The sequence below is a fragment of the Microbacterium sp. LWO14-1.2 genome, assembly GCF_038397715.1.
Classification (GTDB): Bacteria; Actinomycetota; Actinomycetes; order Actinomycetales; family Microbacteriaceae; genus Microbacterium.
Genome location: NZ_CP151633.1, coordinates 1,230,686 through 1,286,443, shown reverse-complemented (window position 1 = coordinate 1,286,443; position 55,758 = coordinate 1,230,686). Strand labels below are relative to the sequence as shown.

Here is a 55,758-nt window from a genome sequence, read left to right as displayed (position 1 = left end):
CAGACCGCCTCCCTGCTCGTGCACGACTTTGCGCCGCGGGTGTTCGACGCAGCCTCTTCCTGGCAGATGCGGCACATCCAACTTCACGGCAGCCTCCCGGAGGACTCTGCGGGAACGGTCTTCTCCCCGCCGTCGGCAGCCAGTCCGTCGACGGGAGGGTGGCGCTCCGGGCCGCTGCGCGCCGCCCTCGCGGGCACCGGCATCGTCGCGGCGGCGGCACTGCTCACTCGCCGAGGGCGGCGCTGAGGACCATCGCCGCCCTAGCCTGGGCAAAGCAAAACCCCCGCCATGTAGAAGCTAGGCGAGGGTTTCTGGGACCACTGTAATGATGGTCCTTGTGGCTCCGACGGGCGTCGATCCCGTGACCTCACGATTTTCAGTCGTGCGCTCTACCAACTGAGCTACAGAGCCGTGCGACCGGCGAACCTGTCGCATCTAGACGAAAGGCCCTCTCCGAGAAAAGGACCAATCGCACAGAGCGACCCTGACGGGACTTGAACCCGCGACCTCCGCCGTGACAGGGCGGCACGCTAACCAACTGCGCTACAGGGCCATACTTGTTTTCAATTGTATCGGATGGAGTGACCCCAACGGGATTCGAACCCGTGCTACCGCCGTGAAAGGGCGGCGTCCTAGGCCGCTAAACGATGGGGCCGAAGTCTGTCCCGGGGGACTTCCTTGCCGACGCTCAAGCATAAGGGATCGATCCGGGAAATTGCCAATCGAGGGCGCGCCGCCCACGTCCCGGGCGTGTTCGGTAGCACGATGGGAGGCGCTGAGCTGCGCCCTCGCCCCGATCTGCCTCTGTTGCTGGTGTGACGGTTGTTGTTAGTGTGGCATCTGTGAAACCGGCGGAAGGGGCCGCGTGAACGACAAGCATCTCCCCCAGGATGCGGGCCTTTTGGCGTCCGACGATTGCGGCTGCGCGCCCACGTCGGCCGAGAGTCGCGCCCTCTGGTCGAAGGATTCCGTCAGCCGACGCGGCGCGCTCGGATTGGGTCTCGGCGCTCTCGGCGTCGTCGCCCTCAGCGCTTTCGGCATCGGCGCGACGACATCCGCCGCCTACGCCGCGACGTACCCCAGCTGGGACGACGTGCAGCGTGCGATGAGCAACCAGAACGCGAAGGCCGCCGAGGTGACCCGCATCGAGGGACTGATCCAGTCCCTCACGCAGAAGGTCGCTGACACGCAGGCCGCCGCGGAGCTGGCCGGTGCCGAGTTCGACACGGCGCAGCAGGCGTACTTCGACGCGATCGCTGCGGCGGAGGCGCTGCAGGCGCAGGCCGACGCACAGGCGCTCGCCGCCGACGAGGCCACGCGCAAGGCCGCTCAGCTCGCGGGGCAGCTGTACCGCAACGGCGGAGACGACACCGCCCTGCAGCTGTTCTTCTCCGAATCGGCGGACGACGCCGACGACCTGCTGTCCCGACTCGGGTCGATGGACAAGGTCTATCAGTACAACCAGACGATGTACGACAACGCCGTCGCCGCCCGGAACTCGGCCCAGTCGCTGAGTGACCAGGCCAAGGTGGCCCGCGACGAGCGCGATCGTCTGCAGCAGATCGCCGAGCAGAAGATGATCGCCGCCCAAGAAGCAGCCGCGGCCGCTCAAGCCGCCCTCGACGAGCAGACGGCCAACCTCGCCACGATGCAGGCGCAGCTCGCCGCGCTCAAGGATCAGACCGCAACAACCGTGGCCGGCTACCAGGAGGGCGTCCGGGTCGCCGAGGAGGAGCGCAAGCGCCGCGAGGCGGCTGAGGCCGCAGCAGCAGCGGCGGCCGCAGCGAACGGCGGCGGCGGAGGCACGGGAGGATCGCCGGGGTCGGGCGGATGGGTCCGTCCGCAGGGCGGCCACCGCAGCGCAGGATACGGCCCTCGTCCCAAGCCGTGCGACGCGTGCTCCGCGTACCACTACGGCGTCGACCTCGCGAACGGCTGCGGCGCCGCGATCTACGCCGCCCAGTCGGGCACGGTCGACTACGCCGGCCCCAAGGGCAACTACGGCAACTACATCCGCATCCAGCACGGAGGTGGGATCGCCACGGGATACGCGCACATCCGCAACGGCGGGTTCGCCGTGCGCAGCGGCCAGTGGGTGAGTTCGGGGCAGGTCATCGCCTACGCCGGCAACACGGGCGCGTCCGTCGGCTGCCACCTGCACTTCGAGGTCTACATCGGCGGGGCGTACACGAACCCGATCGCCTTCATGGCCGACCGCGGCATCTCCGTCTGAGTCGTCGACGCACACGCAGAAGACCCCCGGCCGCTGAGCGGAACCGGGGGTCTTCTGCGTGATGCGGTGTGACGGGTCAGTGGCCCTGCTCGCCGAAACGGACGATCGCCTCGTCGAGGATGCGCTGCGCCTCGGCGGCATTGCCCCACTCGTCGACCTTGACCCACTTGTTGGGCTCGAGGTCCTTGTAGTGCTCGAAGAAGTGCGCGATCTCCTTCTTCGTGTACTCGGCGATGTCGTCGATGTCCTGGATGTGCGCCCAGCGCGGGTCCTTCGACAGCACGGCCACGAGCTTGTCGTCGCCGCCGGCCTCGTCGCTCATCTTCAGCACGGCCACGGGACGCACCTCCACGACGACACCCGGGTAGATGGCGTGGTCGAGGAGCACGAGCACGTCGAGCGGGTCGCCGTCCTCGCCGAGCGTGTTGTCGAAGTAGCCGTAGTCGGCGGGGTAGCCGAAGGTCGTGTAGAGCACGCGGTCGAGGTGCACTCGTCCGGTCTCGTGGTCGACTTCGTACTTGACGCGGCTGCCGCGCGGGATCTCGATGACGGCGTCGTGTGCGCCCATGCGTGTGCTCCTCAGTAAAGACGGGTGGATGCCGCGGACCAGCCTACCCGCGAGCGGCATCCCGCCGCCGGACACCGCGATCGATCACCCGGGTCACCAGCCCGGTGGCGAGCAGGAGGAACAGTCCGGCGTAGCTGTGGTCGGGCAGGAGCAGGGCGATCGCGAGGGCGATCGCGAAGAGGATGATCGCCGACAGGTCGCCGATGACACCGGCCCGCAGCGTCGACGGCGACGCTGTCGTGAGGCCCGGATGCCTCTGCAGGTAGATCCAGGCGGCGAGGGTCGTCACCTGCGTGAGGATCAGCGTGCCGATGTACACGAGGGTCTGCAGCGCGTCGGTGGACATCTGGCCGATCATCGCGGTCGGCACCGGCAGCCACACGATCGTCACCATCCACGCGATGTTGATCCACAGCAGGGGACCGGTCATCCACTCCACGGCGCGGTACTGGTTGTGGTGGCCGATCCAGAACGTCGCGATGAGCACGAAGCTCAGCGCGAAGCTGAGGAGCTGCCCCGAGTGCTCGGAGAAGAACTCGGCGGTCGTGAGCTTGCCGGACGCCGCGTCCGAGACGGCCTCCATGAGCGGCAGGATCAGCAGCGTCATCGCGATCGCCACGACCGCGTCGACGAACGCCGTGAAGCGCTCGGGTCGGAACCTCGAAGAGTCGTCAGCCACGGCGCCAGACTAGAGCGCACCGTCGCCGCCGCGCGAGAGGCTGGCGCCGTGATCTACCGTGGAACCGTGCCGTCGCTCCCACCCGCCATCGCCGAGATCCGCCTGGCCGTGCGCACCGCGCTCGCCGATCTGCCCGAGGGATCGACGGTCGTCGTCGCCCTGTCCGGCGGCGCCGACTCGCTCGCGCTCGCTGCGGCGACCGCGTTCGAAGCGCCGAAGCTCGGCCTGCGGGCAGGAACTCTCACCGTCGACCACGGACTCCAGGACGGGTCGGATGCTGTCGCCCGCCGCGCAGCGGAGACAGCGGGCGCGCTCGGGCTCGGCGCCCTCGTCGTGCGGGTCGAGGTCGGGGCGGAGGGCGGGCCGGAAGCCGCGGCGCGTGACGCCCGCTACCGCGTCCTCGCGGATGGGGCCGCGGACGCCGGTGCCGCGGCCGTGCTGCTCGGGCACACGCTCGACGACCAGGCGGAGACCGTGCTGCTCGGACTGGCCAGGGGATCGGGCGCGGCGAGCCTGCAGGGCATGGCGCCGGTGCGCACCGACGACGACGGACTCCGCTGGATCAGGCCGTTGCTGAGCGTGCGCCGCGAGACGACGAGGGCGTTCTGCGCGGCATCCGGCGTCGAGGTGTGGGACGATCCGCACAACGCCGATCCGCGCTTCGCCCGCGTGCGCGTACGGGATCGGGCGCTGCCCGTCCTCGAAGCCGAGCTCGGACCGGGCGTCGCTGAAGCGCTGGCCCGCACCGCCGAGCAGCTGCGCGAAGACGCCGAGGCGTTCGACGAGATGATCCACGAGACGATCGAGGACATCGTCGAACACGCCGAGGCCGGCATCTCGGTCAGCGCCGCCGCGCTCGCGGCGAATCCCGCCGCGCTGCGCAACCGCATCATCCGCCTCGTGGTCGACAGCGAGTTCGGCGCCAGCCTGACCCGCGTGCAGACGCTCGAGGTCGCGCGCCTCGCGACGGACTGGGCAGGTCAGGGGCCGATCGATCTGCCCGGATGCTCTGCGCGGCGCATCGGCGGAAGGATCGTGTTCACGGCACGCTGAGGCGCCTCGCCGCGGGCTACTTCTTGCCGAAGAGCCCGCCGAGGACGCCGCCGAGCAGGTCGCCGATGCCGCCGCTCGACTTGGAGTCGCCGCCGCCGAGCAGTCCGCCGATCACATCGCCGAGACCGCCGCCACCCGACTGCGCCTGACCGCCGGCCGTCGAGTCCTTGCTCTTCGTCGCGTTCGCGATGAGCCCCATGACGATCGGCGCGAGGATCGGCAGCAGCTTGCCGAAGTCGATGCCCGCCGTCTCCTTCGACTCGTTCAGCTTCGTCGTGACCTTCTTCTCGTCCGCGCCGAGGATGTGCGACACGATCTTCCCGCCGTCGTTCTGGTCGATGTCGTCGACCTTCTTCGCACCGGTCGTCCCCTCGTGGCGCTTCAGCGCGTTCTCGATCGCGGACGAGCCCTCCGAGGTGGAGGCGTTCTTCGCGAGCCCGCTGAGCAGCACCGCGCCACCCTGCTCGACGGCGGCCTTGGCCTCGTCGTGCGAGACGCCGAGCTTGGCGGCGACGTCGTCGATCGGGACCTGCTTCAGGATGTCGTCGAGAGCCATGAGGATTCCTTCCGTGAGGGGCGGTCGCCCGTGTCACCGCCCAGGGTAGTGCGCGCGCCCGACATGGGGGAGGGGGTGGACGGGCCCGCCGGACCGAGCATCCGACTTCGTCGCCTAAAATCGATCCATGCGCGCCGCGGAGATCCAGGACGACCTTGCACAGATCCTCGTCACCGAGGAGGAGATCGTCGCGAAGCTGGACGAGCTCGCCGCACAGGTGACGCACGACTACGCGGGCAAGGACCTCATCCTCGTCGGAGTGCTCAAGGGCGCCGTGATGGTGATGGCCGACTTCGCCAGGGCGCTCCCGTTCCACGCCCCGATGGACTGGATGGCCGTGTCGAGCTACGGCGCGAGCACGAAGTCGAGCGGCGTGGTGCAGATCCGCAAAGACCTCGACACCGACCTCAACGGCAAGCACGTGCTCATCGTCGAGGACATCATCGATTCCGGCCTCACGCTGAGCTGGCTGCTCGAGAACTTCGGGTCGCGCGGGGCCGCGTCGATCGAGGTGCTCGCTCTGCTGCGCAAGCCGGAGGCCGCCAAGGTCGAGATCGACTGCAAGTACGTCGGCTTCGACATCCCCACCGACTTCGTCGTCGGGTACGGGCTCGACTACGACGAGCGCTACCGGAACCTGCGCGACGTCGCGGTGCTCGCGCCGCACGTGTACTCCTGAGCCGGCGGTACGCCGTGGGTGAACGCACAGCGGTCACCTAGGGCCCGCGCGATACGCTGATCCGACCATGGATGTCAAGAAGCTCACGCGGAACCCGCTGATCTACGTCGCCCTGATCGGGCTGCTGCTGTTCGGCGGCTTCCTGCTGATCTCGAACCTCGGCGCTCCCCACCAGATCACCACCCAGCAGGGTCTGAAGCTGCTCGCCGGCGACACCGTGACCGAGGTCGTCACCACCGACGGCGACCAGCGCGTCGACATGACGCTGTCGAAGGCGTTCGAGGGCTCCGAGAAGGTCCAGTTCTACTACGTCGAGGCGCGCGCCGACGAGGTCGTCACCGCGATCAACGCCGCCGACCCGAAGGACGGCTTCAACGACAGCGTGCCGCGTGCGACGTGGTTCGACGGCATCCTCTCGCTTCTCCTTCCGCTCGTGCTGCTCGGCCTCCTCTTCTGGTGGCTGCTCTCGTCGATGCAGGGCGGCGGCGGCAAGGTCATGCAGTTCGGCAAGTCGAAGGCGAAGCTCGTCAACAAGGAGACGCCGACCGTGACGTTCGCCGACGTGGCCGGTGCCGACGAGGCGATCGAGGAGCTGCACGAGATCAAGGAGTTCCTCCAGGACCCCGCGAAGTTCCAGGCGATCGGCGCCCGCATCCCCAAGGGCGTGCTGCTGTACGGCCCTCCCGGAACCGGCAAGACTTTGCTCGCACGTGCCGTCGCCGGTGAGGCAGGCGCTCCGTTCTACTCGATCTCCGGATCGGACTTCGTCGAGATGTTCGTCGGCGTCGGCGCCTCGCGCGTCCGCGACCTGTTCAACCAGGCCAAGGAGAACGCGCCGGCCATCATCTTCATCGACGAGATCGACGCCGTCGGCCGCCACCGCGGTGCGGGCATGGGCGGCGGCAACGACGAGCGCGAGCAGACGCTCAACCAGATGCTCGTCGAGATGGACGGATTCGACCCGAACGCGAACGTGATCGTGATCGCGGCGACCAACCGTCCCGACATCCTCGACCCCGCTCTGCTGCGTCCCGGTCGCTTCGACCGCCAGATCGGCGTCGACGCCCCCGACCTCAAGGGCCGTCAGAAGATCCTCGAGGTGCACAGCAAGGGCAAGCCGCTGTCGAAGAGCGTCGACCTCGAGGTCGTCGCCCGCAAGACCCCGGGCTTCACCGGTGCCGACCTCGCCAACGTGCTCAACGAGGCCGCGCTGCTCACCGCGCGCTCGAACGCCCAGCTCATCGACAACCGCGCGCTCGACGAGGCGATCGACCGCGTCATCGCCGGTCCGCAGCGTCGCACGCGCGTCATGAAGGACCGCGAGCGCCTCATCACGGCGTACCACGAGGGCGGTCACGCGCTCGCGGCGGCTGCGATGAACTACACCGACCCGGTGACCAAGATCACGATCCTGCCCCGCGGCAAGGCGCTCGGCTACACGATGGTGCTGCCGCTCGACGACAAGTACTCCGTGACCCGCAACGAGCTGCAGGACCAGCTCACCTACGCGATGGGCGGACGAGTGGCCGAGGAGATCGTCTTCCACGACCCGACGACCGGCGCCTCGAACGACATCGAGAAGGCGACGTCGATCGCCCGCAAGATGGTGATCGAGTACGGCATGACCACCGAGGTCGGTCCCGTGAAGCTCGGCTCCGAGGGGGGCGACATGTTCGTGGCCCGCGACATGGGCCGCGGCCGCGAGTACTCCGAGAAGGTGGCCGAGCGCGTCGACACCGAGGTGCGCGCCCTCATCGAGCAGGCCCACGACGAGGCCTACCAGGTCATCAGCGACAACCGCGACATCCTCGACCGTCTCGCCCTCGCACTGCTCGAGGAGGAGACGCTCGACCACAACCAGATCGCGGAGATCTTCACCGAGGTGCGCAAGCTGCCGGAGCGTCCGCTCTGGCTGTCGAGCGAGGATCGTCCCGTGTCGGACGTGCCGCCCATCGAGGTGCCGAAGAAGGTCGTGCCGGTCGCCGCGTCCGTCGAGGAGCCGTCCGCTGCGCCCCGCACGCAGCAGGGCCCGTCGACCGCGACCAACCCGCGTCCCGCGACGGCCTGATCGTGAGCGTCGACAGGACGCGGATCGAGCGACTCACGCGTGAGCTCCTCGAGGCGATCGGGGAGGACCCCGACCGTCCGGGGCTCCGCCAGACGCCCGCGCGCATGGCCGAGCTGTACTCGGAGTTCTTCGCCGGTGTCGGCGAGGATGCCGCAGCACCCCTCGCACGCACCATCAGCGTCTCTCGCGGCCCGGCCCCCGACACGCTTCCCTCGGGCGCTGTGCTGCTGCGCGACATCCGTTTCCGGTCGGTGTGCGAGCACCACCTGCTGCCCTTCGCCGGGCACGCCCACATCGCCTACCTTCCCGGCGAGCAGGTCGTCGGGCTCGGCGCTCTCGTCCGCGTCGTCGAGATCCTCGCCACGCGTCCGCAGGTTCAGGAGCGGCTCGGCGAGCAGATCGCCGACGTCATCGCCGAGAACCTCGACGCCCGCGGCGTGCTGGTCGTGCTCGACGCGAGCCACGGCTGCGTCACGATGCGCGGCGGACGACAGCCGGAGGCGTCGACCCTCACGATCGCGGCGCGCGGCGAGTACACCGACGCCGTCGCCCGTGCCGAGCTCATCGCCCTGATCGGCGCATCCACCGGAGCGTCGCGGGCATGACGGGCATCTGGGGGATCGTCAACGTGACGCCGGACTCGTTCAGCGACGGCGGACGCTACCTCGAGGTGGATCGGGCGGTCGAGCACGGTCTGCGCCTTCGCGCCGAGGGGGCCACGGTGCTCGACGTCGGCGGCGAGTCGACCAGACCGGGCGCCGACCGCGTGGGCGCCGAGGTCGAGCAGCAGCGGGTGATCCCCGTCGTCGAGCGGCTCGTCGAGGCGGGAGTGCCGGTGAGCATCGACACGATCAACGCCGCCACGGCCGACGCCGCCGTGCGGGCGGGTGCGCGGATCGTCAACGACGTGTCGGGCGGCCTGGCCGACCCCGAGATGCGCGGTGTCGTCGCGGCATCCGGAGCCGACTACGCCATCGGCCACTGGCGAGGCTTCTCCGACGACATGTACGCACGCGCCGACTACCACCGCGTCGCCCGCGAGGTCGCCGGCGAATTGCAGGAGCGCATGGGCGAGGCGGCGGCTGCGGGCATCGCGCCGTCGCGGATCATCCTCGACCCCGGCATCGGCTTCGCGAAGGCGGGCGCGCAGAACTGGGAGGTGCTGCGCGGGCTCGACGAGATCGTCGCGCTGGGCCCCCGTGTGCTCGTCGGGACGTCGCGCAAGCGATTCATCGCCGAGGCTCTGCAGCCCGACGAGGCTGGTTCGGTGAGCGAGCAGCGGCGAGACCTCGCCACCGCCGTCACCAGCGCCCTCGCCATGCGCGCCGGAGCGTGGGCCGTGCGCGTGCATCACGTCGGAGCCACCCGCGACGCCCTCGCCGTCGCGCGCGCCTGGGAGGGCTGAGCCATGAGCGTCCTCGACGAGATCGCCCTCACCGGACTGACGGTGTTCGGACGCCACGGCGTCTACGACCACGAGCGCCGCGACGGACAGGAGTTCACGGTCGACGTGCGGCTCCGGATGCCGTTGCGCGACGCCGCGGCATCCGATGACGTCGCCGACACCGTGCACTACGGCGACCTGGCCGAGAGGATCGCCGCCGTCGTCGGCGGAGAACCGGTGAACCTCATCGAGACCCTCGCCGAGCGCATCGCCGGGGTCGCGCTCGACGACCAGCGCGTGCACGAAGCGATCGTCACCGTGCACAAGCCGCACGCTCCCATCCCGCTGTCGTTCACCGACGTGTCCGTGACCGTGCATCGCGTCCGTCGGCAGCCCGCCGAGGAGGTCTCGCCGTGAGCCGCAATCTGACGATCCCGCCGAATCTCCCAGGTCCTCGCGCCCCGCGCCCCGAGACCGTCGCCGTCGTCGCGTTCGGTGCGAACCTCGGCGATCGCGAGGAGACCATCCGCGGCGCCGCTGCGCGCATCGCCCGCCTTCCCCTGGTCTCGGAGGTGCAGCTGTCGCCGCTGCACGAGACCGTCGCGGTGCGGCTCGACGGGCCGGATCCCGGGGCCCCCGCCTACGTGAACGCGGTCGCGCTCGTGACCACGCGCCTCGCACCATCCGTGCTGCTCGGCATGCTGCATGCGATCGAAGACGAGAACGGACGCGAGCGCCACGAGCGCTGGGGCGATCGCACGCTCGACCTCGACCTGATCGCCTACGGCGACGAGACATCGGATGCCGAGGCGGTGCGGCTGCCGCATCCGCGCGCCGCCGAGCGGCTCTTCGTGCTCGAGCCGTGGCTGGACCTCGACCCCGATGCGGTGCTCATCGGGCACGGTCGCGTGGCCGATCTCGCCGCCGCTCTCCGCGACCGGGGTCAGGGATGAAGCGCACGTCGATCGGCGTCCTCGTCGTCCTCGCGCTGCTCGCGACCGGCGCCGGATTCCTGCTCGACCACGTGCTCACGGTGATGGGCCGCGCGACCTTCACGCCGTCGCTCCTGCTCCCGCTGCTGCTCCTGCTGATCGCGGCGGCCGCGCTGTCGGTCGCCTGGCCGGTGCGCGCGAGCGTGCGCAAGGGAATCCGCATCGACCCGTTCCGCGCCACGAGGGCCGTGACTCTCGCGCGGGCGTCGAGTCTGCTGGGGGCGATCATGGCCGGCTTCGGTGCCGGGCTGCTCGTGTTCCTCCTGTCGCGGCCCGTTGATCCCCCGGTAGGGTCGACTGTGGCGATGCTGGCACTGATCGGGAGTGCGGTCGTGCTCGCGGTCGCCGCACTCGTCGCCGAACAGTTCTGCACACTGCCGAAGGATCCTGATGACTCAGAACCCAGAGACCGAGCCGGGGACCCCGGCCCCGCTGAACTCGGCGGAGGTCACTGACCTCGCGGCCCTCGACGCCGGCACCTACACGGCGCTGCGCACGGTGCGCAGCGAGGCGCGTCTCGAACTCGACGGCGTCTGGCACCAGATCTCGCCGCGGTACGTCGTGTCGCAGATCGTGCAGAACGTGATCTTCATCGCGATCGTCGCTGTCGTGGCGGCGGTGCTCGCGCTCGCGCTGCACCAGACGTGGGCGTGGATCCCGGCCGGCGTGATCGTGCTGATCACGCTGATCACGCTGATCATCCTCCCGCGCCAGGCGAAGGCGATCGGGTACATGCTGCGCGACGACGACATCGTCTTCCGCAAGGGCATCCTGTGGCAGCGCATGATCGCGGTGCCCTACGGCCGCATGCAGCTCGTCGACATCACGCAGGGCCCGCTCGACCGGGCGTTCGGGGTGACGCAGCTGAAGATGGTGACCGCGGCCGCGACCACCGGCGTGCAGATCCCGGGGCTCACGCAGGCCGCTGCCGAAGCGCTGCGCGACACGCTCATCGAGGTCGCCGAGACCCGCCGGACCGGCCTGTGAGCGAGCCGCAGCTCCCGCCGCCCGCCGCAGGCACGGTGCCGGCGCCGCCTCGGTCGGGGGATCGCACGACGCTCGCGGACGGCGAGTGGCACAGGATGCATCCGCTCACCCCGCTCTTCAAAGGCGGGCTGGCGCTCATCATCGTCGCCGGAATCGCGATCGCCAACCTGCGCGACCGTCTGATCGCCTGGTTCGTCGACCTGTTCACGCCCGAAGAGGCCCACTACGACCAGTACGGTCAGGGCGACCCCGTCGAATGGGTGCTGGCCAACAACCTCATCCTCGTCGTCCTGCTCGGCGTGCTGGGGCTCGCGGCCGTGCTCGTGGCGATCTTCTGGTTCGTCTGGCGCTTCCAGCAGTTCCGCATCACGGGCGACCACGTCGAGGTGCGCAAGGGCATCATCTTCCGCTCGCACCGTCGCGCGCCGCTCGACCGCGTGCAGGGTGTGAACCTGACGCGTCCGTTCCCCGCGCGCATCATCGGACTCGCGAAGCTCGAGGTCGTCGGCGCGGGAACCGACTCCAACGTCGAGCTCGAATACCTGGCCACGGCGCGCGCGGAGTCGGTGCGCGCCGACATCCTGCGCCTCGCCTCCGGGGCGCGCGCGGCCCGCCAGTCGGCGGTCGCCGGTGCGCCGGGTGCGCGGGGGACGGCTGCGGATGCCGCGGGCTCGGCCCCGACCTCGGCCCGCGCCCAACTGGTCGGTTCGATGAACGAGGGCGTCAACGGTCTCATCGGCGGCGTCGATCTGGCCGATGTCGAACCGGAGAGCGTGGTCAAGATCCCGACCGGACGGCTCGTCGGCTCGCAACTCATCTCGAGCGTGCTCTGGCTCGTGTTCTTCGGACTGATCTTCCTCGTCGCCTTCGGTGGCATCCTGATCGGTTCGCTGCTCGACGGCGAGCCGCTCGGCAGCTTCATCGGGCTCGGTCTCGGGCTCGGCATGGGGATCCCGCTCGTGATCGCCGTGGTCGGTATCACCTGGGCGCAGATCTCTAAGTCGCTGCGGTACTCGATCGCACCGACCCCCGACGGCGTCCGCATCACCTACGGTCTGCTGACGACCGTCACCGAGACGCTTCCCCCTGGACGGATCTTCGCGGTCGAGGTGTCGCAGTCCCTCCTGTGGCGTCCGTTCGGCTGGTGGACGATCCGCATCAACCGCATGAGCGGCAAGAGCGCGGCGCAGCAGCAGTCGGGCAGTGCGCAGCAGTTCAACGTCGTGCTCCCGGTGGGCAAGCGCGCCGATGTCGAGCGCGTGCTCTCGCTGGTGCTGCCCGATGCGCCGGTCTCCGACATCCCGCTCGTCTGGGAGCACGGCATCCTCGGTCCGGTCGAGGGCGACCCGTACCGCACCATGCCCCGTCGCGCGTGGTGGCGTCGCCCGATCTCGTGGAAGCGGCAGGGCTACTTCCTCACCGACTTCGGTCTGCTGCTGCGTCGCGGGGTCATCTGGCGCAAGCTCGCGATCTTCCCTCTCGCCCGCCTGCAGGGCGTCTCGCTGTCGCAGGGTCCCATCGATCGTGCGCAGCGCGTCTCCGGTGCGCAGATCCACTCGGTGCAGGGCATCATCACCGGGTACATCTCGGCGCTGGAGATGCCGGACGCGCTGTTCCTCATCGACGGCGTGAGCACGGCTGCGGCGGCTGCGGCGGCTATGGACCACACCCACCGCTGGGGCGCCTACGACGCAGCGGATGCCGCAGCCGTGGCGGATCTCGACGGACCCCGTCGCACGGCGGCCGAGATGACGCCGCCTGTGGGGCAGCCTCCGGTGCCTCCGGTCGCGCCGCCGCCGGTGACCCAGCCTCCGGTGCCTCCGGTCGCGCCGCCGCCGGTGGGTCAGCCTCCGGTGCCTCCGGTCGCGCCGCCGCCTGTGGGGCAGCCTCCGGTGCCGCCGGTCGCGCCGCCGCCGGCACCGCCCGTGCCTCCTGCGCCCCCGGCGTCGAACGGTGAGTGATCCCGCGAACCGCGACGGACGACTCGGCGTCGGTGTCATCGGCGCGGGACGCGTCGGTCCGGTGATCGGGGCGGCTCTCGCGGGCGCCGGTCACGCGGTCACCGGGATCACGAGCGGATCGGACGACGATCGGGCGTCGGCGGTGCTCCCCGATGTGCCCGTGCTCGATGCCCTCGAGGTCGTCCGGCGCAGCGAGCTCGTGGTGGTGGCCGTCCCGCACGATCAGCTGCCGTCGCTCGTCGCCGGCATCGCCGAGGTCGGCGGATGGCAGATCGGGCAGCTCGTGCTGCACACCGACCCCGGGTACGGGATCGAGGTGCTCCGGCCGGCTGCCGAGCGGGGAGCGATCCCGCTGGCCGTGCATCCGGCCATCACGTTCACGGGCACGTCCATCGATCTGCGTCAGCTCCAGGCCGGCTATGCGGCGGTGACCGCCCCGCCGGCGGTGCTGCCGATCGCGCAGGCGCTCGCGGTCGAGATCGGCTGCGAGCCGGTGGTGATCGCGGAGGCCGACCGGAGCGCGTACGCGGATGCCATTCAGACGGCCACCGAGTTCTCGCGCTCGATCATCGCGCAGTCGACCTCGCGTCTCAGCGCGATCGGGGTCGAGAACGCCGGAGGGTTCCTGTCGGCGCTCGTGCAGTCGACCGTCGAGCGTGCGCTGCGCGACGCCTCCGGGCCGCCGCCGCTGCTCTGACCCTCGCGGCACGCGGTCAGCGACCGCCCGAGAATCCTCCGCCTCCGCCGCCGCCGGAGAACCCGCCGCCGAACGATCCGCCGGCGCTCGACGAGGTGCTCGCGCTCGGGGCCGAGTACGTGGCAGCCGCCTGCGAGGTGACGGCGAAGGCGGCGAGCTGCGAGCGCAGGAACGGAGACGTCGGGTCGCCGATCCACCCTGCCCCGCGCTGAGCCGAGGCGTACGCGTTCTCGAGAACCGCGCCCCACTCGTCCTCCATGCCGAACAGCATCGCGTACGGGAGCAGTCGTTCGTACACGACGATCACATCGGCGCCGCCGTCCTGTCGACGCTCGGCACCCGAGTACGACTGCAGCATCCGCAGACGGTCGGCTTCGGCGACGCGGATGAACTCCCGGACGCCCTGCAGGTACTCGAGCTCACGCGCTCCTTCCGGCGTGAGCACGGTGTGCTTCGAGAAGGCGTAGAAGCTCGAGATGAGGACGAGCACGATGCCGAACGACACGGCCACGAACGCGGGGATCGCGGTGACCCTGCCCGCGATGATCCCGAACAGTCCGATGCCGAACCCGGCGAGCACCAGCGCGATGGCGATCCACTGCAGGATCACGGCTCCTTGACTCCGCGCCTTCGTCGTCAGCCCTCGGGCGGCGGCTTCCGCCGTGCCCCGCTGCGTGAGGGCGGTCATGCGTGCGGCGAAGGTCTCGCTCGACGAGGGCAGGTCGGCCACGCCCTCGGAGTCGGCCTCGGCGAACAGGGCGTCGAGTGCCTCGACGTCGAGCTGGTCGGGGATGCGCGAGCCGGGCAGCCGGCGCAGGCGGGGCTCCTCGGCATCCGCCCCTTCCTCGATGCGCAGCGTGCCGCGGACCGCGAGGTGCACGATCTCGGCGGGGATCGCATCCTTCGCGCCCGGGATGATCGCCGCGGCCAGCAGGGGCGGCAGGGAGTCGGGGACGTCGTACTGCGCCACGACGATCCCCGTGGCGCGCCGTCGGGAGCGGCGGAAGGACGAGACGGCGAACCAGCTGCCGACCGAGAGCCCCAGCGCGCCGACTCCGACGACCGCGGGAACGACGTCGGTGACCGGATCCGGCTGACGGGCCGTGGGCTGCGTCACGGTTCCCGGCTCGAATCCGATCGCGACGGTGACGCCTTCGCCCGGAGCGAGGGAGTCCTGCTCGACGCGGAAGGACGACGCATCCGCTCCGGAGAGGATCGGGCACTCGTCTGTGGAACCGGAGAGGCCGGTGTAGCACCGCGCGTTCCCGGTGAGACGGTCGGTCAGAGTGCGGTCGAAGACGATCTCGGTCTGGAACGACTCGATCGGCTGGGTGCTGTCGAGAGGGAGGAGGTCCCAGTAGAACTCGTCGACGCCGTTGTCCGCGGTGAGCATGATGTCGCGCATCTCGTATTCGATGACGTAGGTCGTGAGACCCCGCACGTACTCGTCGTCGCCCGTGAGGACGTACAGCACGCCGTCGTCTTCGTCGGTCTCGTAGGGCACGTTCGCGCCCTGCTCGTCTGTGACGGAGAGGATCTGCGGGTCCACCCAGGCGTTCCGGTAGCTCGTCGGCAGGCCCCGCACGATGCCGCGGTTCTGGTCGGCGTCGGGGAAGCGCGCGGTCAAGGTCTCCGTGACGTGCATGTGCGATCGTCCCTCGGCGTCCAGGCCGACCTCGTAGCGGGCGTCCCACGAGGCGTACGAGAAGTCGTCGACGTCGGCACCGACCGCCGCGGACACGGCGTGTGACGAGTGCGTCGGAACGGCCGCCGATACAGCGGATGCCGGGGCGAGAGCGACCGTGCCGCCCAACGCGATCGCGGCGAGAGCGGGAGCGTAGCGGATGGCTGCCATGCTTCGAGGCTACCCACGCTCGCTTCCCGATGCCGGGATCTGGCGGCTCCGGAGCGCTCCGCCCGCCTCGGTAGACTGGAGCTGACTTTCCGAGGAGCCCCGAATGACTGACGCGTCCGCCGCGCCCGAGCAGACCACCGACGCCACCGATGAGGACGCGCACGAGCAGAAGGCCGTGCGCCTCGCCAAGCGCGAGCGACTGATCGCGAAGCGTGCGGATGCCGGGGGCGGGGCGTTCCCGGTCGGCGTGCCCGTGACGCACACGATCCCGGCGCTGCGCGCCGAGTACGGCGACCTCGAGGCGGGAGCCGAGACCGGTGTGCTGGCGGGAGTCGCCGGCCGCGTGGTGTTCAGCCGCAACACGGGGAAGCTGTGCTTCGCGACGCTGCAGGCCGGCGACGGCTCGCGCATCCAGGCGATGATCTCGCTCGCGAACGTCGGCGAGGAGTCGCTCGCCGACTGGAAGGAGTACGTCGACCTGGGCGACCACGTCTTCGTGCACGGCGAGGTCATCTCGAGCCGCCGCGGCGAGCTGTCGATCATGGCCGACGGATGGGCGATCGCGTCGAAGGCGATCCTCCCGCTGCCGAACGCCTACGCCGAGCTGAGCGAAGAGGGCCGCGTTCGCAGCCGCTACCTCGACCTGATCGTGCGCGAGCAGGCCAGGACCACCGTGCGCGCCCGCGCTGCAGTCAACGCCAGCCTGCGGGCGACGTTCGCCGGGCACGACTACCTCGAGGTCGAGACGCCCATGCTGCAGGTGCAGCACGGCGGTGCCTCCGCCCGCCCGTTCGTCACGCACTCGAACGCGTTCGACACCGAGCTCTACCTCCGGATCGCTCCGGAGCTCTACCTCAAGCGTGCCGTGGTCGGCGGCATCGAGCGGGTCTTCGAGATCAACCGCAACTTCCGCAACGAGGGCGCCGACTCCACGCACAGCCCGGAGTTCGCGATGCTCGAGGCGTACCAGGCGTACGGCGACTACCGGCAGATGGCCGAGCTGACGCAGGAGCTGGTGCAGCAGGCGGCGATCGCCGTGGCCGGCTCGACCACCGTGACGTGGGCCGACGGCACCGAGTACGACCTCGGCGGCGAGTGGGACCGCATCTCGATGTACGACTCGCTCTCGGCGGCCTCGGGTCGCATCGTGACTCCGCAGGACTCGGTCGACGACCTCATCGCCTTCGCCGAGGAGAACTGCGTCGACCTGCCCGCGCAGGCCACGCACGGCAAGCTCGTCGAGGAGCTGTGGGAGCACTTCGTGAAGCCCGGCCTCGTGCGCCCGACCTTCGTGATGGACTTCCCCGTCGACACGTCGCCCCTCGTGCGCGAGCACCGTTCGATCGAGGGCGTCGTCGAGAAGTGGGATCTCTACATCCGCGGCTTCGAGCTCGCGACGGGATATTCCGAGCTCGTCGATCCCGTCATCCAGCGGGAGCGCTTCGTCGAGCAGGCGAAGCTCGCGGCCCGCGGTGACGTCGAGGCCATGCCGGTGGACGAGGAGTTCCTGCGCGCGCTCGAGCACGGCATGCCGCCGTCCGGCGGGATGGGCATGGGCATCGACCGTCTGCTCATGGCGATCACGGGCCTCGGCATCCGTGAGACGATCCTGTTCCCGCTCGTCAAGTAGAGCGCGCACTCAGGCCGCCGTCTCACCGCGGCGGAACGCCCACTCGGGCAGCACCGCCGCGCCGATCATGGTCGCGAGGAGCTGCGCGAGCCCGTACTCGGGATCGATCTCGCCGACCATGTCGAGGTAGCGACCGGCATGGCTGGACCGGCCGAGCGCCCACGACAGCCAAGCCGCTGCCGTGAGCGGACCGGGTCGTGACGCGCGGGGTGCACGGGCGGCCGCAGCCCGGACGACGGCGAGCGCCTGCTCCAGCCGATCGGGGTCCGGGCGGGGCCCGCGGCCGAGGAACACCTCGCCGAGGTCGTCCGGCACCGCCGTGCGGTTCTCGGCGAAGCCCAGCTGGGCGTCGAGCGTGCGGACGCCGCCGAGGATGTCGGTGGCCCACTGCGTGAGGGCGACGTCGCGCAGCAGCGGTCTGTCGAGGCACCACAGCAGCGCCGCCGTCGCGAAGGTCGGAAGCTCCTCGCGCATCGCCAGCACCGCCTCGAAGAACACCGGGACGTCGTCGAGCAGAAGGACGGCGGCCAGGGTCTGCGGATCGTCGCGCGCCGTCGGCAGATCGTCGTCCCCGCGGTCGAGCACGTCCGCGATCCGGAGCAGCGCGCGCCCGACGCGCTCCCGCTCCGCGAAGTCGGCGTCGGGGAGGGCGGCGCCGGCCCACTGATCGCCCGACACGTCGCCGATCCCGCGCACCCGGGGAGCGGGCGCGTCGTCGAACTCCTCCAGCTCCGGTTCGTCCACGAGGTAGCTCGCCCACCCCGAAGGAGTCACGCACAGAGCGTCGACGATGTGGAGTCCGGCGTCGGACGCGCACCCCAGCACCACCTCCACCTCGACCGCGAACGGGAGCACGACGCCGTCGCGGGTGGACTGCGCCTCGTCATCCGTGTAGACGACGAGGGCCACGGCATCCGTCCGCTCCACCCTCGCGACCAGTGCGACGGCGGTGTCGGCGTACTCGGAGAGCTCGACCTCGTCGCGGGGGAGGTCGAGCCGCAGCGCTCCCGTCGTCCTGGTCGCGTGGAACGGCAGCAGGACGAGGCTCTCGCGCGGGGTGAAGCCGGCGAGGGAGGGGATGATGCGGAGGAAGTCGGAGGAGCTGGAGGCGCGGAGCACGGTGGTCATGCGCCGAGTGTGGTCGAGTGCACGCCCGCTGCGGGGCGATTCCACAGGCTCCGGGCCGGATCCCTGGGAAGCGGCGAATGTGCAGGAGCAGTGGCTCGCGTACCATGGAGGCATGGAGAACTTCTGGCTCGCGGTCGCCTGGTCGATCCTCCCGACGATCGGGGTCAGCGTCGTGTTCTTCTTCGTGCTCCGCGGAATCCTCCGCTTCGACCGCACCGAGCGCAAGGTGCATGCGCGCATCGAGGCCGAGGAGCGCGCCGCACGTGGACTGCCCCCGCGCCCCTGAGCGGCGTCCTACCCATCGGCTACTGTGTAGCGAAGACACCGGGTCGAGCATCCGCTCCCCGCGATCCCCGCTGCGGGCCGAGAGGGAGCGATGACGACCGAGAGCTGGGGCTGGTGGATCACCGGCTTCCTCCTGCTGCTCGATCTGGCGATCCGCATCACGGCGATCATCGTCATCCCGCGCAACCGCCGCCCGACCGCTGCGATGGCCTGGCTGCTGGCGGTGTTCTTCATCCCGTTCGTGGGCGTCTTCCTCTTCATCCTGATCGGGAACCCGCGGCTGCCGCGTGCGCGCCGCCGCAAGCAGGATCAGATCAACGAGTACATCGCCGAGACCAGCGAGCACCTGCACTTCGGCACCCTGCGTCCTGACGCACCGAGCTGGTTCCCACCGCTCGTCGAGATGAATCACCGACTCGGCGCCCTCCCGATCTCCGGCGACAACGGCGCCCACCTGATCGGCGGGTACCAGGAGTCGCTCGACGCCATGGCCGACGCGATCCGCACCGCGGACGACTACGTGCACGTCGAGTTCTACATCCTGCAATCCGACGCCTCGACCGACAACTTCTTCCGGGCCCTGGAGGAGGTCGCCGAGCGGGGTGTGCACGTGCGCGTGCTGCTCGATCACTGGGCCAACAGGTGGAAGCCGCGGTACAAGGCGACGATCGCCCGGCTCAACCGCATGGGCGCCGACTGGCACCTGATGCTGCCGGTGCAGCCCTTCAAGGGGCGTATGCAGCGGCCCGACCTGCGCAACCACCGCAAGCTCCTCGTCGTCGACGGCAAGGTCGCCTTCCTCGGCTCGCAGAACGTCACGGACTCGACGTACAACCTCCCCAAGAACATCAAGCGCGGGCTGCACTGGGTCGACCTCATGGTCCGCATCGACGGTCCGGTCGTGCTGAGCGTGAACGCGATCTTCCTCAGCGACTGGTACAGCGAGACCGACGAGGTGCTGCAGGAGATCGACATCTCACACGCCGAGGCCGGTTCCGGCGACCTCGACTGTCAGGTGGTGCCGTCCGGCCCCGGGTTCGAGGTCGAGAACAACCTGCGGCTCTTCCTCGGTCTGCTGTACGCGGCCAAGCAGAAGATCATGATCGTGAGCCCGTACTTCGTACCGGACGAGGCGTTGCTGCTCGCGGTGACCGCGGCGGTCGACCGCGGCGTCGAGGTCGAGCTGTTCGTCTCCGAGGAGGGCGACCAGGCGATGGTCTACCACGCCCAGCGCAGCTACTACGAGGTGCTGCTGCGAGCGGGCGTGCGGATCTGGATGTACCGCAAGCCGTTCATCCTGCACACCAAGAGCCTCACGATCGACGATCAGGTCGCGGTGATCGGGTCGAGCAACATGGACATGCGGTCGTTCGGTCTCAATCTCGAGGTGTCGATGCTCGTTCGAGGCGAGGAGTTCGTGTCGGAGATGCGCGAGGTCGAAGACGAGTACCGGTCGCTCAGCCGCGAGCTCACGCTGGACGAGTGGATGCAACAGCCGCTGCGCTCCACGGTTCTCGACAACCTCGCACGACTCACCTCTGCGCTGCAGTAACGGCTGGGCCGCAGTTCGTCAACGGTCCTTTGCGGGCTGTTCGGCCGTGGCTAGCCTGAGAGCATGACCTCCCCCAGGCTCGTCACCGCCACGCTTTCCGCCCTCGCCGCCGCGCTGCTCCTCGCCGGCTGCACCGTCGGCCCCGGTGCGGGTGCGGGGGAGACGACCTCGGACCCGTCGGCCGGGCCCGGTGCGTCCGACGAGTTCGACGACATGGAGGGCACGATCCTCGACGACGGCCGGGCTTTCGCGGTCGTGACCTGGGGGTCGTCCACCTGCATCCCGCTGGTCGACGAGGTGAGCGCTGACGGTCAGAAGGTCTCGGTGACGCTCGTCGATTCGGATGCCGATCAGGTCTGCACCGCCGACATGGCGCAGCGCGCGAGCCTCGGCACTCTCCCCGAAGGGGTGGATCCGACCGCGGAGATCACGCTCGCGGTGACGTACGGAGAGCTGCAGGACGACGTCGACCTGGAGGGCGATGCGGCCTTCACCGGGACGCCGGGCTCTCCGACCGAGTACACGCCCTCGGCCGGCTGGTTCGACGACTCCTCGCTCGTGCTGCTCACCTGGGGCTCGTCCGGGTGCCCGCCCGTGGTCGACAGCGTCGAGGGGTCGGGCAACACCGGTACGGTGACCTTCGCGACCGACCCGGAGCAGATGTGCACGATGGACATGGCGCCCCGCGCGACGATCCTCTCGTTCGACGACGACGCGATCGACGACGGGGACTTCACGCTCACGCTCGTGGGCGACTCGCTCGACGGCACCGTGCAGGTGCGCGGCTGACGAGCGGAGCGGATCCCGCGAACGTCAGAGCGACGAGATCGGATGCCCTGCCGGCAGCGCGAGCAGCAGGGCCCCGGGGTCGACCCGGCAGGTGATGCGCACGGCGGAGCCGAACTCGTCGCCGTCGAGCTCGATGGGCGTCGGCCGGTTCGCCGCGGCTTCGGCGATCGTGCCTCGGAAGTAGTGCACAGAGGCGTCCTTGCCACGGCGGTCGAGCACCCGGCGTCCGGCTCTGAATCGCCGCAGCACCGAGTTGTCCCACCAGATCTTGCGCCACACGCCCAGCCAGCCCAGCACACCGGTCGGCTGGATCACCGCGAGGTCGAGCGTGGCATCCGTGATCGACGCGTCGGGGATCAGCGCGATGCCGGCCGGCAGCGTGCCGCAGTTCGCGAAGAGGATGCTGTGCACCTTCGTGGTGTGCAGGCGTCCGTCGTCGATCTGGAACACCGCCCGGAAGGGCTCCGCCGTGACGAGCGAGCGCGCCGCGCCGTCGACGTAGGCGATCCACCCGACCGAGCGCTTGAGATCCGGACGCGTGTTCGCGATCATGTCGGCGTCGAGTCCGATGCCGGCGAGCACGACGTACGCGTGCTCCTCCTCGTCGCCGTTCTCGCGCGTGAGCCGCGCCCACCCGATGTCGATCGGATGCCGGAAGTCGCCGAGCGCCGCCCTGATCATGTCGTCCGGTCCGGCCAGCGGGAGGCCCAGGTTGCGGGCGAGGAGGTTGCCGGTCCCGCTCGGCAGGATCGCGAGCGGCACGCCCGTGTTCGCGATCGTCTCCGAGACCGCCCGGACGGTCCCGTCGCCGCCGGCGACGAGCACGACGTCGACCCCGCGTTCCAGCGCCTGCGCGGTCGCGCGCTGCCCGGCATCCTGGATCGTCGTCGGATAGAACGCAGGATGCTCCCACCCCGCCTCCTTCGAGAGTTCACGCACCCGCGCGCGCAGCTCTCTCTCGGCGACCTTGATGGGGTTGTAGACGAGAGCGGCCTGTCGCCGGGCCGGGGAGCTCTTCGTCATGGCGCTACTCTAACGCCGCGCGGAGCGGTCTCCCGCCGCGCTGACGCGCCCGGGACTCGCCATAGACTTGGTGGATGATCGACCTCGCACTCCTCCGCGAAAACCCGGAGATCGTCCGCCGTTCTCAGGCCGCCCGTGGCAACGACCAGGGCACCGTCGACGCCGCGCTCGAGGCCGACCGATCGCGCCGGGCCGCGCTCGCCGCCTTCGAGGAGCTCCGGGCCGAGCAGAACGCGTTCGGCAAGCAGGTCGCGAAGGCGCCCAAGGAGGAGAAGGCCGCGCTCGTCGCGCAGGCCAAGGACCTCGCCGACCGCGTCAAGCAGGCGCAGCAGGTCTCGAACGAGGCGTCAGAGAAGGCGGCCGAGGCGCTCGCGCGCATCGAGAACGTCGTGATCGACGGTGTGCCGGCCGGCGGCGAGGCCGACTTCGTCGAGCTGCGCCGCGTGGGCGAGGTGCCCGCGTTCGACTTCGAACCGCGCGACCACCTCGAGATCGGAGAGATCCTCGGCGCGATCGACATGGAGCGCGGGGCGAAGGTGTCGGGCGCCCGGTTCTACTTCCTCCGCGGGATCGGAGCCCGCCTCGAGATCGCGCTCATGAACCTCGCGCTCGACAAGGCGCTGCAGAACGACTTCGTTCCGCTGATCACGCCCACGCTCGTGCGCCCGGAGATCATGCAGGGCACCGGCTTCCTCGGCGAGCACGCCGACGAGGTCTACCACCTCGACAAGGACGACGACCTGTACCTCGTCGGCACCAGCGAGGTCGCGCTCGCGGGCTACCACAAGGACGAGATCGTCGACCTCGGACGCGGCCCGCTCCGCTATGCGGGCTGGTCCACCTGCTACCGGCGCGAGGCGGGATCGCACGGCAAGGACACCCGCGGCATCATCCGCGTGCACCAGTTCAACAAGCTCGAGATGTTCGTGTACACGACGCCCGAGGACGCCGAGGCGGAGCACCTGCGTCTGGTCGCCCTGCAGGAGGAGATGCTCACGTCGCTCGGCCTCGCGTACCGGGTGATCGACGTCGCGGCCGGCGACCTCGGGTCGAGCGCTGCCCGCAAGTACGACATCGAGGCGTGGGTGCCGACGCAGGGTGCATTCCGGGAGCTGACGTCGACGTCGAACTGCACCACGTACCAGGCGCGGCGCCTCGACGTGAGGCACCGCCCGGCGGCGGAGGACGGTCAGCAGGCGAAGACCCAGCCGGTCGCGACCCTGAACGGGACGCTCGCGACGACCCGGTGGATCGTCGCCCTGCTCGAGACGCACCAGCAGGCCGACGGATCCGTCCGCGTGCCCGAGGTGCTGCGTCCGTATCTGGGCGGCCTCGAGGTGCTGGAGCCGACCGCATGACATCCTGGCTCATCGGTCTCGACGTCGACGGCACGATCCTGCTGCAGGACGAGTCGATGAGTCCCGGCGTGCCCGAGGCCGTCGCCCGACTGCGCGACGGCGGTCACGAGGTCACGATCGCGACCGGCCGCAGCTGGAACGCCACGGAGCGGTACGTCGACTTGCTCGGCCTCACGCCGGAGTACGTCGTGTGCTCGAACGGTGCCGTCACGATGCGCCGGGTCGGCGACGAGTGGGAGCGCTGGCACATCGAGACCTTCGACGCGTCGCCGGTGCTGGCTCTGCTGCGCGCGCGTCTGCCCGAAGCGCGCTACATGGTGGAGCTCGCCTCGGGGCAGCGTCTCTACACAGAGCACCTCGATGACTGGACCCTCGACGGAGGGCGGCAGGTCGGCTTCGAGGAACTCGTCGCCGAGCCCGTGTCGCGCGTCGTCGTCGTCTCGCCCGGCCATGACGAGGAGGACTTCCACCGCCTCGTCGCCGACGCCGGTCTCAACGAGGTGTCGTACGCGATCGGCTGGACGGCGTGGCTCGACATCGCCCCGCAGGGCGTCGACAAGGGGACCGCCCTCGAGCGTGTGCGCACCGAGCTCGGCTTCGACGGAGACCGCGTGCTCGTCGCGGGCGACGGGCGCAACGACATCGGCATGTTCACGTGGGCCCAGCAGATCGGCGGACGCGCGGTCGCCATGGGGCAGGCGCCCGCCGAAGTGAAGGCCGCGGCCGGGGAGACGACGGCCGACGTCGAGGACGGCGGCCTCGCCGACGCGCTGAACACGCTTCCAGCAGCCGCCCAGGTCAGCGCGGGAGAATAGAACTCGGCTAGACTCACGGCTTGTCGGCGGATTCGTCTGTCGGGAGGGTTGTCCGAGCGGCCGATGGAGCTGGTCTTGAAAACCAGTGGGCAGAGATGTCTCGTGGGTTCGAATCCCACACCCTCCGCTTCGAAGCACGGTGTCGCCGCACCGAGACGCTGAACCGAAAGGCCACGAGTGAGTCCCCACACCCGACGCCGCCGTACCCTCGCACGGCATGGTCAGCAGCGCACCCCCGGTGCTGTCAGCCAGCTCTTGAAGTTCCTCGCGATCGGCCTCTCCGTCGTGCTGGTGAGCGGGCTCGGCGTCGCCGCCTACGTCGCGTACGACCTGACGAGCACCGTGTCGGCGAACGCCGTCGAGCTGGAGGGCACCGAGGAGCTTCCCCCCGACATCGGGGAGTACAAGGGCGGGTTCAACCTGCTGCTCACGGGCGTCGACACCTGTGAGGAGGCCTACGCGCAGTACTTCGGTGAGCGCTGCTCCGGCGCCGACTCCGAGGGCACCCTCAACGACGTGAACCTGCTCGTCCACGTCTCCGAAGAGCCCCGCCGCATCACCGTGGTGAGCTTCCCGCGAGACCTCATGCTCGGCATCCCCGCCTGCGAGGACGACAAGGGCAACATGCACTCCGCGATGAGCAAGCAGCCGCTCAACACCGCCTACACCGACGGCGGTCTGAACTGCGTCGCGAAGACGATCACCCAGCTCACCGGTCAGGAGATCCAGTTCGCGGCGTCCGTCACCTTCGGCGGCGTGATCGAGATCACCAACGCGATCGGCGGCGTCGACGTCTGTCTCGCGAACCCCATCAAGGACAAGTACACCGGCCTCGACATGGCGGCCGGGACGCACACCGTCCAGGGGCTCGAGGCCCTGCAGTTCCTGCGCACCCGCCATGGAGTCGGCGATGGAAGCGACCTCGGACGCATCGGCAACCAGCAGCAGTACATGTCGAGCCTCGTGCGCAAGCTCATCAGCAGCGACACCCTCGGCAACTTCCCCATGATGCTCAAGCTCGCGAACACCGGACTGAGCAACATGGAGACCAGCACCTCGCTCGCCAACCCGACGATGATCGCGCAGATCGCCCTGGCCGTGAAGTCGGTGCCCTTCGAGGACATCGTGTTCCTGCAGTACCCGACCGGCACGGATGCGGACAACCCGAACAAGGTCGTCGCGAACAAGTCGGCCGCGCAGGCGATGTGGGATGCGATCAACGAGAACGCCCAGCTGCAGGTGACGCACGAGAACACCGCGAATGACGGAGTCGTCGTGACCGACCCCGTCCCTGACACCACGGTGCCGGATCCGACTGCCACCGCGCCGGCCACGGAGGAGCCGAGCAACGTCGTCGCGCTCCCGAACTCGATCAAGGGCAACTCGGCAGCGCAGCAGACCTGCTCCAACGGCAACGTCCGCTGACCCGCCGGGGCCGGGCTTCCGGCGCGGGCTGATGGTCAGCGTGGCGCCGTCGGTGGATACAGTACGTCCATGAGGGCCTCGAGGATGCCGGGCATGTCGACCGATGGGTCGATCAGCCACTGCAGCTGCAGGCCGTCGGCGACCGCCTGAACGACCCGCGCTGTCGTGTCGGCGTCCAGCGCCGCTCGCTCCACCGTGTCGCCGTCGAACGCCTCGGCGATGCGGCCGCGGAGACGTTCGCTGCGATCCAGGAAGTACCGGTGGGCGGGATGCTCGGGGTCGGCGGCATCCACTGCCAGGCGCGAGAACAGCTCGACGACGCCCGGCACCTCGGCGTTGTGGCGGATGACGTCGAGGAAAGCCGCTTTCGCATCCCCCGGATCGTTCATACGGGGGTCGCGCTCGTCGTGCTCGTCGCGTGTACGGAGCACCTCGGTGAAGAGCTCTTCCTTCGATCCGAAGTAGTGCAGCAGCGCCGCGGGAGTGACGCCCACGGCTTCGGCGATCTGTTTGAGCGACGCGTTGCGGTAGCCGGTGCGCCCGATGACGTCGAGGGCGCTCTCCAGGATCTCCTGACGCCGGGCCACGCCCTTCGCGTATGAACCTCGTCGTGCCATCCCTCGACCCTAATCCTGAATGCTGTTTGAATTCCAATACTGACTGTCGTATGGTTTTCGGAAGACACCGCCGTCGCCGCGAAAGGACGACCATGACCGACACCTCGGCATCCGACCTCACCCTCGAGGAGAAGGCTTCGCTCACGAGCGGCGCCGACTTCTGGACCACGAAGAGCATCGACCGGGTGGGCCTGCCGTCGATCATGATGACCGACGGTCCGCACGGACTCCGCAAGCAGGCGGACGCCACCGACCACCTCGGTCTCGCCAGCAGCGTGCCAGCCACGTGCTTCCCGCCGGCGGTCGGCATCGGATCCTCCTTCGATCCCGAGCTCGTCGAGCGCGTCGGCGCCGCGATCGGCGTGGAGGCCGCGATCGAGAACGTCGCGGTCGTGCTCGGCCCCGGCATCAACATCAAGCGCTCTCCGCTCTGCGGTCGCAACTTCGAATACTTCTCGGAGGATCCGCTGGTCTCCGGCGTCCTCGGTGCCGCGTCGGTGCGCGGCATCCAGTCGCAGGGCGTCGGGTCGTCTCTCAAGCACTTCGCGGCGAACAACCAGGAGTTCGATCGGATGCGTGCGAGCTCCGACGTCGACCCTCGGCCCCTGCGCGAGATCTACCTGCGCGGCTTCGAGCGGGTCGTGCGCGACGCGCAGCCGTGGACAGTCATGTGCTCGTACAACCGCATCAACGGCGTCTACGCCTCGGAGGACCCGTGGTTGCTGACGCAGGTGCTCCGCGACGACTGGGGCTTCGACGGCCTCGTCGTCTCGGACTGGGGCGCCGTCAACGACCGCGTCGCCGGTGTCGCGGCGGGCCTCGATCTCGAGATGCCCTCGTCGGGCGGGAGGACGGATGCTCAGCTCGCCGCCGCCGTGCAGTCCGGCGAACTCGACGAGACCGTGCTCGACGTCGCGGCCGACCGCGCGATCGCCCTCGTCCGCAAGGCCCAGGCGCGGGATGCCGCAGCGGGGCCGCTCGACACCGCCGCCCACCACGCGCTGGCGCGCGAGGCCGCCGGGCGGTCGATCGTCCTGCTCAAGAACCGGGATGCCGTGCTGCCGCTCGCCCCAGAGCAGCGTGTGGCCGTGATCGGAGCGTTCGCGACCGAGCCTCGTTTCCAGGGTGCCGGCTCCTCGCTCATCAACCCCACGCGCGTCGACACCGCCCTCGACGAGATGAGCGCGGTCGGCGGGGATCGTGTCTCGTACGCTGCGGGGTTCGCTGTCGAGGGCGGTGCTGTCGCGGCATCCGGTCGTTCCGCTGAGGAGCTGCGGTCCGAAGCCGTCGCCGCCGCGCGGGCCGCCGAGGTGGCCGTCGTGTTCCTGGGGCTGCCCGCCGCGGAGGAGTCCGAGGGTTTCGACCGCGACCACATCGACCTTCCCGCCGTGCAGCTCGCGCTGCTGGATGCCGTGATCGAGGCGAACCCCCGCACGGTCGTCGTGCTGTCGAACGGCGGCGTCGTCGCGCTCCCGTTCGCCGACCGGGTGCCCGCGATCGTCGAGAGCTGGCTGCTGGGGCAGGCCGGCGGTGGAGCGGTCGCCGACGTGCTCTACGGCGCGGTCAACCCGTCGGGCAAGCTCACCGAGACCATCCCGCTGCGACTCGAGGACAACCCGTCGTTCGGCAACTTCCCCGGGGAGTTCGGTCACGTGCGCTACGGCGAGGGCATCCTCGTCGGCTACCGCTGGTACGACGCCAAGGGGCTCGACGTCGCGTTTCCGTTCGGGCACGGCCTGTCGTACACGACGTTCTCGTACGGCGATGCGACGGCGGAGGTGTCCGACGGCGGCGACGTGACCGTGCGAGTCGACGTCACGAACGGCGGTGATCGCGACGGGCGCGAGGTCGTTCAGGTGTACATCGCGCCCGTCGGCTCTGTCGTGCAGCGCGCGCCGCGCGAGTTGAAGGCGTTCTCGTCGGTGGCGCTCGCCGCGGGGGAGACGCGCACGGTGGAGCTCGTCGTGCGTCGCGAAGACCTCGCCTACTGGGACGTCCGGATCGACCGCTGGGTCGTCGAGGGCGGTGACTACACCGTCGAGGTGGCCGCGTCGAGCCGCGACATCCGCACCACGGTGACGGTCGCGGTCGAGGGCGACGAGGTATCGCTGCCGCTGACCCTGAACTCGTCGATCGGAGATGTGGTGTCGCACCCGGTGGCCGGTCCGATCGTCACGGAGGCGCTGGGTGGACTGATGGGCGGCCTGACCGGCGCCGACTCGTCGGCCGCATCCATGATGCCGAACGACGACGCGATGCAGAAGATGATGGCGTCGTTCCCCATCGGGCGCCTCATCGGCTTCCCCGGTGTCGACGTGACGCACGAGCAGATCGAGCAGCTGCTCGCCGGCGCGAACGCGGGGTCCCTGCCGCAGGGCTGACGACCGCGCCTCGCGCCGAGGCCCACCACCCGCGTCGAGACCCATCGTCCGCGACGCCGCGGGTGGTGGGTCTCGACGCGCGAGGTGGGTTTCGACGGAGGGGCGTCAACTGCGCGGGGCGAACAGCTCCGGCGCGTGGGTGGCCGCGACGAGTGCGCGCAGGTCCTCGAGCGCCGCAGGCGCCGCGCCGCGGGCACGTGCCTGCACGAGGACGTTGCCGAGCGCCGTCGCCTCGACCGGCCCGGCGAGGACCGGCAGGCCCGTGCGATCGGCTGTCGCCTGGCACAGCAGGCGGTTGAGCGAGCCCCCGCCGACGAGGTGGATGCTGTCGACCTCACGACCCGTGAGCCCCTCCGCGGTGCGGACGGCGGCGGCGAACGCGGCGGCGATCGACTCCACGATCGAGCGCGCGAACGCCGGACGGGAGGTCGGCGCATCGTCGCCGAGAAGGGCGGCGATCCGCGCCGGCATGTCGCCGGGGGCACTGACTGACGGATCGTTCGCGTCGAACAGGGGCACGTCACCGCCGACGCCGGATGCCTGGTCGAGCAGGGAGGGCAGGTCGATCGCCGCGCCGTCCTCGGACTCCCAGGCGCGCACAGTCTCGCTCAGCAGCCACAGTCCCGTGACGTTGTGCAGGAAGCGGTAGCGTCTGTCGACGCCGCGCTCGTGCGTGAAGTTCGCTGCGCGCGCGGCATCCGTCAACACCGGCTCGGCCAGTTCGACGCCGACGAGTCCCCAGGTGCCGCAGGAGATGTAGGCCGAGTGCGGCGACGACAGCGGCACGGCGGCGACGGCGGATGCGGTGTCGTGCGAACCCACCGCGATCACCGGCAGCGCCGCGCCGATGCGCTGCGCGAGCTCCGGGCGCAGCGCGCCGATCACGGTGCCGGGGTCGACGAGAGGAGGCAGGACGCGCGAGGGGATGCCGAGACGATCGGCGAGCTCGGCATCCCACTCGCCGGTCGTCACGCCGAGCAGACCCGTGGTCGAGGCGTTCGTGCGCTCGGCGACTGCGACGCCCGTGAGGAAGAACGCGATGAGGTCGGGAACGAGCAGTGCGACCTCCGCCTCGGGCAGCCGTGGGTCGACGCGGTACTGGTAGAGCGTGTTGAAGGGAAGGAACTGCAGACCGTTGCGCTGGTAGAGCTCCGCGAACGGGGCGACCGCGTGCACCTCGTCGACGCCGCGAGCCGTGCGGTCGTCACGGTAGTGGAACGGCTCCGCGAGCAGCTCGCCGTCGGCCATCAATCCGTAGTCGACCGCCCAGGAGTCGATGCCGATGCTCTCGATGCCCGGTTCCCGGCGCACGGCCTCCGCGAGTCCGGCGACGACGTTCTCGTACAGGGCGCTGAAGTCCCAGTGCAGGCCGTCGTCGCGCTCGACGGGGCCGTTGGGGAACCGTGACACGAGCTCGAGGTCGAGCCGTCCGTCGCCGATGCGTCCGATCATGACCCGTCCGCTCGTCGCCCCGAGATCGACGGCGGCGACCGCGCGGACGGTCATGGGCACACCCCACCGACGCCGAGCCACCCCCGTGTGCGCGAGCGACCCCCGTATTCACCGTGCGGAGAGGGGTGGCTCGCGCGGAGGGGGGTGGGTCGGCGCGGGTGGAAGCGGGGGATGGTCATCGGAGGAACGCCGCCGCGACGCCGGAGTCGACCGGGATGTGCAGGCCCGTGGTGCGGCTGAGCTCGGGGCCCGTGAGCACGTACACCGCGTCGGCGACGTTCTCGGGCACGACCTCGCGCTTGAGGATCGTGCGGTTGGCGTAGAACTGTCCCAGATCCTCCTCGGCGACGCCGTAGGTCGCAGCACGGTTCGCGCCCCAGCCGGAGGCGAAGATGCCCGAGCCGCGCACGACTCCGTCGGGGTTGATCCCGTTCACGCGGATGCCGTGCTCGCCGAGCTCGACCGCAAGCAGCCGCACCTGGTGCGCCTGATCGGCCTTGGTGGCCGAGTAGGCGATGTTGTTCGGCCCCGCGAACACCGAGTTCTTCGACGAGATGTAGATGATGTCACCGCCCAGCTTCTGGTCGATGAGAACCCGCGCGGCAGCCTGGGACACGAGGAACGAGCCCTTGGCCATCACATCGTGCTGCAGGTCCCAATCCTTCTCGGTGGTCTCCAACAGCGGCTTCGACAGCGACAGACCGGCATTGTTCACGACGAGGTCGACGCCGCCGAAGGCGAGGACGGCGTCGTTCAGGGCGGCGTGCACGGCATCCGCATCCGCGACGTTCGCCGCGACGCCGATCGCGACGTCCGTCGAGCCCAGCTCGGCCGCCGCGGCCTGCGCTTTCTCGAGGTCGAGGTCTGCGACGACCACGCAGGCGCCCTCAGCAGCGAGACGGGTCGCGATGGCCTTGCCGATGCCGCTGGCCGCGCCGGTCACGAAGGCGATGCGGCCCTGGTGGCTCTTCGGCTTCGGCATCCGCTGCAGCTTGGCCTCTTCCAGCGCCCAGTACTCGATGCGGAACTTCTCGGCGTCGGAGATCGGGGAGTAGGTCGACAGTGCTTCGGCGCCACGCATGACATTGATGGCGTTGACGTAGAACTCGCCGGCGACGCGGGCGGTCTGCTTGTTCGCACCGTACGAGAACATGCCCACGCCGGGAACGAGCACGATGAGCGGGTCGGCGCCGCGGATCGCGGGCGACTCGGGTGTCGCGTGCGCGTCGTAGTACGCCCGGTAGTCGGCGCGATACTCGGTGTGCAGTTCGTGCAGGCGGGCGATCTGCTCCTCGACGGATGCCGTGGCCGGAAGGTCGAGGATCAGCGGCTTGACCTTGGTGCGCAGGAAGTGGTCGGGGCAGCTCGTGCCCAGGGCGGCCAGCTCGGGAGCGCGCTCGGAGGCGAGGAAGTCGAGCACGACGTCGGAATCGGTGAAGTGGCCGACCATCGGCTTGTCGGTCGAGGCGATGCCGCGGATCGTCGGGGCCAGCGCGGCAGCGCGCGTGCGGCGCTCGTCGTCGGGCAGCGCCTCGAACCCGGAGCGCACGCCGCCGAAGGGCTCCGATGCTCCGTGCTCGGCGATGTACGCGGCGGCGGTGTCGATGATCCACAGCGAGTTCGTCTCGGCCTCGTCGGACGTGTCGCCCCAGGCGGTGATGCCGTGCCCGCCGAGGATGCAGCCGATCGCGGCAGGATTCTGCGCCTTGATCTCGGCGATGTCGAGGCCGAGCTGGAAGCCGGGGCGGCGCCAGGGCACCCACACGACCCTGTCGCCGAAGATCGTCGAGGTCAGCGTCTCGCCGTCGGCGGCCGTCGCGATCGCGATGCCGGAGTCGGGATGCAGGTGATCGACGTGCGCGGCGTCGACGAGTCCGTGCATGGCCGTGTCGATCGACGGTGCGGCACCGCCCTTGCCGTGCAGGCAGTAATCGAAGGCCGCCACCATCTCGTCTTCGCGGTCGAGGCCGGGGTAGACGTCGACGAGCGCACGCATGCGGTCGAGCCGGAGCACCGCGAGGCCCTGCTCGGTGAGCGTCCCGAGGTCACCGCCCGAGCCCTTGACCCAGAGCAGTTCGACCGGCTGGCCGGTGACGGGGTCGGTCGCGGTGCCCTTCGCCGACGTGTTGCCGCCCGCGTAGTTCGTGTTCTTCGGGTCTGCGCCCAGGCGGTTCGACCGCTCGATGAGGGCGGCTGCGGTGGGATTCGTCATCAGTTCGTTCCTTGATCGGGGGGTCGATGGTCGGCGCGCTCAGGCGCCCCAGCCGGCCTGCACGCCGCCCACGCGGTCTGCGGCGATCTTCTGCTGATAGCCGGATGCCGCGTACGCGGCCATCGGGTCGGCGGGGAGGCCGCGGCTCTCGCGCCACTCGGCGAGAGCAGGGCGCACATCGGTGGAGAACGCGTCCATGAACACGGCGTTGGCGGTGAGCACGTCGCCGGACTTCTGGGCGGCGGTGAGGGCGTCGCGGTCGACGAGCAGAGCCCGGGCCGTCATCTCCTGCACGTTGAGGACGGAGCGGATCTGGCCGGGGATCTTGTCTTCGATGTTGTGGCACTGGTCGAGCATGAACGCCACATCGGGGTTGTTCAGGCCGCCGCCGCGGATCACCTCGAAGAGGATGCGGAACAACTGGAACGGGTCCGCGGCGCCCACGATGAGGTCGTCGTCGGCGTAGAAGCGGGAGTTGAAGTCGAACGATCCGAGTTTGCCGAGACGCAGCAGCTGCATGACGATGAACTCGATGTTGGTGCCGGGTGCGTGGTGACCGGTGTCGAGGCAGACGAGGGCCTTGTCGCCGAGGGCGCTGACCTGCGCGTACGAGGTGCCCCAGTCGGGAACGTCGGTGTGATAGAACGCCGGCTCGAAGAACTTGTACTCCAGCACGAGGCGCTGGTCGTCGCCGAGTCGCGCGTAGATCTCCTGCAGCGAGTCGTGCAGGCGATCCTGGCGGCCCCGCAGATCGGCCTGGCCGGGGTAGTTCGATCCTTCGGCGAGCCAGATCTTCAGGTCGCGGCTGCCCGTGGCATCCATCACGTCGATGCACGCGAGGTGGTGGTCGATCGCCTTGCGGCGGATCGCGGCATCCTCGTGGGTCAATGCCCCGAACTTGTAGTCGTCGTCCTGGAATGTGTTCGAGTTGATGGTGCCGAGCTGCACGCCGTGGTCCTCCGCGTGCTTGCGCAGATCGGAGAACGAGTCGACGAGATCCCAGGGGATGTGCAGGGCGACGGAGGGGGCGAGCGCGGTGTACTTGTGCACCTGCGCGGCATCCGCGATCTTCTCCCAGGGGTCGCGCGGCGTGCCCGGCGTGCCGAACACCTTGAAGCGGGTGCCGGAGTTTCCGAAGGCCCAGCTGGGGAGCTCGATGCCCTGCTGCTCGAGGGCTGCGAGGTGGTCGGTGGTGAGGACGGACATTGTCGCTCGCTTTCTATGGATATGAATCGTTTCATAAACTATGCCAGCGGATCGCATCCGTCAACCGGTTCCGGAGGAATCGATAGGGTTTGAGCAGGGAGTCCGACCGGAGGAGGGCGTGGCGATGGCGGCGAGCATCCGCGACGTCGCCGACCGGGCGGGCGTCTCGGTCGGCACCGTCTCCAACGTGCTCAACAATGTCGAGCGCGTGAAGCCGGATTCGGTGCGCCGTGTCCAGCAGGCGATCGCCGAGCTCGGATACGTCCGCAACGACGCCGCTCGCCAGCTGCGCGCGGGTCGCAGCCTCATGGTCGGTCTCGTCGTGCTCGACGTCCGCAACCCGTTCTTCACCGAGCTCGCACGAGGCGCAGAACGCGAGGCGGCCCGTCACGGGCTGTCAGTCGTGCTCGCGAACAGCGATGAGGACCCCGCGCAGGAGGCCAGGCACATCGACCTCTTCGAGCAGCAGCGCGTGCGCGGCATCCTCCTGTCGCCGTACCAGGAGGCCGGTCCGCGCCTGCGGCTCATGCGGGATCGCGGCATCCCCGCCGTGCTGGTCGACCGACGCGGCGCCGACGACTCCTTCAGCAGCGTGTCGGTCGACGACGAGACCGGCGGGTACCTCGCAGCGCGCCACCTGCTCGAGACCGGGCGGCGGCGTCTGCTCTTCGTGGGCGGACCGCTCGACATGCGGCAGATCGACGATCGACTCGCCGGTGCCCGTCGCGCCGTCGCCGGAACGGATGCCGTGCTCGTGACGCTTCCGTCTGACGCGTCGACGGTGGATGCCGGTCGCGCCGCCGGGGACCGGATCGCCGCGATGCCGCCCGGCGAGCGACCGCAGGGGATCTTCTGCGCCAACGACCTGGTCGCGCTCGGCGTCCTGCAGGGGCTGCTGACCCACGGCATCCGCGTACCAGGCGACATCGCCCTGATCGGATTCGACGACATCGACTTCGCCGCCGCGGCCGCCGTCCCGCTGTCATCGGTCCGCCAGCCGAGCCTGCTCATGGGGGAGACCGCGATGCGGCTGCTGCTCGAGCACAGCGACGACCCCGCCCGAGCAGCGGAGCACGTCGTCTTCCAGCCCGAGCTCGTCGTCCGTGACTCGACCCGGTGAACTGTGCGGGGTCGGACACGCGGGGGTGGTGGAGCCCGGTTCGTGACATGCCCCGTGATCCGTTACGATGGCTAGGTGCATCCGGTCTTCACGGAGCGGATGCCTGGAGACGTCGCATAGTCCGGCCTAGTGCACCACCCTGCTAAGGTGGAGTCCCCTTACGGGGACCAGGGGTTCAAATCCCCTCGTCTCCGCAGAAAGATCCCTCGCTTCGGCGGGGGATCTCTGCGTATGCGGGTCGTGAACCGCTCCCGGGAAAAAGCGATCCCCCTCACGTTCGGGTCGTGAGGGGGATGCGGTATCTCGCTGTGTATGGGGGGGCGAGCGGACGCTGTCCTGACGCTGGATCCCCATCCGCGTCGCCGATCCCCAGAACGGCCGGAAGCATTCGCTCCGTCGTTGGAGACGTCTCACCCTCCCATGCGCTCGGGCACGGCTGCGCGAAGTTTGTGGCGCCCTGCCAAAGCGGGGCCGGATCGGCGTTAATACTTCTGTCTATCTCCTACTAGACAAACGTCTAGGCCGGGTATGCACTATCGGGTAGCCCCGCTACCGCAGGCTCTTCCGCAGCACCGCGGTCAGGCGGATCGCCGATGCCAGGAAGAACACGGCGCCGAGGGTCGCGTAACCGGCCGTGCCGATGATGGTGTCGGCGCCCTGCAGGCCCTGGATCAGGAAGGCCGAGCCGGCGAACAGCGAGATGCCGCCGCTGAGCATCTGCGGTACCTGTCCGCCCGAGCGGCGGTTGCGGATCGCGGAGATCAGCTGAGGCAGTCCCGCGCCGATGGCCCACGCGCCCCAGACCGCGAGCGCAGCGGGGAGCGAGAACGACGACGCGATGCCGAGGGCCACCGCCACCGCGACGCTGACGACGACGTTCACCCATTCGCTCGTGGTCGAGCGATCGACCTCGGGGGCGGAGCGCAGCTGCCAGAGCACGGCGGCGGCATCGAACAGCGGGTAGGCGATGAGCAGCACGGTCAGCAGCGGACCCGCGGCGCCGCCGGTCGCGACGAGCAGGCCCGCCCACACGACCGCGAATGCCGCGCGGATCACGTACAGCCGGCGAAGGGCGCGACGGAAGCCGAGCGCGGAGTCCGTTGCGGGCGGGAGGGAAGGAGTCGACGTGGTCAAGGTGGGGATCCTCTCGGAGGTTTCCGGATAGGGGCGTGTGGTGTTACTAGTTCGTCTACATGGACGATAGGCGACCGGGCGCCGATGCGCAAGCGCACAGTGTTAGTAGTTCGTCTACGCTGGTCCCCGCGAGCGTTCCACCAAACCTCGGAGGGTGATGACATGGCCACGGAGACGACTGGTATCGAGCGGCGGACCGGTGGAGCGGCGACGCGCGCGCGCATCCTGGATGCCGCGAACGAGCTGTTCTACGCCCATGGCATCCGCGCGACGAGCGCCGACCGCATCATCGAACAGGTCGGCATCACCAAGGTGACGTTCTACCGGCACTTCCGATCCAAGAGCGACCTCGTCGTCGCCTACCTCGAGCGGCAGTCCGCCGCCGAGCGCGCCTGGCTCGACAGCACTACGCAGGAGGGCGACCCCGTGGCATCCCTCCGCGCGATCGCGGCCGGCATCGGCGCCGCGAGTTGCGCGCCCTCGTTCCGCGGTTGCGCGTTCATCAATGCGGCGGCCGAGTATCCCGACGCCGACGATCCGGTGCGCATCGCGGTCGATGCGCACCGTGCGGCGCTGCGGGCGCACTTCTCGGGACTCGCGGCGGAGTCCGGCGCCGACGACCCCGCCGCGGTCGCCGATCAGTTCATGATCCTGCGGGACGGCGCGATGGTGAACGGCTACCTGAGCGATGCGGCGACCCTCAGCCGATCGCTCGAGGACGGGTTCCTCGCGATCCTCACGGGAGCTGCTCGGAAGCTGACAGACTAGAGGCGTGATCGAGTCCCGTCGGCCAGCCGTGATCCGCGGCTTCGCCTCGTCGACTCTCGCGATCTTCGTCGCCCTCGCCGGCCACGTCTCCGGTGGCGGACAGATGCCGGGCCCCCTCGGCATCCTCGTGCCGTGGATCCTGTCGCTGGCCGTCTGCGTGGTCCTCGCCGGTCGGCGGCTGTCGCTGATCAGGCTCGCCCTGTCGGTCGGCGCGAGCCAGTTCCTCTTCCACGTCCTCTTCGTGCTCGGCACCGTGACTCCGTCCGGCATGACCGCTCCCGCACACGTGCATGGCGGCCCCCTCGTCCTGCCCGCGGGCGGGGGAGTGACGGATGCGGTCGTCGCCGACGGCTCCATGTGGGCGGCGCACCTCCTCGCCGCGCTCCTCACCATCGCCGCCCTGCATCGGGGCGAGCGCCTCGTTCACGCGCTGCGCGGACTCGCCGGACGAGCCGTGCAGTGGCTGCGCCGTCGGGTCGACGTCGCATCATCGTTCCTCCCCGTCCGCGGGCCGCTCCGTCTCCGCGGCGAGTTCCGCGTGGCGGCTGCCGCGGCATCCGCTCACCTGACCGCGCTCCGCGGTCGGGCGCCGCCCGTTCCTCTCGCGATCTGATCTCCTTCGCGCCGACGTCGTCCGACCGACGAGGCGCGTCATCGCCGCGCACCCGTGCGCGGACTCCGCACGCAGAACGGCGTCCGTCGAGGACGCCCGTCGAGAGGTCCCCCTTCCATGTCCCCTTTCCGCAGGTATGCGGCAGGGCTGATGCTGGGTGCCGTCGCGGTCGTCGCGACGGCGGTTCCGGCATCCGCCCATGACCAGTTGATCTCGAGCACACCGGGCGAGGGCGAACAGCTCGCCGTCGCTCCGACCGCGATCTCGATGACCTTCTCCGGTGAGCTCCTCGTGCTCGACGAATCGACGACGGGCGCCGTGGTGCTCGTCGTCGACGGCGAAGGCACCGAGTGGGCGACCGGCGCCGTGACGGTGTCGGGCAGCACGGTGACCGCAGAGCTGAAGCCCGACCTGCCGGTCGCCGGCTACCAGGTGCGGTGGCAGGTCGTCTCGGAGGACGGACACCCCATCTCGGGCGTCATCCCGTTCACCGTGGGCGACGCGGAGCCCCTGGCCGCGGCGAGCAGCACGTCAGGCGGGACCGCACCCGCCGGCGCTCCCGCGCGCGAGCCGGATCAGATCGCAGACGAGACGAGCGGCGTGCTGCGCGTGCTGCTCGTCGGCGGGATCGGGGCAGCGGTCGCTGTCGCGCTTCTCGTCGTCATCCGACTCCTTCGCCGTCCTCGGACGGCAGCCGCGGCGCCCGACACCGGTGACTCCGCGACAGAAATCTGAAAGGCATCATCATGAAAACCACCGCATCCCAGCCCATCACCCGTCTGCTCGCCGTCGCGGCCGTCTCTCTGCTCGCGCTGACCGGTTGCGCGGCCGACAACGGCCCCACCGCCGAGAAGACCGCGCCCGCCGGCGACGTCGTCACCATCGACGACGCGTGGGTGAAGGCGGCCGACGAGGGCATGTCGGCGGCCTTCGGCACGCTCGTCAACAGCGGAGACGAGGACGTGACCGTCGTCTCCGTGACGTCGGAGGCATCGAGCATGCTCGAACTGCACGAGACCGTCGAGAACGAGGCGGGTGAGATGGTCATGCGCGAGATCGAGGGCGGATTCGTCATCCCCGCCGGAGGAGAGCTGCCCCTCGAACCCGGTGCGAACCACATCATGCTCATGGATCTCGTCGCTCCGCTGAAGGCCGGAGACGAGGCCACGTTCACGCTCACCTTCTCGGACGACTCGACCTACGAGTTCACCGCGCCGGTCAAGGACTACTCCGGGGCGAACGAGAACTACGAGTCGGGCGACGAGCACGAGGGCATGGATCACTGATGCCCGCGCCCTCTGAGGGCGCCCGCTCCCGCCGCATCGGGTCGACCCGGCGACAGTTCCTCCTCGGAGGGGCTGTCGCCGGCGTCGGCGCGGTCGCGGCGGTCGGAGCGGACCTCGCCCTGAACCGCCAGAGCCCCGAATCGGCGCCGGCGTCCGTGCCGATGAACGGCGACGAGACGGTGCCCTTCTTCGGAGCGCACCAAGCCGGGATCGACACCGCCGCGCAGGCGCACGGAGTGTTCGTCGCGCTCGACCTGCACGCCGACGTCGACAGGGCGGCGCTCACCCGGCTCATGCGCCTCCTGACCGACGACGCCGCACGGCTCACACAGGGCACGCCGGCGCTGGCCGACTCCGAGCCCGAGCTGGCGCTCGCACCCGCGCGCCTCACCGTGACGTTCGGATTCGGTCCGGGCTTCGTCGGTCGGGCCGGCGGTGAGGCCCCGCGCTGGCTCGCGCCCCTGCCCGCGTTCCGCGTGGATCGGCTGCGTCCCGAGTTCTCCGACGGGGACCTGCTGCTGCAGATCGCCGGAGACGATCCGCTCACCGTGGCCCACGCGACCCGGATGCTGTTGAAGGACGCCCGTGGCTTCGCCGACCTGCGCTGGACACAGCAGGGGTTCCGCCGCGCCTACGGCACAGAGCGGCCGGGCACGACGATGCGCAACCTCTTCGGCCAGGTCGACGGCACGACGAACCCGCAACCCGGCACGGCCGACTTCGATGACGTCGTGTGGACCGGCGACGGCTGGCTCGCCGGCGGGACCGGGGCGGTCATTCGGCGCATCCGCATGGATCTCGACAAGTGGGATCGGCTCGACCGCAGCGGCCGAGACGCCTCGGTCGGCCGCACGCTCGCGAACGGTGCGCCGCTCACCGGCACCGGCGAGTTCGACGAGCCGGACTTCGATGCCCAGACCGCGATCGGATTCCCTGTCATCCCGCAGTTCGCGCACATCCGCCGGGCCCGTGGCGACGGGAGCGAGCGCATCTTCCGTCGCGCGTACAACTACGACGAGCGACCGCTGGGGGCCGAGGTGTCGGAGTCCGGATTGATCTTCGTGTCGCTCCAGGCCGATATCGACCGGCAGTTCACGCCCATGCAGCAGCGCCTCGACGATCTCGACCTGCTCAACGAGTGGACCACGCCGATCGGCTCCGCCGTCTTCGCCATCCCGCCCGGATGCCGGGACGGCGGGTTCATCGGCGACACCCTTCTCACCTGACCGCACGGAAAGCACTCCCATGACACTCATCGAGACCGAGACGTCCCCTCCCGCGAGACCCGCTCCGACCCGCCGGCGCGGCTGGTTCAGCGCGCTGCTGCGACGGCTGCACTTCTACGCCGGCATCCTCGTCGGGCCGTTCATCCTGATCGCCGCCCTCAGCGGGGCGCTGTACGCCCTGACCCCGCAGCTCGAGCAGGTCGTCTACGCGCACGAGCTGCACGCGCCCGAGAGCGACAGCACGATCACCCTCGCGGCGCAGATCGCCGCCGCCGACGCCTATCTGGGTGAGGATGCCGTGCTGGCCGCCGTGCGGCCGGCTCCGGACAACGGCGACACCACCCGCATCATGTACGCGGAGGACGGCCTCAGCGCCAGCGAGTCCCGCGCCGTCTTCGTCGATCCGGGGACGGGGGAGATCCGCGGCGATCTCGTCGTCTACGGTACGAGCGGTTCGACGCCGCTGCGCACGTGGATCAGCAACCTGCACCGCAGCCTTCACCTCGGCGATCCGGGGCGGGTGTACAGCGAACTCGCCGCCTCCTGGCTCGGGATCGTCGCGGTCGCCGGTCTCGCGCTGTGGATCATCCGCGTCCGCAAGGCCCGCGTCGCGGCGAGGGTCGACTTCGTGCGGCCGAACCGCGCGCACAGGGGATATCGCGGGCTGTTCGGGTGGCACGCCTCGATCGGCATCTGGGTGCTGCTCGGAGCCCTGTTCCTCTCGGCGACGGGAATCACCTGGTCGCAGTACGCGGGCGCGAACGTCAGCGCGCTGCGGGCGTCGTTCGACGCGGGAACGCCCACGGTGAACACGGCGCTCGACGGGCGGGAGACGGATGCCGGGGAGCATGCTCATCATCACGACGCGCAGAGCGCGCCGACGGGAGCAGCCAACCCCGCCACGTTCGACGCGATCCTCGCGATCGCGCAGCGCGAGAACGTCGACACCGGCCATGTCGAGATCAAGCCGCCCGCCGCGCCCGGCACCGCATGGACCGTGCGGGAGATCAAGACGAGCTTCCCGACCGAAGGCGATTCGCTGGCAATCGACGGCACCACGATGCAGGTAGCCGACCGGGTCGACTTCGCCGACTTCCCTATCGCCGCCAAGCTCGCGAGCTGGGGAGTCAACCTCCACATGGGCGTGCTGTTCGGGCTCGCCAACCAGGTCGTCCTGTTCGTCGTGGCCCTCGCGCTCGCCGCGATGGTCGTACTCGGATACGCCCTGTGGTGGAAGCGACGCCCGACAGCACGAGGGTTCCGACTCGGAGGCACCCCGCCGCCTCCGGCGCTGCCCGATGCGCCGTGGTGGGGGATCGGCGCGGTGGCCGCGGCATCCGTCGCCATCGGCCTCTGGCTGCCGCTGGTCGGCTGGACTCTGCTCGGATTCGTCGTGATCGACGTCGTGCTGCGGGTCGTCTCGCGGAGACGAGACGCTGCGTCATGATCGGGATCGCCCGCTGGCGCACGTCGTCAGCGGGTGATCTCCTCGAGCACCTCGATCACATGTCGGTAGGGCCTCCCCGTCGCCCGGCTCATGCCGAGCTCGCACGTGCGGTTGGCGGAGACGAAGGCGTCGAACCCGCCCGCACGCTCGGCCTCCGCGACCTGCGCGGATTCCACCGCGGTGGCGCTCGCGGTCAGCTCGGGGTGCAGCATGCCGCGGTCGCCGGCGAACGCGCAGCATCCCCATCCCTCCGGGACGAAGACGTCGTCGGCGACGGCGTTCGCGATGGCCGTCAGGTCGCCGTTCGCACCCAGCGCGGTCGTCGAGCACGTCGGATGCACGGCGATGCGCGGCAGCTTCTCGGTGACCGTCAGCACCGGCAGCAGCTCCCGCGCGACGTAGGTCGTGGCGTCCTCGATCACGATGCCCGCGTACTCGGGGTGATCGTGCGCGCGCTTGGTCAGCATCACGCGCAGTCCCTCGGTGCAGGATGCCGCGTCGCACACGACCGGGATCTCGCCGCCGCGGCTCGCGTCCCACAGTGCGGCGAGAACGCGGTCGACCATGCGTTCGTACCCCGCCAGATGTCCTTTCGACTTCCACGGAGTGCCGCAGCAGAGTCCGCCCGCATCGGCGGGGATCGCGACCGGCACCCCCGCGCGGTCGAGCAGGGCGCGGACGGCGTCGCGGGAGCCGATCCCGTGATCCTCGGGACCGAACATCGTGCCGACGCAGGCGCCGAACAGCACGACCTGCGCGTCGACGGGGTTCTGCGCCGCCGGCGCCTTCGATCCGCCGCGCGGCAGGGCCGCGTCATACAGCGGAACGACATCGTCGCCGAGGATGCCGCGGCCGATCGCGGTCACACCGCGGACCAGCGGCGCGGGCAGGGCATCGGCGACGGTCAGCGCGACGCCGCCCAGGCGTGTCACGGCGCCCCAGCCCTTCGCCGCGGCATCCCACGCCGTGTCCTCGATCTTCGACGCCTCTTCGGCGCGGAGTCTGCGCACCAGGTCGCCCGTGTTGATGTCGACGGGGCAGGCGACGGCGCACATGCCGTCGACCGCGCACGTCTGCACGCCGTCGTAGTCGTAGTCGGCGCGCAGGTCGGCGAGCAGCGCGGTGTCGCCCTGCTCCTCGGCCCAGGCCATGTCGCGCCGCAGCACGATGCGCTGACGCGGAGTGAGCGTGATGTCCTTGCTGGGGCAGGTGGGCTCGCAGTACCCGCACTCGACGCAGCGATCGACCTCGTTCTCCACCCTCGGCACCCGCTTGAGGTCGTGCAGGTACGACTCCGGATCGTCGGAGAGCACGACGCCGGGGTTGAGGATGCCGTGCGGGTCGAGCAGGTGCTTGATCTCCCACATCATGTCGGTGAGGACGTCGCCGTACTGGCGGCGCACGAACGGCGCCATGATGCGTCCGGTGCCGTGCTCGGCCTTGAGTGACCCGCCCTGAGCGAGCACGAGGTCGACGAGGTCCGCGGTGAAGCGGCGGTACCGGGCCAGGCTCTCGGGGTCGTCGAACCGCTCGTTGAGGAGGAAGTGCACGTTGCCGTCCTTGGCGTGCCCGAAGATCACCGACTCCTCGTACCCGTGCTCGGCGAACAGCTCGATGAGCCGCTGACAGGTGACGAGCAGCCGGTCGACCGGCACGACGATGTCTTCGAGCAGCGCCGTGGTGCCCGACGGGCGCGCTCCGGCGACGGCCGTGTAGAGGCCCTTCCGCACGTGCCACAGCGAGGCGCGCTCGGCCGCGTCGGTGGTGAGTCGCGCGGGCGTCGCGAGGGGGAGCTCGGCGAACGCGGCGAGGGCGGCGGTCGAGGCGGCCTGCAGCTCGTCGACATCGGCGGCGTGCGTCTCGACGAGCAGCGCCGCGTGGTCGCGGACGTCGATGTCGGCGATCGCGGCCGGCACGTCGCTGAGCCCCTGCGCGACGCGCAGTGACGCGGCATCCAGCAGCTCCACGGTCGCGAGACCCTGAGCGACGAGCCCGGGCAGCGCGGACATCGAGTCGGCGAGCGTGGTGAACACGAGCAGCCCCGTCGCGATGCAGGGCAGCACGGGTACGGTGCGGAACCGTGCCTCCGCGACGAACGCGAGAGTGCCCTCGGAGCCGATCACGAGGTGCTCGAGGATCTTCACGGGGTCGTCGAAGTCGAGCAGCGCGTTGATGCCGTAGCCCATGGTGTTCTTCATGGAGAACTGCTGCTCCACCATGGCGACGTGCGCGGGCGAGGCGCGGAGGCGGTCGCGGAGGTCGAGCAGTCCGGCGACGATGGCCGGCTCTCGCTCGCGCAGCAGGTCGAGTGCGTCGGGAGCACCCGTGTCGAGCACGGTGCCGCTGGGGAGCACCAGCAGCAGCGAATCGATCGTGCGGTACGAGTTCTCGGTGATTCCGCACGCCATGCCGCTGGAGTTGTTGGCCACGACACCGCCGATCGTGCAGGCGATCTCGCTGGCCGGATCGGGCCCGAGCTTGCGGCGGTGTCGTGCGAGTCGGGTGTTGACCTGGCGGACGGTGGCGCCCGGCTCGACACGGACCAGCTCGCCGTCCTCCTCGACGGCGATGCCGCGGAAGGCCGCGCGGGTGTCGACGAGGATGTCGCCCGACACCCCCTGTCCCGAGAGGCTCGTGCCGCCCGAGCGGAAGGTGAGGGTGCGGCCGGCCTCGCGGACGGCGGCGAAGGCACGGGCGACGCCGGCGGCGTCGGTCGGCGACAGCACGGCATCCGGGATCAGCAGGTAGTGCGACGCGTCGTGGGCGCGGGCGAATCGGTCGATGGAGCGCACCGAGACCGCGGTGCCCGACCCGAGGGTCTCGTCGGACAGCGGATGCGCGAGCGTGGTGGGCATGGGGCTCCTTCGCCGAAGCAGATTGTCAGACAAGAATACCGAAGAGCCTACCGTCCTCTACTCTGGGTGCATGACCTCCGATCCCGCCGCGCGCCTGGGCGTCGTCGGCGTCGTGGATGCCGTGACGCGCCGCCTGCGCGACCAGATCCTCCGCGGAGAGATCGGCGCGGATCTCGCCCTCACCGAGGCCAAGGTCTCAGCCTCGTTCGGTGTCGCCCGCCCCAGCGCCAAAGCCGCGATCGAGCAGCTCGTGGCATCCGGTCTCCTGGTGCGCACCGCGCACCGCAGCGCGCGTGTCGTCGCGATCGACCCGGAGATGGTCCGCGACGTCTACCGCACCCGGATGCGGTTGGAGAGCGCGGCGCTGCGCGAGCTCGCACGGGAGCGCGCGGTGCCGGATGCCGCGCGAGCGGCCAACGCGGACCTGCTCGCCATGCCCGCCGCCGCCGACACCGCCACGGTCGACCCCGACCTCCGCTTCCACACCGCTCTCATCGACGCGGTCGGCAGCGACCGCACATCGCGCATGTACCGCAGCGTGCTCGACGAGGTGCGGCTGTGCATGACCCAGGTGCAGGGCAGGCGACTGCTGGAGGCCGCCGCGATCGCGCAGCAGCACGCGGCGATCCTCGACGCGGTCGACGCAGGCGATGCCGACCGCGCGGCGACGCTGCTGGCCGACCACCTCGGTGCAGCGGAGGAGCGTCTGGTCGAGGCTCTGGTCAGCCCCGCGAGGTCATGAGCTGCTCGTCGAGGTTGAAGACCTCGACGAGGGTGGTCGCCGCCTGGTCGGCGCGGCCGTCGAGACCGACGAAGAACTCAGCCATCGACGCCTCCCACCGCGCGGCCACGGGAGACGCGGCGAGGTGCTCGCGGGCAGCGTCGTCGTCGTCGGTCTCGTAGTAACCGAACAGACGCGCGTTCTCGCGGTCGACGAAGATCGAGTAGTCGCGACGACCGGCCGCGGCGATCTCGGCGAGCATCTCCGGCCAGACGGGGGTGTGGCGCTCGATGTAGGCGTCGAGCATCTCGGGCTTCACCTGCAGGGTGAACGCTACGCGGGTCATGTCGCTCCTCGGAGGTCGGATCGGATGGGGTCTCAGGCTGTGGCGGTCGACCGTCGCACCACGAGCTCCGGCTGGAAGACGGTCTGACGGGGGATGAGCTCGGGGTCGTCGCTCTCTTCGAGCAGGACGCGCAGAGCCGTGCGGCCGATCATCGCGCTCGGCTGACGGATCGATGAGATGGGCACCGCGGCGGCGGAGGCGAAGGAGATGTCGTCGAACCCGATCAGCGCGATCTCGTCGGGCACCAGCATCCGCCCGTCCACCGTGAGCGACTGCAGCAGGCCGAGCGCGACCAGGTCGTTCGCCGCGAAGAGCGCGTCCGGCCAGTCGCGGCGCGGTCTCTCGAGCAGCCGCAGTCCTGCTGCCGCTCCCTCGTCGACCGTCATGGCCGACGTCGAGAGCACCTCGAAGTCGATCCCGGCTGCGGCGTTGTCGATCGCCACGCGCGCTCCCGCGATGCGGTCCGTGACCTGCCGCATGTCCATCGGGCCGCCGACGAAGGCGATGCGCCGGCGGCCGGTCTCGATCAGATGCTCGACGGCCAGGCGTCCGCCGGCGACCGAGTCGACCGACACCGAGCTGAACCGGCTCGCGCCGCCGAACCGGTCGACGAGAACCGCGCGGATGCCGCGGGCTCGCAGGTGCTCGAGGCGAGGATGGATGTCGCCGTAGGGAGAGATCAGCACTCCGCGCACCTGCTGCTCGGCGAACAGGTCGAGATACTGCCGCTCCCGCGCGGTGTCCTCGTCGGTGTTGCCGTAGAGGATGGCGATGCCGTGGCGCGAGGCTTCGTCCTCCGCGCCGCGCACGACGTCGTTGAAGAACGGGTTCTGCCCGTTGAGCACGACGAATCCGACCGTGTTCGACACTCCGACGCGCAGCTTCCTGGCGGCCTCGTTGCGCACGTAGCCGAGTTCGTCGATGGCCCGTTGCACGCGCTGGGCCGACTCCGCTGACACCGTCTCCGGTCGGTTGAGCACATTCGAGACGGTGCCGACGGAGACGCCGGCGGCGTCCGCCACGTCTTTGATGCTCACCGGCATGTGCTCGTCATTCCTCGCCGCTGCGTCCTCGCAGCACCCTCTCGTGGACCCTCGTCCGTCGTGTCGAATCCGTGACTTGACCCGATTGTGTTCGATGCCTACAGTAGCCATGAATCGAACATGAATCGATTCAGATTGTATACCCGACCTCAACGAGGAGGAACCTGTGGCGAACAGTGCTCCATCCGCACCGGACGACGCTCCGGTCGTGCTCGAGCTGTCGAAAGTCGTCAAGGCCTTCGGCGCCGTCGTGGCCCTGCGTTCGGGGAGCCTGCGCCTGCACGCCGGTTCCATCCACGCGCTGATCGGCGAGAACGGCGCGGGCAAGTCGACGCTCGTCAAGATCGTCGCCGGGCTCTACCGCCGTGACGGCGGCGACCTGCGGCTGAGCGGAGAAGACGTCGACTTCACGTCCACGGCCCAGTCGAAGGCGGCGGGGATCGCCGTCATCTACCAGGAGCCGACGCTGTTCCCCGATCTCTCCGTGACGGAGAACATCTTCATGGGCCGCCAGGTCACCGGTCGCTTCGGCCGCATCGACCGCAAGGCGATGCGCCACGAGGTCGAGCGGCTCTTCACGCGACTCGGCGTCACGATCGATCCCGACCGTCCTGCGGAGGGTCTCTCGATCGCCGACCAGCAGGTCATCGAGATCGCCAAGGCCGTGTCGCTCGACGCCAAGGTGCTCATCATGGACGAGCCCACCGCCGCGCTCTCGGGCGTCGAGGTCGAGCGTCTGTTCACGATCGCCCGCAGCCTGCGCGACGAGGGGCGCGGCCTCATCTTCATCTCGCACCGCTTCGACGAGGTCTTCGCGCTCTGCGACACCGTGACCGTCATGCGCGACGGCTCATACATCTCCACCACGCCGATCGCCGACACGACGCCCTCCGAGCTCGTGCGGCAGATGGTCGGACGCGACGTCACCGACCTCTTCCCGAAGCAGCAGGTCGAGATCGGCGAGCCGGTGCTGCGGGTCGAGGGGCTGACCAGCCCCGGTGTGTTCCACGACATCAGCTTCACCGTGAGGTCCGGCGAGATCGTCGGGCTCGCGGGACTCGTCGGCGCAGGGCGCAGCGAGGTCGCCCGCGCCGTCTTCGGCGTCGACGACTACCAGGAGGGCAGCGTCGTCATTAAGGGCTCGCCCATCAGACGGGGCCGCCCGACCGAGGCCATGCGCGCGGGGATCGCGCTCGTGCCGGAGGACCGCCGCAAGCAGGGCCTCGTGATCGACTCGGGCGTCGGCCGCAACGTGACCATGGCGATCCGTCGCCAGCTGTCGAAGTTCGGCCTCATCACGACGGGGGTCGAGAACCGTGCCGCCACAGTATGGGCGAGCCGCCTCGAAGTGAAGTCGTACGCGCTGGACACCCCGGCGGCGACGCTCTCGGGAGGCAACCAGCAGAAGGTGGTGCTGGCGAAGTGGCTCGCCACCCGCCCCGACATCCTCATCATCGACGAACCCACCCGCGGCATCGACGTGGGCACCAAATCGGAGGTGCACCGGCTGCTGTCCGAGCTCGCGGGGGAGGGCATGGGCATCCTCATGATCTCGTCCGAGCTCCCCGAGGTCCTCGGCATGGCCGATCGCGTGCTCGTCATGCGCGAAGGACGCATCACGGCCGAGATCGACCGGGCCGACGCCACCAGCGAGAACGTCATGTTCGCCGCCACCCACGCATCGGAGCAGCACTCGTGACCTTCACATCGACCACCCGCATCCCCGTCTCCGGGCTCACGAAGCGCATCGGCACGCTCGGGAAGGCGCGCGAGTTCGGCATCCTCATCGCCCTCGCGCTCGTCGTGACGGCAGCCACCGCGAAGAACCCGAGCTTCCTCTTCTCGGCCGACGGATGGCGCGACCTGCTGCTCACGCCGTCGATCCTCGCGCTCGTCGCGATCGGGCAGGCGATCGTCATCATCACCCGCAACGTCGACCTCTCGGTCGGCTCCGTGATGGGACTCACCGCCTACCTGACCGGACGCCTCTTCATCGACGTCCCCGCCCTCCCGATCCCGGTGGTGGTGCTGCTCGCCGTGGGCTTCGGGGCACTGCTGGGTCTCGTGAACGGCGTGCTCGTCGCCTACGCCCGGGTGCCCGCCATGGTCATCACGCTCGGCACCCTCTACGCGTACCGCGGCATCAACGTGATGTGGGCGGGCTCCACGCGGGTCAATGCCTCCGACATCCCCCGCGAGTTCCTCGCGATCGGCACAGGGCAGTTCCTCACCATCCCGCTCCTCGCGATCGTCGCGCTCGTGCTGCTCGTCGTCATCGCCTGGTACATGCGCAACACCCGCGGCGGACGCGAGTACTACGCGATCGGCTCCGACCCGTCGGCCGCCGAGCTGTACGGCCTGCGGGTGACACGCCGGGTGCTGTCGGCCTTCATCCTCTCCGGCGCGCTCGCAGGACTCGCCGGCGTCTTCTACGTCGCCCGGTACGGAACCGTCAGCTCCCAGGCGGGAGCCGGGTGGGAGCTGGATGCCGTCGGCGCGGCCGTCATCGGCGGCGTGGCCATCACCGGCGGCGTCGGCACCCTCTGGGGCGCGGCCATCGGCGCCATGCTCCTCATGACCATCAACCGGGCGCTGCCGATCCTCGGCATCCCCGACTTCTGGCAGCGCGCCGTCGTCGGCGTGCTCATCATCGGCGCGATCGTGCTGGACCGCTGGCTCGCGGTCAGGCAGAAGCGGCGGCTCATCGAAGCGAGGGACCAGGCATGACCACCGCGACCACCACCTCGACCAACCGCGTCTCGCGCGACTTCGAGAAGCCGCTGTGGCGACGGATCGTCGTCAGTCGCGAGATGGCCATCGTGGCCCTCCTCGTGATCGTCACCGCCTACGCGATCGCCACGGTCCGCGGCTTCGGGCAGCCGATCACGCTCAACTACCTGCTGCTCGACGTCGCTCCGATCCTGCTGATCGCGCTGCCGATGACGCTCGTCATGATCACCGGCGAGATCGACCTGTCCGTCGGCAGCATGGTGGGTCTCGCGAGCGTCGTCACCGGTGCGAGCGTGCAGGCGGGCATCCCCTTCGAAGTCGCCGCGCTGCTCGCGCTGCTCGTCGGCGTCGTCGGAGGAGCGTTCAACGGCTTCCTCGTGACGACCGTCGGACTGCCGTCACTCGCCGTGACGATCGGAACCCTCGCGCTGTTCCGCGGCCTCGCGGTCGGGGTGCTCGGCACCACGGCCGTCACCGACTTCCCCGAGATGTGGACCGCGCTCGCGAAGGCCAAGATCGCCGGAACGACGATCCCGTACATCATGGTGCCGTTCCTCGTGCTGCTCGTCGTGTTCGTCGTGATCCTGCACTTCACGCCGTTCGGCCGCGGCATCTACGCGATCGGTCTCTCGAAGGATGCGGCGCGATTCTCCGGCATCCACGTCGAGCGCACCAAGTTCCTGCTGTTCGTGCTCTCCGGTCTCGTGTCGGCGTTCGCGGGCATCTACTTCACGCTCCGCTTCGGCAGCGCCCGCGGAGACAACGCGACCGGACTCGAGCTGCAGGTCATCGCCGCGGTCGTGCTCGGCGGGGTCTCGGTGTTCGGCGGTCGCGGTCAGATCTACGGCGTCGTGGCGGCCGTGCTGCTCATCGGCGTCCTCTCCAGCGCGCTGCGCCTGGCCAACGTCACGTCCGACGTCATCAACGTCATCACGGGCGCGCTGCTGGTGCTGTCGGTCGTCGGCGCCAGCATCCTCACCTGGCTCCAGAAAGCCCGACGGCGACCCGGCCGTCCCCCTCGCGTCGCAGCGTCTCCAGCCTCATGACGAACTGCGCCTCCGGCCGACGGCACCCGTCTCGGTCGTCCGCACGAAAGGAAGAACAATGAAGTTTGCACGCAAGCGTGTGGCCGCAGTGGCTGCAGCCGTCGTCGTCGCGACGCTCGCCCTCGCGGGCTGTGCCGACACGGGTGGCTCCGGCGGGGGATCGACCGGCGGCGAGGGCGGTGGCAGCGACAACCTCGCGATCACGTTCCTGCCCAAGAGCCTCGGCAACCCGTACTTCGACACGTCGAGCAAGGGCGGCAAGGCTGCCGTCGACGAGCTCGGCGGCACGTTCGCGGAGGTCGGCCCCGCCGAGTCCACTCCCGACGCGCAGGTCAGCTACATCAACACCGCCACGCAGCAGGGCGTCGGTGCGCTCGTCGTCTCGGCGAACGACCCGAAGGCCATCTGCGACGCGCTCGACGAGGCCCGCGACGCCGGGGTGAAGGTCGTCACGTTCGACTCCGACACGAATCCCGAGTGCCGCGACCTGTTCGTGAACCAGGCGACCGCCGAGGGCATCGCGAAGGCGCAGGTCGACCTCATCGCCGAGCAGATCGGCGACGCCGGCGAGATCGCGATCGTGTCGGCGACCGCCAACGCGACCAACCAGAACGCCTGGATCGACATCATGAAGGAGCTGCTGGCGTCGGAGCACCCGAACATCCAGCTGGTCGACGTCGTCTACGGTGACGACGACGAGCAGGTCTCGTTCGACAAGACCGCGGCGCTGCTGCAGAGCCACCCGAACCTCAAGGGCATCATCTCGCCCACGACGATCGGCATCTCGGCCGCGGCCCGTTACCTCTCGACCTCGGACTACAAGGGCAAGGTCGCGCTGACCGGTCTCGGCACCCCGAACCAGATGCGCGAGTACGTCGAGGACGGCACGGTCACGGCGTTCGCACTGTGGAACCCGGAGGACCTCGGCTACCTGGCCGCCTACGCCTCGGCCGCGCTCATCTCGGGCGACATCACCGGCAAGGAGGGCGACACGTTCGAGGCGGGCAAGCTCGGCGAGTTCACGGTCGGCGAGGACGCCACCGTGCTGCTGGGCGACCCGTTCGTGTTCGACAAGGACAACATCGGCGAGTTCGACTTCTGAGTCGTTCCGCTGCAGACGACGAGCGCCCCGGTCGGATCCGACCGGGGCGCTCTTCGCAGCGAGGCGGGATGCCGTCGCTCTGTGATCACTGGGCGAGTGTGGCGGTCCAGCGTGCGAGGTGAGAGAGCAGCGCGGCTGCGTTCTCGGTGTCGAGGCGGCGCGGATCGGCGCCGAACACGCCGTGCAGCGGGTGGTCGGCGCGGTGCCTGTCCTGCCCGTACGGGTCCTCTCCCTCGGGTGCCGGGAAGCGGTCGGGGTCGGGGAGCGCGGCGACGTCGACGAGCTCCGGAGACAGCGCGTGCAGCACCAGCGACTCGAAGCGCCCGGCATGGTCGGGCGCGACGGGGGGCTCCGGCGCCTGCCCGAGCGTGCGCGCGACGGCGCGCATCGCGGCATCCGTGTCGTTCCATCTGTCGGCGACGCGGGTCACGAGGTCGCGCTGCTCGTCGGCGAAGTGCCCGCTGAGCAGCACGGTCCGCCGCACGCCGAGCTGGTCGAGTCTCGCGAGCGTCTCACCGAGCAGCGTCTCGATCGCGTCCGGCGCATCGCTCATGATCGTCCACGGGTAGCGGGAATGCTCGCCGCCGACCGCCTGGTAGTACGGGGGCAGCACGATCCCTCCGCCCAGGCGGGCGGCTTCGAGGCAGATGCCGTGCGCCGTGAGGGCGTCGAGCCCGATCGGCAGATGCGGGCCGTGGAACTCCAGCGAGCCGAGGGGGAGATAGGCGACGGATGCCGTCGCGAGGCGCTCCGCGATCTGCGCGGGGCTGAGCCGCTCGACGGCGGCGGTGTCGATGCTGCTCATATGTAGTAGTTCCTTCGCCACTCGGATCCGGCCAGCTGGTCGTGCAGCCCGTCGACGAGACCGCGCCCGTCGGCGAACGACAGGTTGCGCGCGAGACGACGGGAGTTGGTCATCCCCACGATCGCCGTGCTGACCGCGGAGCTGTCGAGCACGAAGCGCACCGCGGCCTCGTCGAGACCGTCGTAGTAGGGTCCGGTGATCTCGCGCACCGCCGCCACGCGCTCGAGCGTCTCGGCGAACCGTTCGTCACGGAACATGGTCTTCAGCACCGACCCGTCGGCCCAGCCGTCGTAGGTCTCGGGAGTCCACGCGCCGCTCAGCGACCCCGAGTCGAGGGCGACGCGGGCGATGATCGCGGTACCGGACGCCTCGGCGGCGGGGAAGAGCTCGTGCTCGGGGCTCTGCTCGAAGATGTTGTAGATGACCTGGATGGAGTCGACGAGGCCGGCCTCCGCGAGGGCGACCCCCTCATCGGGGCGATAGTCGCGCAGCGAGACCCCGATCCGGTCGATCTTGCCCTCGTCGCGCAGGGCGTGCAGGGTGTCGAGCCAGGTGCGGTCGCGGAGTCCGCTCGGCATCCAGCAGTGCAGCTGGTACAGATCGATGCGCTCGACGCCGAGACGCCGCAGCGACTGCTCCACCTGATCGCGTAGGTACTCGGGACGATAGGCGGCCGCGATGTCGGGGTCGTCGACCGACGGGTGCGGCCACTGCGGCGGCTGCACCTTCGTCGCGACCCTGATGCGCTCGCCGCGCCATCGCCGCAGCGCCTCGCCGACGACCTGTTCGCTGTGTCCCGAGCCGTACATCTCGGCGGTGTCGACGAAGTTCACACCCGCCTCGAACGCGTCGTGCAGGGTGCGGATCGAGGCCTCGTCGTCGACGGGACCCCACTGGCCGCCGAGCTGCCAGGCGCCGAACGCCACCTCGCTGATGTCCCATCCGGTGCGTCCGAACGGGCGTCGATGAACGGTCATGGGCAGGTGCGCTCCCTCACGCTCGGGCGCGGCCGGCAGCCGCGCGATCTCGCGCACGAATCTACGGATCGGCGCCGCGCGCGCCCAGCACACGGAGCGCCGAAACATGGACCGGACGATCAGCGGCGACCGACGCAGGCGTCAGGGCCGCAGGGTCGAGCCCGCGAAGCGGCTGGGCGCGACGCCGAAAGCCCGGCGGAAGGCGCGGGAGAAGTACAGCGGATCCTCGTAGCCGACGAGTCCGGCGACCTCGCTCACCCGCAGGCCCGTGGTGCGCAACAGGCTCGCTGCCTCGCGCAGTCGCAGCTGCCTGATCCACGCCTGCATGGGCTCGCCCAGGTGCTTGGAGAAGAGGCGCTGCGCGGTGGTCTCGCTGCAGCGGGCGGCTTCGGCGACGCGGGCCACGGTCAGCGGCTCCGCGATGTGGTGCCGGATGTACGTCATCATGAGCTCGAGCGAGCCGGGCAGGGTCGTGTCGTGGGCGTGGCTGTCGGACCAGGCGGCGTTGTCGGCGAGCACCAGGCGACCGAGCGAGCGGAAGTACTCCTCGTCGAACCCGCCCTCGCCGAGTCGCTCTATCGCGATCGTGCCGAACTCGGTGATGCGGCGGGCGGCGGCGTTGCGCATCGAGGTCGCACCGGGGTGGAACTCCGACGGATCGCCGTGCCGTGTCGGATCCGCCAGCAGCGGGTCGCCGGGGAGGAAGGCCACCCGCGGGGTCACGGAGACGCCCCGGTCGTGCCGGGGGACGATGTGCAGGGTGCCGATGTGGAAGGGCGTCCTGGTACTGGCGCGGTACTCGACGCGGTGCCGCCACGGCAGCCGCAGGATGTGCTGCTGCTCGACCGTGAAGGGGCGTCCGTTCGCGATGATCTCCCCGGTGCCGCTGACGATCCACACGAACGACACGCTCATCACATGCGGGTTGAGGATGTGCTCTCCCGACGAGAAGCGGTACCAGTTCGCCCCGACGACGACCGGGTCGTCGACGGGGCGCTCCGTGGTCATGCGACGATGCTAGCCGTCGCGGTGGCCGACGACACCGTCGAGGCGGGCGATCACGGCGCCCGCCTCGTAGACGGCCACCGGGTGCGCGAACGGCTGCGGCGTGGTCTGGTCGGCGTGGACGAGCGCGATCTCGGGGAACTCCCTGAGCAGCGCGGTGATCGCCTCGCGGATCTCGACGCGCGCGACCTGCTGGCCGATGCATCCGTGGATGCCGTAGCCGAAGCCGATGTGTCCGAAGGCGTCGCGGGTGACGTCGAAGTCGTCGGGGTTCGCGTCGCCCCAGTGGCGGGGATCGCGGTTGGCGCCCACCGGGGAGACCGACACCGAGGTGCCGGCGGGGATCGTGGTGCCTTCGATCTCGACGTCCTCGGTCGCGGTGCGGGCGAAGAGGGTGATGAACATGGCGCCCGCGCGCATGAACTCCTCCACGGCCGGCCGGACCAGGTCGGGGTCGTCGCGCAGCGCCGCGAGCTGCTCGGGATGCGTGAGCAGGGCGACGGATGCCGTGGCGATGAGGTACGCGACCGAATCGCGCCCCGCCCCCATGAGCAGGCGCAGCAGCCCTTCGACCTCGATCCGGTCGAGGTCGGGATTTTTCAGGAGGTCGGTGATGACGTCGTCGCCCGGGGAGTCGGCGCGTTCGGCCAGCAGCATCCGGATGAAGTCGTATTTCTGCTGGGCGGTCGACGCCTCGACGAACAGTGCGACGAACGTGGGGTAGTGGTGGTCGGGGATGCCGATCACATGGCAGTGCGTCCGCGCGGAGATGTGCATGCCGTAGTCGCGCCACAGGTCGACTTCGGGGCCGATCTCGCGCAGATGCTGGATCTGCTCGGCGACCATCGCCTGGATCCACGGCTCCCGTCCTCGCGCCTGCCGCACCGAGAAGCGGGGCATGACCGCGCGCCGCAGCTTCGAGTGCTCCTCGCCGTCGAGGTTGAGCAGGTTGAGAGCATCCGACGCCTGGCCCGCCTCGTCGAGGTCGCCCGGAAGTTCGAGCGGAACGGCTTCGGCCTCCGCCACCTCGCCGTGCGCTGTCGCGTGCAGGTCGGCGTCGGGGCCGACCGGCATCCTGCTCGGGCGCATGCTGAAGCGGGGGTCCTGCAGGACCGCCACCACCTCGTCGTAGCGGGTGGCGACGAGACCGTGATGCCCGTCCTGGAAGTCGAGCGGCGTGAATCCGCCCTCCTCGCGCCACTCCGCCAGTCGAGGCGACGGGCTCAGCGGGGTGCCGTCACCCGGGAGCGAGCGGGCGTGGAACGGGCATTCTGCGGGGATCGACATCATCGTCTCCTTCGTTCTCAAGCGGTCTGGGTCGAGGCGTGCCGGAAAGAGGTGTGCGGGGTCGAATCGTGCGGTGCGGCGACGACCGCGGCACGGGCGGTGCGGAACGCGCGGGGTGTCGCATTCCAGCCGACGATGCCGCGCACCCCTCCGTCGCTGTCGTGGCTCGCGTAGACGCGGCCTCTCGTCTCCTCGTCGGGGGTGGCGTCGGCGAGCGGCCGCCGGGGATCGAACCAGCCGTAGGCGTGGATGCGGGTGCCGTGCACCTCGGACCAGAACAGCGGCACAGGACGCGGACTCGCGTCGCCGTGCGCGAGCCGGGTGCCGACCGCGATGGCCTGCTCGATCGCGAAGCTCTGATGCTCGATCCGCACGCGACGGCCCGTCGCCGGATCGGCCCAGGCGGCGACGTCTCCGACCGCCCACACGCCGGGAGCCGCGACACCGTCGGCGTCGCACGCGACGCCGTCGACGACGTCGAGCGACGAGTCGCGCAGCCAGTCGGTGCGGGGCGTTCCGCCGATCATCGTGACGACGAGGTCGACGTCGCGGTGGCCGCCGTCGTCGAATCGCAGGCGCGTGGCCGGGCCGTGTCGTTCGGCGGAGCGGATGCCGGCGCGCAGCGCCAGTTCGACCCCGTGCTCCTCGTGCAGGGCCGCGAG

General features: G+C 69.9%; 52 protein-coding genes and 5 tRNA genes (2 of these 57 only partly in view). 35 read left to right on the top strand and 22 right to left on the bottom strand.

The features are described 5' to 3' along the window. Positions 1-246, top strand: partial view of an SDR family oxidoreductase gene (locus tag MRBLWO14_RS06325; RefSeq protein ID WP_341935606.1) — the final stretch only. 738 nt of this gene lie to the left of the window's left edge; only the last 246 of its 984 coding nucleotides appear in the window; the start codon falls outside the window, past its left edge; its stop codon occupies positions 244-246. 92 nt (positions 247-338) lie between these two features. On the opposite strand, the gene MRBLWO14_RS06320 is transcribed toward MRBLWO14_RS06325, so the two are convergent. From MRBLWO14_RS06320 to MRBLWO14_RS06310, 3 genes are all read right to left on the bottom strand, one after another. Further along, a tRNA-Phe gene (locus MRBLWO14_RS06320) sits at positions 339-411 on the bottom strand. A 68-nt stretch (positions 412-479) separates the two neighbouring features. After that, positions 480-553, bottom strand: a tRNA-Asp gene (locus MRBLWO14_RS06315). Positions 554-582: 29 nt separating this feature from the next. Next, positions 583-655, bottom strand: a tRNA-Glu gene (locus MRBLWO14_RS06310). A 210-nt stretch (positions 656-865) separates the two neighbouring features. Between MRBLWO14_RS06310 and MRBLWO14_RS06305 the strand changes: the two genes are divergently transcribed. Beyond that, positions 866-2,233: a M23 family metallopeptidase gene (locus MRBLWO14_RS06305; protein WP_341935605.1), complete on the top strand. Its 1,368-nt coding sequence runs from the start codon at positions 866-868 to the stop codon at positions 2,231-2,233. Positions 2,234-2,309: 76 nt separating this feature from the next. Here MRBLWO14_RS06305 and MRBLWO14_RS06300 read toward each other — a convergent pair whose 3' ends face one another. After that, complete coding sequence (locus MRBLWO14_RS06300) at positions 2,310-2,801, bottom strand: inorganic diphosphatase (protein WP_017204665.1); 492 nt, start codon at positions 2,799-2,801, stop codon at positions 2,310-2,312. 43 nt (positions 2,802-2,844) lie between these two features. After that, positions 2,845-3,480, bottom strand: a complete 636-nt coding sequence (locus MRBLWO14_RS06295; protein WP_341935604.1) for a TMEM175 family protein — start codon at positions 3,478-3,480, stop codon at positions 2,845-2,847. A 66-nt stretch (positions 3,481-3,546) separates the two neighbouring features. On the opposite strand from MRBLWO14_RS06295, the gene tilS reads away from it, so the two are divergent. Next, a complete protein-coding gene (gene tilS / locus MRBLWO14_RS06290; protein WP_341935603.1) occupies positions 3,547-4,533 on the top strand; it encodes a tRNA lysidine(34) synthetase TilS in 987 nt (328 codons plus the stop codon). Between the two features lie 16 nt (positions 4,534-4,549). On the opposite strand, the gene MRBLWO14_RS06285 is transcribed toward tilS, so the two are convergent. Then, positions 4,550-5,089: a DUF937 domain-containing protein gene (locus MRBLWO14_RS06285; RefSeq protein WP_341935602.1), complete on the bottom strand. Its 540-nt coding sequence runs from the start codon at positions 5,087-5,089 to the stop codon at positions 4,550-4,552. 127 nt (positions 5,090-5,216) lie between these two features. Between MRBLWO14_RS06285 and hpt the strand changes: the two genes are divergently transcribed. The 10 genes from hpt to MRBLWO14_RS06235 all read left to right on the top strand — a co-directional run bounded on the left by hpt (position 5,217) and on the right by MRBLWO14_RS06235 (position 13,857). Next, the gene (gene hpt, locus MRBLWO14_RS06280; RefSeq protein WP_341935601.1) at positions 5,217-5,768 is read left to right on the top strand and encodes a hypoxanthine phosphoribosyltransferase; all 552 of its coding nucleotides are present in this window, start codon (positions 5,217-5,219) and stop codon (positions 5,766-5,768) included. 67 nt (positions 5,769-5,835) lie between these two features. Continuing rightward, positions 5,836-7,836, top strand: a complete 2,001-nt coding sequence (gene ftsH / locus MRBLWO14_RS06275; RefSeq protein ID WP_341935600.1) for an ATP-dependent zinc metalloprotease FtsH — start codon at positions 5,836-5,838, stop codon at positions 7,834-7,836. A 2-nt stretch (positions 7,837-7,838) separates the two neighbouring features. Then, positions 7,839-8,441 carry a GTP cyclohydrolase I gene (folE, locus tag MRBLWO14_RS06270; RefSeq protein WP_341935599.1) on the top strand — a complete coding sequence of 201 codons (603 nt, stop codon included), beginning with the start codon at positions 7,839-7,841 and terminating at the stop codon, positions 8,439-8,441. After that, entirely contained in the window at positions 8,438-9,241 is an 804-nt protein-coding gene (gene folP, locus MRBLWO14_RS06265) for a dihydropteroate synthase (RefSeq protein WP_341935598.1), read from the top strand. The genes folE and folP overlap by 4 nt, the downstream gene beginning before the upstream one ends. 3 nt (positions 9,242-9,244) lie before the next feature. Then, the gene (gene folB / locus MRBLWO14_RS06260; protein WP_341935597.1) at positions 9,245-9,637 is read left to right on the top strand and encodes a dihydroneopterin aldolase; all 393 of its coding nucleotides are present in this window, start codon (positions 9,245-9,247) and stop codon (positions 9,635-9,637) included. After that, on the top strand, positions 9,634-10,173 hold the full coding sequence (gene folK / locus MRBLWO14_RS06255; RefSeq protein WP_341935596.1) for a 2-amino-4-hydroxy-6-hydroxymethyldihydropteridine diphosphokinase: 540 nt from the start codon (positions 9,634-9,636) through the stop codon (positions 10,171-10,173). The genes folB and folK overlap by 4 nt, the downstream gene beginning before the upstream one ends. After that, positions 10,170-10,667, top strand: coding sequence for a DUF3180 domain-containing protein (locus MRBLWO14_RS06250; protein ID WP_341935595.1), 498 nt, complete (start codon positions 10,170-10,172; stop codon positions 10,665-10,667). Before folK ends, MRBLWO14_RS06250 begins: the two co-directional genes overlap by 4 nt. Then, positions 10,603-11,199, top strand: a complete 597-nt coding sequence (locus MRBLWO14_RS06245; RefSeq protein WP_341935594.1) for a PH domain-containing protein — start codon at positions 10,603-10,605, stop codon at positions 11,197-11,199. Before MRBLWO14_RS06250 ends, MRBLWO14_RS06245 begins: the two co-directional genes overlap by 65 nt. Next, complete coding sequence (locus MRBLWO14_RS06240; protein WP_341935593.1) at positions 11,196-13,160, top strand: PH domain-containing protein; 1,965 nt, start codon at positions 11,196-11,198, stop codon at positions 13,158-13,160. Before MRBLWO14_RS06245 ends, MRBLWO14_RS06240 begins: the two co-directional genes overlap by 4 nt. Then, on the top strand, positions 13,153-13,857 hold the full coding sequence (locus tag MRBLWO14_RS06235; RefSeq protein WP_341935592.1) for a DUF2520 domain-containing protein: 705 nt from the start codon (positions 13,153-13,155) through the stop codon (positions 13,855-13,857). The genes MRBLWO14_RS06240 and MRBLWO14_RS06235 overlap by 8 nt, the downstream gene beginning before the upstream one ends. A 16-nt stretch (positions 13,858-13,873) precedes the next feature. Here the strand turns inward: MRBLWO14_RS06235 and MRBLWO14_RS06230 are convergent, their stop codons facing one another. After that, on the bottom strand, positions 13,874-15,712 hold the full coding sequence (locus tag MRBLWO14_RS06230; protein WP_341935591.1) for a DUF2207 domain-containing protein: 1,839 nt from the start codon (positions 15,710-15,712) through the stop codon (positions 13,874-13,876). A gap of 103 nt (positions 15,713-15,815) precedes the next feature. Between MRBLWO14_RS06230 and lysS the strand changes: the two genes are divergently transcribed. Next, on the top strand, positions 15,816-17,342 hold the full coding sequence (lysS, locus tag MRBLWO14_RS06225) for a lysine--tRNA ligase (protein WP_341935590.1): 1,527 nt from the start codon (positions 15,816-15,818) through the stop codon (positions 17,340-17,342). A gap of 9 nt (positions 17,343-17,351) precedes the next feature. On the opposite strand, the gene MRBLWO14_RS06220 is transcribed toward lysS, so the two are convergent. Continuing rightward, positions 17,352-18,470, bottom strand: coding sequence for a DUF4192 family protein (locus tag MRBLWO14_RS06220; protein WP_341935589.1), 1,119 nt, complete (start codon positions 18,468-18,470; stop codon positions 17,352-17,354). A 112-nt stretch (positions 18,471-18,582) separates the two neighbouring features. Between MRBLWO14_RS06220 and MRBLWO14_RS06215 the strand changes: the two genes are divergently transcribed. From MRBLWO14_RS06215 to MRBLWO14_RS06205, 3 genes are all read left to right on the top strand, one after another. After that, on the top strand, positions 18,583-18,756 hold the full coding sequence (locus MRBLWO14_RS06215) for a hypothetical protein (RefSeq protein ID WP_179297466.1): 174 nt from the start codon (positions 18,583-18,585) through the stop codon (positions 18,754-18,756). Between the two features lie 90 nt (positions 18,757-18,846). Then, positions 18,847-20,307, top strand: a complete 1,461-nt coding sequence (gene cls, locus MRBLWO14_RS06210; RefSeq protein ID WP_341935588.1) for a cardiolipin synthase — start codon at positions 18,847-18,849, stop codon at positions 20,305-20,307. Between the two features lie 63 nt (positions 20,308-20,370). After that, positions 20,371-21,096 (top strand): hypothetical protein, encoded by a 726-nt coding sequence (locus MRBLWO14_RS06205; RefSeq protein ID WP_341935587.1) that lies wholly within the window; start codon positions 20,371-20,373, stop codon positions 21,094-21,096. A gap of 24 nt (positions 21,097-21,120) precedes the next feature. On the opposite strand, the gene MRBLWO14_RS06200 is transcribed toward MRBLWO14_RS06205, so the two are convergent. Next, positions 21,121-22,119 carry a diacylglycerol kinase family protein gene (locus tag MRBLWO14_RS06200; RefSeq protein ID WP_341935586.1) on the bottom strand — a complete coding sequence of 333 codons (999 nt, stop codon included), beginning with the start codon at positions 22,117-22,119 and terminating at the stop codon, positions 21,121-21,123. Positions 22,120-22,193: 74 nt separating this feature from the next. Here MRBLWO14_RS06200 and serS point away from each other — a divergent pair, with 74 nt between their 5' ends. The 4 genes from serS to MRBLWO14_RS06180 all read left to right on the top strand — a co-directional run bounded on the left by serS (position 22,194) and on the right by MRBLWO14_RS06180 (position 25,717). Continuing rightward, the gene (gene serS / locus MRBLWO14_RS06195; RefSeq protein WP_341935585.1) at positions 22,194-23,477 is read left to right on the top strand and encodes a serine--tRNA ligase; all 1,284 of its coding nucleotides are present in this window, start codon (positions 22,194-22,196) and stop codon (positions 23,475-23,477) included. Then, positions 23,474-24,292 carry an HAD family hydrolase gene (locus MRBLWO14_RS06190; protein ID WP_341935584.1) on the top strand — a complete coding sequence of 273 codons (819 nt, stop codon included), beginning with the start codon at positions 23,474-23,476 and terminating at the stop codon, positions 24,290-24,292. The genes serS and MRBLWO14_RS06190 overlap by 4 nt, the downstream gene beginning before the upstream one ends. 42 nt (positions 24,293-24,334) lie before the next feature. Beyond that, a tRNA-Ser gene (locus MRBLWO14_RS06185) sits at positions 24,335-24,419 on the top strand. 50 nt (positions 24,420-24,469) lie between these two features. Next, positions 24,470-25,717 carry an LCP family protein gene (locus MRBLWO14_RS06180; RefSeq protein ID WP_341935583.1) on the top strand — a complete coding sequence of 416 codons (1,248 nt, stop codon included), beginning with the start codon at positions 24,470-24,472 and terminating at the stop codon, positions 25,715-25,717. Positions 25,718-25,752: 35 nt separating this feature from the next. On the opposite strand, the gene MRBLWO14_RS06175 is transcribed toward MRBLWO14_RS06180, so the two are convergent. Further along, positions 25,753-26,334 (bottom strand): TetR/AcrR family transcriptional regulator, encoded by a 582-nt coding sequence (locus tag MRBLWO14_RS06175; protein ID WP_341935582.1) that lies wholly within the window; start codon positions 26,332-26,334, stop codon positions 25,753-25,755. A 92-nt stretch (positions 26,335-26,426) separates the two neighbouring features. Between MRBLWO14_RS06175 and MRBLWO14_RS06170 the strand changes: the two genes are divergently transcribed. After that, positions 26,427-28,715, top strand: coding sequence for a glycoside hydrolase family 3 C-terminal domain-containing protein (locus MRBLWO14_RS06170; RefSeq protein ID WP_341935581.1), 2,289 nt, complete (start codon positions 26,427-26,429; stop codon positions 28,713-28,715). Positions 28,716-28,820: 105 nt separating this feature from the next. Here the strand turns inward: MRBLWO14_RS06170 and MRBLWO14_RS06165 are convergent, their stop codons facing one another. From MRBLWO14_RS06165 to rhaI, 3 genes are all read right to left on the bottom strand, one after another. Next, on the bottom strand, positions 28,821-30,221 hold the full coding sequence (locus MRBLWO14_RS06165) for a rhamnulokinase family protein (RefSeq protein ID WP_341935580.1): 1,401 nt from the start codon (positions 30,219-30,221) through the stop codon (positions 28,821-28,823). 121 nt (positions 30,222-30,342) lie between these two features. Next, positions 30,343-32,379, bottom strand: a complete 2,037-nt coding sequence (locus tag MRBLWO14_RS06160; RefSeq protein WP_341935579.1) for a bifunctional aldolase/short-chain dehydrogenase — start codon at positions 32,377-32,379, stop codon at positions 30,343-30,345. 39 nt (positions 32,380-32,418) lie between these two features. Then, on the bottom strand, positions 32,419-33,585 hold the full coding sequence (gene rhaI, locus MRBLWO14_RS06155) for an L-rhamnose isomerase (RefSeq protein ID WP_341935578.1): 1,167 nt from the start codon (positions 33,583-33,585) through the stop codon (positions 32,419-32,421). 124 nt (positions 33,586-33,709) lie between these two features. On the opposite strand from rhaI, the gene MRBLWO14_RS06150 reads away from it, so the two are divergent. Next, complete coding sequence (locus tag MRBLWO14_RS06150; RefSeq protein WP_341935577.1) at positions 33,710-34,705, top strand: LacI family DNA-binding transcriptional regulator; 996 nt, start codon at positions 33,710-33,712, stop codon at positions 34,703-34,705. Positions 34,706-34,810: 105 nt separating this feature from the next. Next, a tRNA-Ser gene (locus tag MRBLWO14_RS06145) sits at positions 34,811-34,899 on the top strand. Between the two features lie 355 nt (positions 34,900-35,254). Here the strand turns inward: MRBLWO14_RS06145 and MRBLWO14_RS06140 are convergent. Beyond that, entirely contained in the window at positions 35,255-35,839 is a 585-nt protein-coding gene (locus tag MRBLWO14_RS06140; protein ID WP_341935576.1) for a hypothetical protein, read from the bottom strand. Between the two features lie 162 nt (positions 35,840-36,001). Here MRBLWO14_RS06140 and MRBLWO14_RS06135 point away from each other — a divergent pair, with 162 nt between their 5' ends. The 6 genes from MRBLWO14_RS06135 to MRBLWO14_RS06110 all read left to right on the top strand — a co-directional run bounded on the left by MRBLWO14_RS06135 (position 36,002) and on the right by MRBLWO14_RS06110 (position 41,179). Then, positions 36,002-36,607, top strand: a complete 606-nt coding sequence (locus MRBLWO14_RS06135; RefSeq protein ID WP_341935575.1) for a TetR family transcriptional regulator — start codon at positions 36,002-36,004, stop codon at positions 36,605-36,607. 4 nt (positions 36,608-36,611) lie between these two features. Next, on the top strand, positions 36,612-37,220 hold the full coding sequence (locus MRBLWO14_RS06130) for a hypothetical protein (protein WP_341935574.1): 609 nt from the start codon (positions 36,612-36,614) through the stop codon (positions 37,218-37,220). 117 nt (positions 37,221-37,337) lie between these two features. Then, entirely contained in the window at positions 37,338-37,955 is a 618-nt protein-coding gene (locus MRBLWO14_RS06125; RefSeq protein ID WP_341935573.1) for a copper resistance CopC family protein, read from the top strand. 11 nt (positions 37,956-37,966) lie between these two features. Then, positions 37,967-38,506, top strand: coding sequence for a copper chaperone PCu(A)C (locus MRBLWO14_RS06120; RefSeq protein ID WP_341935572.1), 540 nt, complete (start codon positions 37,967-37,969; stop codon positions 38,504-38,506). Continuing rightward, positions 38,506-39,732 (top strand): Dyp-type peroxidase, encoded by a 1,227-nt coding sequence (locus MRBLWO14_RS06115; protein WP_341935571.1) that lies wholly within the window; start codon positions 38,506-38,508, stop codon positions 39,730-39,732. Before MRBLWO14_RS06120 ends, MRBLWO14_RS06115 begins: the two co-directional genes overlap by 1 nt. A 19-nt stretch (positions 39,733-39,751) precedes the next feature. Next, positions 39,752-41,179: a PepSY-associated TM helix domain-containing protein gene (locus tag MRBLWO14_RS06110; RefSeq protein WP_341935570.1), complete on the top strand. Its 1,428-nt coding sequence runs from the start codon at positions 39,752-39,754 to the stop codon at positions 41,177-41,179. 26 nt (positions 41,180-41,205) lie between these two features. Here MRBLWO14_RS06110 and MRBLWO14_RS06105 read toward each other — a convergent pair whose 3' ends face one another. Next, positions 41,206-44,034 carry an FAD-binding and (Fe-S)-binding domain-containing protein gene (locus MRBLWO14_RS06105; RefSeq protein ID WP_341935569.1) on the bottom strand — a complete coding sequence of 943 codons (2,829 nt, stop codon included), beginning with the start codon at positions 44,032-44,034 and terminating at the stop codon, positions 41,206-41,208. Positions 44,035-44,104: 70 nt separating this feature from the next. On the opposite strand from MRBLWO14_RS06105, the gene MRBLWO14_RS06100 reads away from it, so the two are divergent. Beyond that, positions 44,105-44,776, top strand: coding sequence for a GntR family transcriptional regulator (locus tag MRBLWO14_RS06100; protein ID WP_341935568.1), 672 nt, complete (start codon positions 44,105-44,107; stop codon positions 44,774-44,776). Here MRBLWO14_RS06100 and MRBLWO14_RS06095 read toward each other — a convergent pair. Both MRBLWO14_RS06095 and MRBLWO14_RS06090 read right to left on the bottom strand, forming a co-directional pair. Further along, positions 44,757-45,101, bottom strand: coding sequence for an L-rhamnose mutarotase (locus tag MRBLWO14_RS06095; RefSeq protein WP_341935567.1), 345 nt, complete (start codon positions 45,099-45,101; stop codon positions 44,757-44,759). The genes MRBLWO14_RS06100 and MRBLWO14_RS06095 overlap by 20 nt on opposite strands. A 32-nt stretch (positions 45,102-45,133) precedes the next feature. Then, a complete protein-coding gene (locus tag MRBLWO14_RS06090; protein WP_341935566.1) occupies positions 45,134-46,144 on the bottom strand; it encodes a LacI family DNA-binding transcriptional regulator in 1,011 nt (336 codons plus the stop codon). A 166-nt stretch (positions 46,145-46,310) separates the two neighbouring features. Here MRBLWO14_RS06090 and MRBLWO14_RS06085 point away from each other — a divergent pair, with 166 nt between their 5' ends. From MRBLWO14_RS06085 to rhaS, 4 genes are read left to right on the top strand one after another with little or no spacing between them, the layout of a single operon-like run. Further along, positions 46,311-47,843, top strand: a complete 1,533-nt coding sequence (locus MRBLWO14_RS06085; RefSeq protein WP_341935565.1) for a sugar ABC transporter ATP-binding protein — start codon at positions 46,311-46,313, stop codon at positions 47,841-47,843. Then, entirely contained in the window at positions 47,840-48,871 is a 1,032-nt protein-coding gene (locus tag MRBLWO14_RS06080) for an ABC transporter permease (protein ID WP_341935564.1), read from the top strand. Before MRBLWO14_RS06085 ends, MRBLWO14_RS06080 begins: the two co-directional genes overlap by 4 nt. Beyond that, positions 48,868-49,920 (top strand): ABC transporter permease, encoded by a 1,053-nt coding sequence (locus tag MRBLWO14_RS06075; RefSeq protein ID WP_341935563.1) that lies wholly within the window; start codon positions 48,868-48,870, stop codon positions 49,918-49,920. Before MRBLWO14_RS06080 ends, MRBLWO14_RS06075 begins: the two co-directional genes overlap by 4 nt. 58 nt (positions 49,921-49,978) lie before the next feature. Beyond that, positions 49,979-51,022: a rhamnose ABC transporter substrate-binding protein gene (gene rhaS, locus MRBLWO14_RS06070; protein ID WP_341935562.1), complete on the top strand. Its 1,044-nt coding sequence runs from the start codon at positions 49,979-49,981 to the stop codon at positions 51,020-51,022. Positions 51,023-51,107: 85 nt separating this feature from the next. Here rhaS and MRBLWO14_RS06065 read toward each other — a convergent pair whose 3' ends face one another. From MRBLWO14_RS06065 to MRBLWO14_RS06045, 5 genes are all read right to left on the bottom strand, one after another. Further along, the gene (locus MRBLWO14_RS06065; RefSeq protein ID WP_341935561.1) at positions 51,108-51,827 is read right to left on the bottom strand and encodes a creatininase family protein; all 720 of its coding nucleotides are present in this window, start codon (positions 51,825-51,827) and stop codon (positions 51,108-51,110) included. Then, positions 51,824-52,804, bottom strand: a complete 981-nt coding sequence (locus MRBLWO14_RS06060) for an aldo/keto reductase (RefSeq protein WP_341935560.1) — start codon at positions 52,802-52,804, stop codon at positions 51,824-51,826. The genes MRBLWO14_RS06065 and MRBLWO14_RS06060 overlap by 4 nt, the downstream gene beginning before the upstream one ends. Before the next feature lie 141 nt (positions 52,805-52,945). Beyond that, entirely contained in the window at positions 52,946-53,812 is an 867-nt protein-coding gene (locus MRBLWO14_RS06055) for a helix-turn-helix transcriptional regulator (RefSeq protein ID WP_341935559.1), read from the bottom strand. A 9-nt stretch (positions 53,813-53,821) separates the two neighbouring features. Then, a complete protein-coding gene (locus MRBLWO14_RS06050; RefSeq protein WP_341935558.1) occupies positions 53,822-55,096 on the bottom strand; it encodes a cytochrome P450 in 1,275 nt (424 codons plus the stop codon). A 17-nt stretch (positions 55,097-55,113) separates the two neighbouring features. Continuing rightward, positions 55,114-55,758, bottom strand: partial view of an FAD/NAD(P)-binding oxidoreductase gene (locus tag MRBLWO14_RS06045; protein ID WP_341935557.1) — the 3' portion only. The gene runs 564 nt beyond the window's last position; the window shows 645 of its 1,209 coding nt (coding positions 565-1,209); its start codon lies beyond the right edge, outside the window — the gene reads right to left on this strand; it ends in the stop codon at positions 55,114-55,116.

What these genes read in the sequence shown, in the direction of transcription:
- MRBLWO14_RS06125 (WP_341935573.1), top strand. Translation starts at nt 37,338, where the DNA reads ATGTCCCCTTTCCGCAGGTATGCGGCAGGGCTGATGCTGGGTGCCGTC.
- rhaS (WP_341935562.1), top strand. Translation starts at nt 49,979, where the DNA reads ATGAAGTTTGCACGCAAGCGTGTGGCCGCAGTGGCTGCAGCCGTCGTC.
- MRBLWO14_RS06110 (WP_341935570.1), top strand. Translation starts at nt 39,752, where the DNA reads ATGACACTCATCGAGACCGAGACGTCCCCTCCCGCGAGACCCGCTCCG.
- lysS (WP_341935590.1), top strand. Translation starts at nt 15,816, where the DNA reads ATGACTGACGCGTCCGCCGCGCCCGAGCAGACCACCGACGCCACCGAT.
- MRBLWO14_RS06170 (WP_341935581.1), top strand. Translation starts at nt 26,427, where the DNA reads ATGACCGACACCTCGGCATCCGACCTCACCCTCGAGGAGAAGGCTTCG.
- MRBLWO14_RS06115 (WP_341935571.1), top strand. Translation starts at nt 38,506, where the DNA reads ATGCCCGCGCCCTCTGAGGGCGCCCGCTCCCGCCGCATCGGGTCGACC.
- cls (WP_341935588.1), top strand. Translation starts at nt 18,847, where the DNA reads ATGACGACCGAGAGCTGGGGCTGGTGGATCACCGGCTTCCTCCTGCTG.
- MRBLWO14_RS06100 (WP_341935568.1), top strand. Translation starts at nt 44,105, where the DNA reads ATGACCTCCGATCCCGCCGCGCGCCTGGGCGTCGTCGGCGTCGTGGAT.
- MRBLWO14_RS06160 (WP_341935579.1), bottom strand. Translation starts at nt 32,379, where the DNA reads ATGACGAATCCCACCGCAGCCGCCCTCATCGAGCGGTCGAACCGCCTG.
- MRBLWO14_RS06090 (WP_341935566.1), bottom strand. Translation starts at nt 46,144, where the DNA reads ATGCCGGTGAGCATCAAAGACGTGGCGGACGCCGCCGGCGTCTCCGTC.
- MRBLWO14_RS06300 (WP_017204665.1), bottom strand. Translation starts at nt 2,801, where the DNA reads ATGGGCGCACACGACGCCGTCATCGAGATCCCGCGCGGCAGCCGCGTC.
- MRBLWO14_RS06065 (WP_341935561.1), bottom strand. Translation starts at nt 51,827, where the DNA reads ATGAGCAGCATCGACACCGCCGCCGTCGAGCGGCTCAGCCCCGCGCAG.
- hpt (WP_341935601.1), top strand. Translation starts at nt 5,217, where the DNA reads ATGCGCGCCGCGGAGATCCAGGACGACCTTGCACAGATCCTCGTCACC.
- serS (WP_341935585.1), top strand. Translation starts at nt 22,194, where the DNA reads ATGATCGACCTCGCACTCCTCCGCGAAAACCCGGAGATCGTCCGCCGT.
- MRBLWO14_RS06245 (WP_341935594.1), top strand. Translation starts at nt 10,603, where the DNA reads ATGACTCAGAACCCAGAGACCGAGCCGGGGACCCCGGCCCCGCTGAAC.
- folB (WP_341935597.1), top strand. Translation starts at nt 9,245, where the DNA reads ATGAGCGTCCTCGACGAGATCGCCCTCACCGGACTGACGGTGTTCGGA.
- MRBLWO14_RS06230 (WP_341935591.1), bottom strand. Translation starts at nt 15,712, where the DNA reads ATGGCAGCCATCCGCTACGCTCCCGCTCTCGCCGCGATCGCGTTGGGC.
- MRBLWO14_RS06105 (WP_341935569.1), bottom strand. Translation starts at nt 44,034, where the DNA reads ATGCCCACCACGCTCGCGCATCCGCTGTCCGACGAGACCCTCGGGTCG.
- MRBLWO14_RS06095 (WP_341935567.1), bottom strand. Translation starts at nt 45,101, where the DNA reads ATGACCCGCGTAGCGTTCACCCTGCAGGTGAAGCCCGAGATGCTCGAC.
- MRBLWO14_RS06075 (WP_341935563.1), top strand. Translation starts at nt 48,868, where the DNA reads ATGACCACCGCGACCACCACCTCGACCAACCGCGTCTCGCGCGACTTC.
- MRBLWO14_RS06150 (WP_341935577.1), top strand. Translation starts at nt 33,710, where the DNA reads ATGGCGGCGAGCATCCGCGACGTCGCCGACCGGGCGGGCGTCTCGGTC.
- MRBLWO14_RS06135 (WP_341935575.1), top strand. Translation starts at nt 36,002, where the DNA reads ATGGCCACGGAGACGACTGGTATCGAGCGGCGGACCGGTGGAGCGGCG.
- MRBLWO14_RS06165 (WP_341935580.1), bottom strand. Translation starts at nt 30,221, where the DNA reads ATGACCGTCCGCGCGGTCGCCGCCGTCGATCTCGGGGCGACGAGCGGA.
- ftsH (WP_341935600.1), top strand. Translation starts at nt 5,836, where the DNA reads ATGGATGTCAAGAAGCTCACGCGGAACCCGCTGATCTACGTCGCCCTG.
- MRBLWO14_RS06220 (WP_341935589.1), bottom strand. Translation starts at nt 18,470, where the DNA reads ATGACCACCGTGCTCCGCGCCTCCAGCTCCTCCGACTTCCTCCGCATC.
- MRBLWO14_RS06200 (WP_341935586.1), bottom strand. Translation starts at nt 22,119, where the DNA reads ATGACGAAGAGCTCCCCGGCCCGGCGACAGGCCGCTCTCGTCTACAAC.
- MRBLWO14_RS06060 (WP_341935560.1), bottom strand. Translation starts at nt 52,804, where the DNA reads ATGACCGTTCATCGACGCCCGTTCGGACGCACCGGATGGGACATCAGC.
- MRBLWO14_RS06175 (WP_341935582.1), bottom strand. Translation starts at nt 26,334, where the DNA reads ATGGCACGACGAGGTTCATACGCGAAGGGCGTGGCCCGGCGTCAGGAG.
- MRBLWO14_RS06215 (WP_179297466.1), top strand. Translation starts at nt 18,583, where the DNA reads ATGGAGAACTTCTGGCTCGCGGTCGCCTGGTCGATCCTCCCGACGATC.
- MRBLWO14_RS06055 (WP_341935559.1), bottom strand. Translation starts at nt 53,812, where the DNA reads ATGACCACGGAGCGCCCCGTCGACGACCCGGTCGTCGTCGGGGCGAAC.
- rhaI (WP_341935578.1), bottom strand. Translation starts at nt 33,585, where the DNA reads ATGTCCGTCCTCACCACCGACCACCTCGCAGCCCTCGAGCAGCAGGGC.
- MRBLWO14_RS06205 (WP_341935587.1), top strand. Translation starts at nt 20,371, where the DNA reads ATGACCTCCCCCAGGCTCGTCACCGCCACGCTTTCCGCCCTCGCCGCC.
- MRBLWO14_RS06120 (WP_341935572.1), top strand. Translation starts at nt 37,967, where the DNA reads ATGAAAACCACCGCATCCCAGCCCATCACCCGTCTGCTCGCCGTCGCG.
- MRBLWO14_RS06285 (WP_341935602.1), bottom strand. Translation starts at nt 5,089, where the DNA reads ATGGCTCTCGACGACATCCTGAAGCAGGTCCCGATCGACGACGTCGCC.
- MRBLWO14_RS06050 (WP_341935558.1), bottom strand. Translation starts at nt 55,096, where the DNA reads ATGTCGATCCCCGCAGAATGCCCGTTCCACGCCCGCTCGCTCCCGGGT.
- MRBLWO14_RS06190 (WP_341935584.1), top strand. Translation starts at nt 23,474, where the DNA reads ATGACATCCTGGCTCATCGGTCTCGACGTCGACGGCACGATCCTGCTG.
- MRBLWO14_RS06250 (WP_341935595.1), top strand. Translation starts at nt 10,170, where the DNA reads ATGAAGCGCACGTCGATCGGCGTCCTCGTCGTCCTCGCGCTGCTCGCG.
- folP (WP_341935598.1), top strand. Translation starts at nt 8,438, where the DNA reads ATGACGGGCATCTGGGGGATCGTCAACGTGACGCCGGACTCGTTCAGC.